A 57,671-nucleotide genomic window follows, 5' to 3' on the forward strand; every position below is an offset into this window, starting at 1 on the left:
CAATTCTCGAAGCCCAATCACACGGACTACCACAAGTGGTTAACAACGTGAAATATGGTCCTAGCGACTTAGTCATTGATGGTCAAGATGGATTCTTAGTCGAAAATAATAATATTGACATGCTTGCGGCCAAAATCATTGCCATTATGAGCGATGAACAGCTACAAACAACCCTATCTGCGAATGCCTATACTGATGCCCGCCGTTATTCCGCTGAAAACGTCTGGCGCCAATGGCAAGTTGTCACTGATGATTATGAAAATAATTATTTAAAATAATATAAAAAGGAGCTTTACTGTGCATTATTTTATTAATTACTCCCTTGTTGATATTAATAGTTCGATCGAACACGCAGCGTTAATGCGCTTAAAATTATTCAAAAGTAATAATCTTGCTGCTAAATATATCACTTTAAATTGGGACTACCTAAATCCATTACGGGTTAAAAACCAAGATTTAACTGATGCTGATGTTGTTAACATGTATGATTTCTTTGCCAACACCGCCCAGTTTAAACAAACCCCGCGCCATCACCTAGCAGACTTACCACTCCCCAACGCGTGGACGTGGGACAATAGCGATGCTAATCAAGCAACCATTAAAGAAGGTGATCGCGTGCGCGCCAAAGTGCACTACATTCCCGGACTCGTTGAAACAACTGGTAAAATCGATTACTACGATACCTTTGGTAAGCATTACCGGACTGAATACTGGGATCCCCGGGGCTTTTTAATCAGTGCAGAACTTTACAGTGCCCAGGGCAACGTTTTGGAACAGGTCCTATATGACGTTAACACGGAGCAACCCGTTTTAACGCGGTTCTTCCACGTCGTTGACAATCAGGTGGTCCTATATCGTCTACAACTTAATCACGCTGGCCAAACATATACATTTAATCATGAAAATGCGCTTATCAGCTTTTTCCTCAACGTCTACACCCAAGCTGATGATGCTGCCGTGCTGTATGTTGACCGCCCTAATTTAGCCCAACCGGTATTGGAAATGCGCCAAACGGTTCAAAAAGTCCTCATGGTACCGACATTACATACAAGTGATCCCGATGATCAAGTAACGGCTAACTTAAACAATGAATACTACTATAGTATCTATGAACACTTGCGTGATTTTGATGCCGTCCTAGTGGCAACCGAACACCAAGCCCAAGACTTACGGCGGTGGTTAGGTGGTAGTGCTGATGATCTTACTTCAACTAAAACGCCGATTTATGCCGTTAGTCGGGCGATTACTCATCCGACTGCGCCAACTGAACCCAAAACGGCGGGTAAAATCATCTATGCCGGTTTGTTAAATGATTATGAAGCGCTAAAAGATATCGTTGTCGCTTATAGTAAAGCGAAAAAAGAATTTCCCCACCTTTCATTGGTGATGGCCGGCTACGGTGAAGCGTATGAACAACTGAAAAATGATGTTGCCAAGCAAAACATTGCCGATATTAGCTTCCCCGGTTATCTCCAAACACCAGCTTTAGCACAAGAATTAAAGACGGCCGCTTTATTTTTAACCACTCAAAAAGGGGATGTGCAACCACTAACATTGTTACAAGCCTTGAGCTTTAGCACACCAGTAATTAGTTATGCCTTTAACTACGGCCCTCGTGATATCGATCCAGATCAACAGGCGATTGTGACTGTCAGCCCGCGGAAACGGTCCCTCCTCGTAAAACAGGTAGTGCATTTCTTTGCCACATCTGACCACCAAGCCCAACAACAGGCCGCGGCCACGATCGCCGCTAACTACTCACCAACTAAAGTACTAGCACAATACCAAGCAACTGGTTTGCTTGGTTAAATCGAAAGGAATTTACGCAATGGTTGATGAACTTACATTTAAACGCGAACTTAATGATATTCAAGACGAACTAGTAACCTACCATAATACTAATGGGGCTTACCAACTATTTAAGCTTTTTGGCGAAAAGTATGCCGATTTATTAGTGGTAACGGATACTGAAGACACCATCCACCGCTATTTTAGCGACACGATCGCGATGACGCTCTTTAATGCCATTGATGCGCATGATTGGAGCGTCGAAGTTGAACACTTAGCGCTCCCAATTAGTCAGTATTACTTTATTAAGGCTGAGTTATTAGACGCGAAAGATGATAACTACGCGGAGGCGCTCCTTAATTATGGTATAGGCCTAACCCTCGAACCAACCAACGTGCCAGCCGCTTTAAAAGTCGTGGCTTTAGCAACCCGCCACCAAGATTGGCCGACTGTTCAAAAATGGGCCACTTACGCTTGGCAATATGCATATCAGGTGGCTGATGTGGCCGCGGTTTTTGAAGCCCTTGCTAACTATACGTATAGTTATCAACATAACGCCCATGTTGGGGTGGTTTTACTAACGATTAGTTGCGCCTTTAACGAAACAAATGGCCGGATAGCCAAACTAAGCACGTGGAACGAACAGCTATCCTTGCCACTTGATGACTTAACGGACGCTGACTTTGCCTTAGTTACCGATGCAGGCTTACCAATTAATTATAATGAAGCGATCGAAGTCGCCTTAACCGAATTTGGAACGACATTACTCGAAATGGAACTCACGGCACAAGCTAAAACCCTCTACCAAGATTTACTAACATTAACAGATGATGAAGATTATGCTGAAATCTTATCAGAATTGTAACAAAGCCGGGTGATTGTTAAAGTTTTGTTACCATAACAGAAAACTGTTCGGCTTTAACTTGTTTTTTAAATAAAAATAAAGTATGATTAACATTGTTTAAACCACATTGTTATTTTTAATTAATTTTAGATTTTTAATTTTAATTAAGCGTGGTTAATATTTTTAACACACATTTTAAGGAGACATTTTCATGAAATTAAAGAACGTTCTTTTCTCATCTGTTGCCTTGGCTGCCATCGTTGCACCAGTCGCAACTCCTATCGTCGCTAATGCAGATACTGCTTCTGATGCAGCTGATGCTGTTACTTCATACGGTGCTGCTAAATCTTCAGCTGCTCCATCAACGGTTGCTGATTTCAGCCTAGCTGCTTCTTCTGCCGCTGCTGCGCTTACAACTATGAAGAGCCAAGCCGCTGCTTTGAGCGCTGCTTTGCCAAGTTATGCATATGCTAAAAATGCTGCTGATTTAGACTTAGCAAAACAAACTGCTGCTAACTCAGCTGCTTATGCTAAAGTTGTTGCGAACGCATCAAGCTTTGCAACTGCTGCTACTAGCTATGCTAACAGCTCAGTTGCTGCACTTAGTTTAGCTGCTAAGACAGTTGCTGCTAAGTCTGCTGCTAAGTCTGCTGCTGATGCTGCCTCTACTGCTGCTAAGGATGATACTACTAAGTCTACTGCTGCTAAGTCTGCTGCTGATGCTGCTAAGTCTGCTTACAACGCTGCAGTAGAAGCTTCTACTGCATATCCAGCAGCTTCAACTGCATTGCCTGCACAATTAGCCGCTGTTTCAGCCATTGCTAGTGCTAACGTTGCCGCTGCTCAATTTGACTTGACAGATGCCCCTGCCGTGACTGCTACTAAGTCATTTACAGTAACATCTGTTAATAGCGATAATTTAAAGCTTGATGATGCTGATGTTACACCAGTTCAAAAAGTAGCTGTTTATGATTTACCAACATCTACTGATTCTGTGGCTGCTTTGTTTGCTGCTTCTACGGCTGCTTCAGGAGCAACATCAGCAGTTCCTGCCGGTGCGTTGTTTGCTGCAGCAACTGATACTGATGCTACTTCATTTGCTGCTAAATTTGTAACTACTGCAGCCGTTCTAGTAACACCATCTTCTGATGCTAAGGCTGTTAATGCTAAGACTGTTGCTGCTGCTAAGGCTGCTTCTGCTGCCGATAAAGCTAATGTTGCTTCTGCTGCTCTTTCATCAGCAATCGTAGCACAAACTTCTGTTGCTTCTGCTGCTTCTGCTGCTTACACTTCAGCTTTAAACAGCTCAGCATACGCAGCTAACAAGACTACTCTTGATCCATTGTCAGCCGCTGCTTCTTCAGCTGCTGCTAACGTTGACACTACTTCAGCAGCTGTTTCAACTGCTACTGTAGCTTCAACTGCTGCTGCTAAGGCTGCTAATGCTGCCAAGGCTAAAGCTGCTAAGACTACTAAGGCTGCTAATGCTGCCAAGGCTAAAGCTGCTAAGGCTGCTAAGGTTGCTAATGCTGCCAAGGCTAAAGCTGCTAAGACTGCTAAGGCTGCTAATGCTGCTAAGAAGGCTGCTGCTAAGAAGGCTTCTAAGAAGGTTGTTATGAAAGCTAAAGCTGCTTTGAAGAAGGCTAACGCTGCTAACACAGCCGCACAAAAAGCTTTGAAGAAGGCTAACGCTGCTAACACAGCCGCACAAAAAGCTTTGAAGAAGGCTAACGCTGCTAACACAGCTGCTAAGACTGCTTCAAGCAAGGCTGCTAAGAAGGCTGCTTCAGCTAAGGATGCTCTTGCTGACGCTAAGTTAGCTGCTGCTAACGCCCAAACTGCTAAGGTTTCAGCTGATAAAGATTTCTCAGCTGCTAAGGTTAAAGCAGGTATCACAGAATAATTAACGTTATTCTTAACTAACTGCAATCATTAAAAAAAGAAGCTGAGACGTTTGTCTCAGCTTCTTTTTCGGTGTTTTCGCATTGGTATTACCCCTATCTGCGTACAATAATCAGTCCGTCGCTTAGCGCTTTGACGAAAGTAATTTGCTGAGGCGTTTATACATGATACGTCTAATATGCCCATGCGCGACGTCAATGATCTTCATATAACTTATATTAAGTATTAATAAATCTGCTATACATTCATAAATACAGCAGCGAATCCCACTTCGCGTATGGTACGCGTAAAACTCACATAATTCGATTGCCATTTTTCTTACTATTGTTTGCTTAGCCATCGTTTTGTCCCCTTTAAATAATTTGGTACTAATATAATACGGATTGCCTTGGCTAAGTGACTTAAAATTTATCATGCTAAAGTTTACCGCCCATTATGTTATCTATTCGCAAGTGGGTGTACAATAAAGCTATTCAGTTTTTGATTTTAGCGTAAAGGAGTCCCACATGTCGCACAAATTCACCTGGCTGCTAGGTTGGAGTACCTGCCTATTTTGCGTCCTCCTATCCGGTGGCGCCGTGGCCGACCAACTCACGACCGTTACCACCCCAAGCACCCCGACCACGCGCAGTACTAAGGCTGATACCTTACCCGTGGTTACCAAGCTCGCAACTAAGTATGATCCGCGCCAGTTGCACCAGACGACCCCCGTTCAAAATCAAGGGGCCCTTAATCTCTGTTGGGCGTACACGGCCAATGATGTGATTGCCTTATCGCTTGGCAAGCAACAGGCGACGACCTATCAGTTCTCGGCTAATTACTATAATTACCTGTTAGCCACTAACGCCTTTAGCGATGTCCGTAATCCTCTCGCCCAAAACCGTACTCTCGATAGTAGCGGTGACGATAGTTTGGCTGAATATCTTGCCTTTTTGGGCTATACGCCAGTGCGCCAGCAACGTTTTAAGACACCGCGCCTAGCGGACCAAGACGTTACCGTGGCTAGTAGTAAATTGATTAAACTCAGACAAGCTGGCATCAAAGCCGATATTCAAGCCGTCTACACCATTGCCAGCCAGCAAACAGCAAGTGAGGCGATTATCAAGCACCGGACCGCTTTGATTAAAAGTGATGTTAAGCACTATGGCGCGGTCAGTGTCGCGATTAATGCCAATAAAACTTTTGACTATTTAAAACGCACCCATCCACAATACAGTCAAAAACTCAGTAATGGGCAAGTGACAACCTTTATCCCCATTCAAGCGTTAAGCAAGCTCCCGATTAACTATGATAATGGTTGGAAGCAGCTAACCTTTGACCATCAATTAACGATTGTCGGTTGGGATGATAACTATTCCAAGAATAACTTTATGCAAAAGCCCCACTATAATGGTGCCTTTTTAGTTAAAAATACGTGGGGGACTAGTGTTTTAGAAAAAGGCTATGCGTGGATGAGTTATGAAGACCTCGATCTTCTCCAAAGTGATTTGCATAGTGTTAAAACAGGGCGCTACGTTGCTAATCACCAGTATCAACAGGTCAATGGGGCGACTAATGCGTTCACTACCTTGCGTAAAGCCCCGTACACCTTTATCGCTACCCGTTATCGAACGGGGGCTAAAGCTAGTAAGTTAACCCGCTTTGGTGTCTATACGACTCAAAATAACGTTCCTTATCAGCTCTATGTGACGACCCGCCGCCTCAACACGCAACATGTAACCTCGTTAAAGGGCTTTACCCTCGTCAGCCGTGGTACCTTGCGCCGGGCCGGTTTACAAAAAATCAACATTAAGAAACCGTATTCCTTAGCGAAAAAACAAGCCTTTACGCTCGTGTTACGCTTGAATAATAGTGCCCAGCGCCACTATATTTTGCCGGTACAATTGGCTTCCTATCGGCAAGTCGTTAATTATCCGTATGTTACGCGTGGCACTTCGTATCTATCACAAACCACCCGCCACTTACAATGGCAAAACTATAGTAAAAATTATCATGTTAATTTTTACTTACTCGGTTATACCCAAACAATGCCGTAACCTGCATTGTATAACTCATAAAAAAGCACCAACATTGCTTTTACGCGTCGTTGGTGCTTTTCTTTAGCTCGTTTTTACTAATCACATTTGACGCCGCCGCCAAATGCTTCCTACTTTTTGACGTAGTTAAACGTATGCGTTTTAGTGCCGCCTTTTGTCGCTTTAATCGTATACGTGTAGTTACTCCGCTGATAACGCATCTACTTGACCTTGCGGTGACACATCATATAATCCCGTAACATTATTAAAATCAGAAATATTATTATCTGTCCCATCAGAATCATAATTAGTAGCTGTCCAAGCTGTTTCGAGAACGGCAAATAATTTACCATATTTAGCTGCCAGATTTTGAATGGCTCGTAAATTCGTTACCGACTTGCACCATCCCCACCTTAATGCCACTCTTTTTGAAAGTGTTGAGGGTATCAGTCGTGTATTGCTTAACCATTTGGGCTAATTTAGCTGGGTTGTCCGCATATTTGGAAACATTCAAACCGGCTGCTTTTTGTGCTTTGGACAAGTTTAGCTGACTAATCGTGTTATTTAATTCATCATAATTAACTGTGTTTTTAGTTGTTTGTGTTGCTGTTGTTGTGTCTGCACCATTATCCGCGCTTACGATTGTTGGTAGCGGTGCTAATAATGTTGAAGAAGCTGTTAGTAGCGTAATGGCTAGTGTACTCGCTCTAAATATCCCCGGTTGCTTATTCATCTTAAATTCTCCATCGTTAATTCCCTAAAAATTAGTTCTGTTGATACTTTTTCATAATTTCTTGCGCATTACTGATTGAAAGGTCCCCCTGCGCTACCATTTTCAAAATAGCCCCCTCAAATTCGCTATTTTCTTGATTAGCAGCTTCAATTTTATGCATTAGTTGGTTAACCCATAACCGAATTGTCGGATAACTCACGCCATAATCTTGTGCTAATTTTTTTAATGATCCTGATGACATAATAAAATCTTTTAAAAAATTTTGACTTTGTTCATCAAGTTTTAAAAACCATTCCATTGCATATTCTCCCAAATTAAACTTTTTTGATTGATTTTTAGATAATTTCAATACGGAAAATTATACCAATATATGTATATTAATAACATTAACAAAATGTTACAAATATCAATTTTGTTAATATATAGTTTATTAACGCTATTTTTTAGGAGTTTTAAAAACAGATTATATTTTTATGATAATTTTTAAATTTAAAATATACTTAATATTTGTATATTTATGTAATTAATGATTATTAAAATTAAACTTTTTTTAGTTATGTTTATTTATTGATTTTTTTATAAAACTTACTATTAGTTATTTAAAGACAACAAAAAACCCGTAATTGGTTTTTCAATCAACCATTACGAGTTTTTAATATTTGTAGTAACTACAATGTTACATTTAGATTACACTTACTGCCTAAATTTACTAACTAATATAAATCAGTAACTTGCTTTTGCACATCGGCATGACTAATAAATTCGTCATATGTCGTTTCAGCACGTTCAACCACACCCTTATCGCTAATTTCGATGATATGATCAGCAATCGTTTGGATAAATTCATGATCATGCGAAGTAAAGATAATTGAACCTTTAAAATCAATCATACCATCATTGAGGGAAGTAATTGATTCCAAGTCAAGGTGGTTGGTGGGGTCATCCATTAATAAAACATTGCTCTTTAGCAACATTAGCTTAGAAAGCATCACCCGCACTTTTTCACCACCCGAAAGCACATTAATTTCTTTAGTTACATCATCACCCGAAAAGAGCATCCGGCCAAGCATCCCACGCAAGAACGTATTATCACTTTCTTCCTTTGCGGCAAATTGGCGTAACCAGTCGATAATCACGGCCTTGTCATCATCAAAGTTATCATTGATATCTTTTGACATGTAGGCCCGTTGTGTGGTGACACCCCAAGTTACTGTCCCAGCATCTGGGGCCATTTCACCTGCTAAAATTTGCATTAACGTGCTAGTTGCGACATCACTACGACTCAACAGGGCGACCTTTTCACCCGGACGCGCCACAAAGGTGATATTATCAAGAATTTTTACCCCATCAATTGTTTTTGAAACATTATCAACCCGGACTAAATCATTCCCCAAGTCGCGTGTCGTTTCAAATTTAATCCACGGATATTTTCGTGTTGAGGGTTGAATATCATCCAACGTAATTTTTTCCAATTGTTTTTGGCGTGATGTTGCCTGCTTTGCTTTAGAAGCATTCGCACTAAAGCGCGCCACGAACGCTTGTAATTCTTTAATTTTTTCTTCTTTTTTCGCATTAGCGTTAGCTTGGAGCTTAGCCGCCAATTCACTTGATTGCTTCCAAAAATCATAGTTACCAACAAATAATTTGATTTTACCAAAATCAACATCGAGCATCATCGTTGCGACCGCATTTAAGAAGTGACGGTCATGGGAAACGACAATTACAATATTTGGATAGTCGGCTAAGAAGCTTTCTAACCAGGCAACCGTGTGCGTATCCAACCCATTTGTTGGTTCATCAAGTACCAAGATATCAGGTTGCCCGAATAATGCTTGTGCTAATAAGACTTTAACCTTTTCTGATTCGGTTAATTCACTCATTTTTTGCGTATGCATACTTTCAGGAATCCCAATTTGTTGCAAGAGTTGCGATGCTTCCGACTCGGCTTCCCAGCCACCCATTTCAGCAAACTCTGCTTCTAGTTCTCCGGCTCGTAACCCATCCGCATCAGTGAAATCCGCTTTCATGTAGATGGCATCTTTTTCCTTCATTACTTCATATAAATGTTTGTGCCCTTGAATTACCGTGTCCAAGACTTCATATTCATCAAACGCAAAGTGATCTTGGTTCAAACTACTCATGCGTTCATTAGGTGAAATCGTTACTGTCCCAGTAGTTGGTGTTAGTTTCCCCTCCAGTACCTTTAAAAAAGTTGATTTACCGGCACCATTGGCCCCAATTACCCCGTATGTATTCCCGGCAGTGAATTTTAAATTGACATCGTCATATAATTTGCGTCCTGAAAAACCGACGCTGACATTCGAAACAGTTAACAAAATGTCGTCCTCCTTTTTAGTTGTCTTGTGTATTATAGCAAGCATTCTCTAGTTTGTGGGCTTTTTTGATTAAATGATTGCTTTATCATCTGGCTTAATCGTATTAAATAAAGCCTAGCCAAAATTAATTCCGCTTGCCAACGCGGTACCTCGGTCCAAAACAAGTAAAAGGGACTAAATTTGTTGAAATTCAGTCCCTTTTATTCGTTTATTTGCAGTGGGCATTAGCCCAGTTAATCCTTTAGTGCGCTTTTTCAAGATATACGATTTCCGTTAGTTTTTTAAATCCATTCGCACAATATACTTTATATGCTGGTAGATTACTTATCTCAACATTCAAGCGGATCGGTAGGTCCACTCTCGTAAGCGCAATGGCTGTAAGTAATTCCTTAACAGCCGCTTTCCCTAGCCCACGGCCCTGGTGAGCTGGGGTGATGGCAAGGCTAAAAATATAAGCCATTTCTTGCCCACACTCAACCGCCGCACTCCCGATAATCACATCATTTAATGTAATTTTATACAAATCAATCAGTTCATCTTGATAATTAACAGCGGCATAGCGTTGATAAAGAGCGAGGGTACTATCCTTAAAACTACGGTAGTTTACTTGGGCAATCTGGTCAATATCCTGCCGTTGTGCCAACGTAACTTGCACTTGGCTTGGCTGGGACTGAACCGGTTTAACTAATTGTGCATCATATTCCATCAGATACTCACCAGTCGCCAGCACGTCCAATTGCCAATTTGTCAAAAAATCACGATTAGCGGCTAAAAATGCTTGCTCTGTGATATATTCAACTTCAGGCACCGGATAGCCCCACGTTTTTAGGATCGTTTGGGTACGTTGTAATAGTTCTTGCCCGACACCTTGACGTCGATAAAGTGGCGCTACTAACAGATTGACACTAGCTTTGGTGGTATCGTCAGCATAAATCGTTGCAAAGCCACCAAGTACCGGCCCCTGATACGCTAAAATAAATGCTGGCATCGCTGGATACACATTAAAACTATTCTCTAAATATGGGCTATCCGCCGTATGATCGGCTTGATGACAAACCTCAATTACTTGTGTCACTTGTTGGCGCTCCATGGGACTTAACTTACTAACTTGTCGATATTGCCACTGCATCATCCTTTTTTCCTTATCTAAATTATAAACTTTGACCTAAAGTACCGTAGCTAACAACTTGCATCCCCACGGTCGCCTCTTCATAAACCTTTTTCATAATGGTTGGATTCGTATTAATGCACCCATGACTCCCAACTTGGCTGTTAACACTTGCCTTACCAAAGTTGCTTATCTTTTGCCAAGATGCATCATGAATCCCATAACCACTTGACTGCCATGGTAACCAGTAATTAACGACTGAGTCATACGCTGTGTCAGCCGTGCCACCACGTAAGTGCACCTTATGTGTGGCGGTTGTCCGATCTTTATACAAGATATGATATACGCCGGTAATCGTCGCATGGCCCACTGATTTTTTACCTGAAATAAATGGCCAACTAACCACTAGTTTGCCTTTTTTATACATATAGGCATGTTGGTGTGTTAAATCAAGTTCAATGTACGTTCCATTGAAGTTCTGTTCATATTTTTTACCAGTCAATTTAGCCGCAACATTCAGCTGTTGCCCAGTTGTCAACGCTGTCGCTAACTTTTGCGCCGTAGTCTTGGCAGGAACATATTGGCCAATGCCACTTTCTGCTGTAGTATTAGTTAACGTAATTGTTTTTTTATTGTGTGTTTTAAATTTAATCTTATGGTTATAACTACCCGTCTTTACTGATAAACTATAAGTTACCCAATTAGCTAGCGGGTTTTTATTAATTTTACCGTTTTGCTTGACCGCTTGTGCTTTAACAGTTGTCGGTACGGTATATGTTTTGTTGTTGACCGTCACTGTTAAGTTTTGCGCAATCATTTTATTAAGCTGATTAGCTTTAGCTTGCATCGCGGTCTTCGTAATCTTGGGTGTTTGATAGGCAGCCTTAACGCTAATCTGATTCGTCTTATTTTGCTTAATTGCCGTGATGATCCGTTGGGCTGTTTGTTGGTAATTAACACTACCACCTGTTTGTCCACCCTTAACCGTGTAATTTGTACTAGTCCGCACTAAGCGGGCATTTTTCGGTTGATTTGTCTTACTTGCAAGCTTTGCTTTTTGCAACTGATTGACAATCGTCTGTGTCGTTGGTATGCCCACCGTAATGGCTGATGTTTGCCCATTTTTAATTTTTTTAAGGTCACTATCAGTTAATTTAGGTTGCACCCGAACGGTAACGGTTTTTGTCGTTTGTCTGTCATTAACTTTAACTTTATAGGTTTGCTGCGTAGCATTCAGCGCTTTTTTAGCTTGTTGTTTGCTCAAGCCCGTTAACTTTACTTTTTGCTGGTTAATCGCTACTACCGTACCACTTTTGTAAAGCGTACTTTGATAGCCAAACCATCCCCCACCAAGTCCTAAAGCAACTAGGCCACTAATAACTGCTACATTTTTTTTATTCATAATACTTACCTTCCATAAAATATGTTAGTACGCCCCCAAGTTCATACTTTCTCTCATAATGGTAACATATTTGTAACATTATGTGGTTCAACCATTCTTAAACTTTTTTGTATTTTATTTTAATTTATTGAGGAATATTTAGGCTATGAAAACTATTGGCACCAATTTATTACATGATCGTACGTTACATCTTACCAGTATGCTCGCCCTCCTGGCCTTTCTATTTGGTCAAGTCAGTGCGCGTGATATCGATACCAAAACATTAGTCGCTTTATTAGCTCTCCTAATTTTAGTCAAGGTCGTTGATGAACTAAAAGGGCTCAATTACCTTGCTAATTATTTAATTGAGCGGGCCAACAACACGCGCCAACTCATCCGCTTGCTCCTACTCCTAACCTTTGGCGCTGCGATGTTGCTAACTAATGATGTTGCCATCTTAACCATTGTCCCCTTATTTATCCAAATTGGCCGGCGGTTAAATCTCAAATATGCGTTACCAATTACCTTGATAACCATCTACGCTAATTTGGGTAGTGCCCTGACCCCCATCGGTAATCCGCAAAATCTGTTCATCTATGGGCATTATCATCTGGGTATCTTACCATTCTTAACCATGGCGGCCCCCATTGCGCTAATCAGCCTTTTATCAATTTGGGGCGTTTCCTTTGCGTTTGCCCCTAAACAAATTAAACAGGTCGAGCTTACCGCTGTCGTCATTAATCGGCGCGCGATGGTTTTAACTGGCATTAGTGCCCTGATCATTTTAGCCGGTGTCTTAGGCGTTTATTCCGTCTGGATTAGCCTTATTACTAGTATTTTTTTAGCTGTCAGCATTAAACCCACCGCGTTACGGGATGTTGATTACGGGATTATCCTTACGTTTATTGGCTTTTTCATTATCGTTAGTGCGCTGCATCATTTAACTAGCGTCCAACAACTTTTAACACATGTTACGCAACAAGGGTGGCAACTTTACTTGACCGGGATTATCAGCAGTCAGGTCATTAGTAATGTCCCCGCTGCCGTTTTACTAGCTAACTTCACTAATAATTATCCCGCCCTTTATCTAGGCGTTACCGTGGGCGGGTTGGGGACGCTCGTGGCTTCCTTGGCTAACCTCTTGGCCTTTCGTCAGTATACGAATCATCATGGCCAACGAAATGGCCGCTTTTTAGGCATTTTTAGTTTAATCAATAGCTTATATCTCATCATCTTTGGCGTGATTGGCTTTGGGTTAATTTTCCTTAATCATTAACTTCACTATTTAACTAAGTTAGCCATACTGTAATAGCTATAAACTAGCATACCAATAATCACAAGGATGACGATAAAGGTTACAAAAATTTGAAACTTTAACGCGCCATGGCGTGGTGGCCGAGGTGGTCGGCGATGCCGTTGGCGTGGTACTTGTCCGGGCCGTTTTGGACGCTGGGTACGGTTTGGGTGCATCTCTTGATCAACTGGCGCATGACGTGGTACGTGTCTTGTGCGTTGTAGTTGCTGCGCTGATTGTCGTTTTGACTTCTCCATAATTTAAGCATCCTTTCTATGAGTACTAATTACTTAATTATACACAACCGTTACAAAAGAGGTGGCGTAAAATGATTTTTTTACCATAAATTAGAACTATCCGCCGTTTACATTGGGCCATCCAAAAGAGCTAGTAGCCTTCTTAAAAAGGGCTGAATCTGATAGATTCAGCCCTTTTTGCACGTGTTATCCAAAATTAATTTAAGTGTTCATTTTCAACATTTAGCGAACTACCATTACCGATATCGGAGCATGCTTCACAATATGGGCCGCCGTTGAGCCAAGTCGTTTGGCAATGCCTTTTTTCGTTTCGGACCCGATTACCACTAAATCAGGTTTAACCATTGGGATGAGCTCATTAACGAGTGTTTTGGCAGCATCACCTTCCGCATAAACGACTTCAACGTCACTAAGACCGGCGTTCAAGGCATCTTGCTTGTAGCGGGCCATATCATCGACAATATCAGCCCGGATATCGAGCATTTTTTCCTTATCTAAAATTGTAATCGCTGAAATTTCATCACTTTCTAAAACGGTCCCAATCACTAACTTAGCACCATCAAGTTTGGCGGCGTGAATTGCGTAGTACAATGCTTTTTGGGCATCGGCCGTATCATCTACACCGACTAAGATTATTTTGGGTGTTACCACTGCTTCTGAAACCTTCATCTTAATATCCACCTCATTTTCTATCGTCCTGACTACTAACTACGGATTTTAGTTAAACCACCCACTAATTAAGCCCGGTAGTCCGTATAAGTCAAGGCCAGTTAAGATGAGCACCGCTAACCAACCTAGGGCCGTAATCCATTTCGAATTAACATATTCACCCATGATTTTCTTAGATGAAGTGAACCAAACAAGCGGAATCATTGAGAATGGTAGCGCAATTGATAGGAAAACTTGTGAATTAATTAATAGGTTATCTAAGGCCCCTTCTTTACCACCGTACATAATGGTTGCGATTAAAACTGGAATAATTGATAGTAGCCGGGTGATCAAACGACGCGCCCAGAGTGGCATCTTCAAGTGAATAAATCCTTCCATAATAACTTGTCCCGTTAGTGTTCCGGTAATCGTTGAGTTTTGACCAGAAGCTAATAACGCAATCGCAAAGAGCATTGAAAGGATGGGTGAGGCAATCGCCCCGGCCAGTTTATTATCTTGTAGCGCATTATATAGTGCGCGGAAAGTATCAAGCCCATCGCCGTGGCCAAAGAACATCGCTGCCCCAACCAGTAATAGTAGCACATTAATAATAAAGGCCCCAGTTAATTGAATATTTGAGTCCCAAGCAGAAAAGCGGACAGCTTCTTTAATTTCAGCTGGATCGTCATGATTGATTTTTCGTGTTTGTGAAATTGATGAGTGTAAGTATAAGTTATGGGGCATTACCGTCGCACCAATAATCCCTAAGGCTAACGTCAACGCACCCCCATCAGTTATAATTTTAGTGTGGGGAATTAGGTTAGTAGCCGTAGCTCCTAAATCAGGTTTAGCTAAAAAGACTTCATAAGCAAAAACGAGTAAAATAACCGCGATTAGCGTTACCACAATTGCTTCAATTTTCCGGAAGCCTAATTTAGTTAATAATAATAGCAGTAAAACATCTAAAACGGTTAAGCTAACCCCGATAACCAAAGGAATGTTGAACAGCAAGTTCATCGCAATCGCACCACCGATAACTTCCGCAATATCCGTCGCCATAATCGCTAATTCAGTTAAAATCCATAAAATAATTCCGACGGGTTTATTGACATGTGATCGTGTTGCTTGCGCTAAATCAAGTTGTGTGACAATTCCGAGTTTTGCGGCCATGTATTGTAATAACATCGCAATTAAACTTGATAGTAAAATCACTGATACTAACAAATAACCATATTTGGCCCCCCCAACAATTGAAGTAACCCAGTTACCGGGATCCATGTACCCAACGGCAACTAACGCACCAGGTCCGGAAAAAGCAAATAATTTTTTCCAAAAACTGGCATCCTTTGGTACTTTGACACTACTATTAATTTCTTCAAGACTAGCGCCATTGGCTGTCTTAAATAGTCCTTGACTCTTTGATGCTTCCATACGTATATCCTCACAATCTATTATTAGCCTGAGTCTGTCTGGCTTGAACTTTAATTAGTGTACGCCTGTTATTTTTTAAAGTCAAAAGTTTTTTAAGTTGGTGAAATTTTTTAGTTTAATTAAGGCGTAAAATTTTTATTCATAAATCTTTAAATTTTTCATCACTAACTAAAATAAGTTTTTATTTTCTATTTATATAATTATTTACGAATCAGCGGATTATCCTTAATTATGCTATAATGAACGTGTCCATCGGAATACTATAGATGTAAGGAAGACTTATTATGGCTGAATCCGTCTCAAAAACCCTTTATTTGCAAACGATTCTTGAATTAACTGGAGGTAGTAACGAAACCCAGGTCCCTAATAATCAAATCGCAGAACATTTACATGTTACCCCTTCGTCAGTATCTAATATGATGACCAAACTCCAAGAAACCGGTGAAGTTGAAGTCGAACCATATTATGGTGTTACTTTAACTTCCAAGGGGCGCATGACTGCTTTAAAACTGATTCGCGCTCACCGTTTATTTGAAGTATTTTTATATGATAAATTAAACCTATCTTCTTCGGAAGCCCATATGAATGCTGATAACCTCGATCACGATGCGGACGAAAAAATGATTAATCAACTAGAACTCTTTCTTGATAATCCAACAACTTGTCCCCACGGTCTCGTAATTCCTGATAAACAATACCACTATCATGCCAAGCATTTTAAACGCTTAACCGAGATAGCCGATGGTACTACTTTTAAAATTAATAGTTTTACGGAAGATTTAGAACTTTTAAAATATCTTGAGTTAGTCGATTTAACATTACATTCACAATGGCAACTGGTCGAACGCTTACCCTTTGAAGGACCCTTAGTTATCGAAAATTTAACCACGCATCATAAAATTCAAATTACCCAACACGCTGCCAATTATATCTTCGTTGAATAGCGTGCTAAATTAGGTAGCGCATAGCATAAATAAACTAAAAAGAGGACTGAACGTATGCGTTCAGTCCTCTTTTTGTCTGTTAATTATAGTCTAGGTGTTTTTCTAAGTGGCTCTGGCCCCAAGTAATCAGTGAACAACACGCCCAATATACTAACGCAATTTCAATGTAAATTGTCATATAATCAAAATTACGGCCGGCTACAATTTTAGCATGCATAAACATTTCTGACACAGTAATCATCGCTGCTAACGATGTCCCCTTAAACAAATCTAAAATAACGTTGCCTAACGCGGGAATTGCGATTCTTAACGCCTGCGGAAAAATTATATAACGAATAATTTTAAAATATGGCATCCCCAAAGATTTCGCGGCATCATATTGACCTTTATCAACCCCTAGAAATGCTGACCGAAATATCTCGGATACAAACGCTGCCCCATTTAAAATAAATGCCAAAGCAGCGGCACTAAACGCTGGAATTTGATAATTAGCATATGGTAAACCAAAATAGATTAAAAATAAAATAACTAGAATTGGGGTTCCCCGCATAAAAGAAATATACGTACGCGTTATGCCAAAAATCAACTTTTTTTTACTCATTTGACCAAGCGTCAAAATAAAACCTAATATTAACTGACCAATAAAACTTACAATCGTTAATTCAATGGTTAATGGTAAACCTTGTAAAATATAAGGCAATGAATGCCAAGCTAATGGTGCATTAAAAAAATTTGGTACTGATAAATGAGCAATTAACTGATCCATATCGCATATCCATTTCCTAATTTTTTAAGGTAAATGTTTTAGCAATGTGGACCGTTGGTTTATGAGTAACATCGGCCCCATCATAGTACTTTTCAGAAATTTTCTTAATTGTGCCATCTTTCAACAATTTTTTAAGTTCCTTATTAACTGCTGTTTGTAGCGCTGTATTTTGCTTCTTCATCAATACGCCACTGCCCGCCGATGTATCACTAACTTGGAAATATAAATTTTTAGGAATTGTTAGTTGTTTACTAGCACCTGGAATTGCTCGAATAGCCATTCTTTGTAAGTAATAATCATTCAAAATTACATCAAGGCGACCATTTTCGACATCACGAATATAAACATCATTAGCAACATTGTCATAATTTACCGCTTTAGCCCCGATTTGCGTGGCTAAACGTTGATAACCAGTGCCAGCTTCACCACCAGCTTTTTTACCCTTCAAATCTGCAAAGCTATGAATCCCGGATTGATCTTTTTTACGAACAATCATACTATTGAATGAATATTTATAAGGTATTGATAAAGCAAATGTTTTTTTGCGTTGTTTTGTGATACCATAATCGTTGACCGCCATATCAGCAACACCTGAGTTAACTGCATTTAGAGTTGCTGACACATCAAGCTCTTTGAATTTAATTTTTTTGTTTAACCCTTTAGCAACGGCTCGCGCAATATCAACATCATAACCTTCCAATTTATTGTCAGTTCCATGATATGATGTTGGGAAAAGCGTACCTGATGTTGCTACCACGAGAGTTTTCTGTTTGGCTAATTTACTAGCTGAAGTTGCGTTATTACTCTTTTTAGCACCACATCCGGCTAAAACCACTGAAAATGCTAATAATAATGTAAAACTGATTATCCAAAATCGCTTAACTGGTCTTCTCATATTTCGATACCCCTATAATTGTCTTGTATACTTAAGCACAATATTATTCTATTATTATGTAAGCTCTTTTACAAGCTTTTTGAAATTTAATTTATATATCTATTAATTTATGACTGGAGAAATGAAATGGTTTTCGATGCAACTGAACTTGCCCATTTAATTCAAACAAATCAACTATCACCCTTAGACGCCGTTGATGATACTTTAAACAAAATTACCGAGTTAAATCCGATTTTAAATGCTGTTACCCACGTTCGTGAGCGAACTGATATTTTAGCTGATATTACTAAAATGCCTAAATCAGCCCCCTTTGCTGGTGTTCCAATTTTATTAAAAAATCTTGGCCAATCATTGGCTGGTTTGCCTAATACAGCTTCTTCACGGCTTTTTAAAGATACTATCGCTAACCATACTGATAATTACGTTGCCGCATTACAACGAGCTGGTTTTATAATTGTCGGTAATACTAATGCCCCAGAATTTGGGTTTAAAAATATCACTGATCCTAGCTTATATGGTGCTACACGTAATCCTTGGCAAACTGACTTCTCAGCCGGCGGTTCTTCTGGTGGTAGCGCCAGTGCTGTTGCTGCAAATATAGTAACTTTAGCGGCCGCTAGTGATGGTGGCGGATCAATTAGAATCCCTGCTTCTTTTAGTGGCCTGATTGGTTTGAAACCAACACGCGGTCGAGTTCCAGTTGGGCCAGCCGGTTGGCGTGGTTGGCAAGGTGCATCAATTAATTTTGCAGAAACACGTTCAATTCGTGATACAGCTAAACTATTAGATCAACTACAAGTCATCCAGCCAGCTGCGCCTTTTCAAACCCCGTTGATTACTCCTAGCTCTAGTTACTTTTTAAATCAGCCCTTAAAATCAGATTTTAAAGTTGCCTATACCCTTAAGTCGCCCGTTAATACCCCCGTTAGTGCAGATGCTCAAACCGCAGTTTTAAACGCTGTTACATTTTTAGAAGACCAAGGTATCAAAACCGTTGAAGTTGATAATTCACTTCCTGGTAAAGAATTAATGATGAGTTATTATATTGTAAATGGTGGCGAAACGGCTAGTATGTTTGCTGAAATTGAACGACACCTAAACCGACCAATGACAATAGCTGACATGGAACTAACTACTTGGGTGATTTATCAAGCTGGAAAAGGCATCACCGCAAGTGATTATAGTCAAACATTAGCTTTATGGGATCAAGCTAGTTTTCAAGCCAATCAATTTTTCGATAACTATGATGCCTATTTAATGCCCACAACAGCTACTACGGCTCCAGCAATTGATGCCCAGTTGATTGACAATGCAACACAATTAAAAATGCAGCATGTCACTGAACTAAGTCACCAAGATCGACTAGATTTAGTCTATGATTTTTTTGCTGACAGTCTCGCTTTGACTCCCTTTACACAACAAGCAAATTTAACTGGTCAACCCGCTATTAGTTTGCCAACCCACATTGCTAAAAATGGGCTACCTTTGGGTATTCAATTTACTGCCCGTAAAGGCCAAGAAGCCACACTCCTCCAAATTGGTAAATTATTCGAAGATCATGCTAAGTTCAAATTGCTTGATCCGACTACTATCATAAAGTAAACCTAGTCAAACAAACGGCTGTGCCAAAACTACTTTTTTAGAATAAATGCTGTAAGCATGTGTTTCAAAAATCAAATCATTCCATTAATACACAAAAAAATACTAATTGTTGTTTAACTGCACTGATGAATACATTGTGCGTAGTTTAAATTTTTTGATCAGTAAATACAAAAAATCGCCAACTCGAACCTTGAGTTGGCGGTTTAACTTAATAAATGACCTTATTTACAGATTTAGGTCTAGCAGTAACATATGACTTATCAATTTTTTTGTATTACCATATTATAACCTTTGGAATCAAAGATCTGTAATGGTGTTCTTTTTACACACAACCACGATTAAAATTCCAAATAAAATTGTTAATGCTCCAGTTAATTGCCATAAAATTAAAGTTTTAGTACTAATCCAAGCAGCTAAGTAACTAATAACTGAAAATACTGCAAAGGTTGAAGTTGTTAAGGCGTGCATTGATGATATATCACCGACATTAAATGAGCGATACATTAGTTTTTCAAAGACGTTTCCTGACATTCCCATTACAATTCCTGCAAGTAATAATAGAATTAAACGTAACATGTTGGGAATTGGTAATGTCACGCAGATAAAACAAATTCCTGAAATGATGTAATCACAAGCAAAAAATGTTGGTGCATTCCATTTTACAAGTGGAGCTAACGCACTACCAGCCAAATCGCCGACTTGTTGTACTGCATTCACTATTGCGAATAACCCTACTGCTAAACCCAGTTCCTTCATAGTTAATGGTAATAATTCAAACAGCAAACCGGTTATACCACCTAAAATTGCTTCAAATAAAATAATCAAAAATGCAGGTAGCGTATGAGTAAATTGATATAACGAATTTTTCATTTGTTTGAGGTAAGAATATGTTACTTCATCATCACTTGGTGCTATAAGTTTGAGCGATTCATCGTATTTTATCATCCAATAGAACACGATACCGATAGGTGCACTAAGACAGCAAACAAGTAGCAGCCAAGTACTACCATGTACCATTAAAATTAATGAACTAATAATACTTATAATAATAACAACACTTGAACTCATAAAATATTGAAAATCAACAGATTTTTCAATTAATTCTTCATTTTCTTGAAAAATAACTGGAATAAAGCCGATTTCAATAGATCCTGAAATGGTGATTACTATGCTTAATAGCAAATATAATATTCCTATCTCTAGTAACCTACTATGACTTAGCAATAACCCAGTGCTCACAAAAATAATTAATGTTTCTAATATTTGTAATTTAATCAATGCTTTTTTATTATTTTTAATGTTATTTAATGATGGTGCAAGTAACATAATCAATGCTTTTGGAAATGCTGCTAAAATGCCAAAAATAGCCAAAATTCGTGCCGTAGCATGATATTGTTGTACTAGTAAATAAAGTAAAACAGTTGTATAAATACTAAAAGCAATCAATAAAAATGCTTGACCCATAACTAGTTTAAAAATGGTTTTATTGATCTTTTTTTTAAATATCATAAGTAAGAACATCCCATCCATATCTATTTAGATTGCTATTATCATATTTCTTAGTCCCGTTAAAATGATAATTAAATAATAAGTAAATTTTGGTATACGTTGTATTGACGGTTACCGTAACGCCCGTAATTAGATACCATAACTCGCATATTTTTATTATCTTAGCATAATTTAATTAATTAAAAAAGCGTTTTTTAATTAATTTTTAATTTTATACTAAAATTTATCAGTGGCAATAAGAGTTGTTCGCGGGGACGATTTATACCGAATAAAAGAAATCTCAAACTTCGAAAAAAACCAATTAGTAATCGAATTAAAGAAAAATTGGATGGCATATGTCCGGTTGAATTCCAGAACCACGCCATCCAATTAATCGCTTAAAACATCACTCCAATTTATGGAAGTCAGTTCAAACATGCTTTTTTTGTATTGTATTCATTATTCAATTTGCTATTCTAAAACATCATGAATTGTCACAATTCCAACTACTTCACCAGTATCATTTAAGACTACTAGGTTTGAGATATTATGATTAGCCATCTTACGCCAAGCATCCCGATTTTGCTCATTTTCATTAACGCTAATAAAGCCGTATGTCATATAATCCTTAGCAACCGAACCCTTAACTCCTGATATATCCAAAAATTTTTTCCGAATATCACCATCCGTCACAATCCCAATAACATCATCACTACTACTTTTAACTAGTGTAATCCCGATACCATAATCACTAATACGATAAATAACATCATTAATCGGCGTGTCTTCATGAACATACGGAATTTTAGAATGCATAACATGTTTAATTCTTTGTAAGAGTATCTTACCAATTGAACCACCTGGATGGTAAAGCGCAAATTTTTCTTTACTAAAGGCAATGGCTTCTTCTAAAGCAACCAATAAGGCATCCCCCAAAACCAACGTAGCTGTTGTTGAAGTTGTTGGTGCCATACCAGTTACATCAGCTTCACTAGCATTACCAATATTTAAGACGAATTGCACATTTTTCCCCAATGTTGAGTTAGGATTCCCTGTCATGGCAACCGTTGCTAATTGATCCTGGTGAATATGCTGTAAAGCTAACATTGCTTGAATAACTTCTTGTGTTTCACCACTGTTAGAAACAAAAATTGCCAGATCATCTTTAGCAACACGCCCTAAGTCACCATGATACGCAACCCCGGCATCAATTGAAAAACTAGGAATCCCAATTGATGATAGTGAAGCTGAGATTTTATCGCCAATAATCCCTGATTTTCCAATTCCTATAAATACAATTCGGCCGTTTAATGCTAATATTTCTTCGACTACGGCATCAAACTGTTCATCAAGACTATCTCGTAGTTTTTCCAAGGCGGCAATTTCTATACTAAAAGTTTTTTGCGCGCTTTTATAGTAGTCCGTCATCAGCAAAAGCCTCCCGCATTTCTCGACTTTCATGGAATAATTTATTAGCAGCCGTTAGAATAGGTCGAATTTTACTTAATTCTAATTGGCTATCTTGATCAGAAATCGCTTCTGCCGGATTAGGGTGAACTTCAGCAAAAATTCCATCAATCCCAATTGTTAACGCTGCTCGTAAAAGAGGAAAAGCATACTCACGATTACCACCAGAATGATTACCATAACCACTTGGAATCTGAACTGAGTGGGTTGCATCAAAGATAACCGGGTAGTCTAGTGACCGCATTTGAATCAAGCTCGTCATATCGACCACCAATTGGTGATAGCCAAACATCGTACCACGTTCGGTAACTAAAATTTTATCGTCTGAAGCAGCAACTTTTTTAACAGCTGATTGCATGTCTTCGGGTGCCATAAACTGAGCCTTTTTTATATTAACAACTTTACCAGTTTTAGCAGCCGCCAACAATAAATCCGTTTGCCGACTTAGAAAGGCTGGAATTTGTAAAACGTCAGCTACTTGGGCAACTGGTTCACATTGATATGATTCATGCACATCCGTTACAATCGGTACATTATAAGTATCTTTAATTTTTTTAAGTACAGCTAAGCCATTCTCAAGTCCAGCCCCCCGACTAGAATCAAGTGAACTTCGATTAGCCTTATCAAAAGAAGATTTGAAAACAAAATTAATGCCAAGTTCATCAGTTAATTCTTTAAGCGTCTGCGCTACTTGGGCACATGTTTCATATGATTCAATTGCACAGGGGCCTGCCAGTAGTGTTAATTGATCATCTTTAAAACCAAACTCTTTAAATACTTCTGAAATTTTTGCCATTTCCATACCCTCCATAATTGTTGGTCTAGCACAAATACTCTAATGCCGTTAAATGTTACGATTATTTTAGCATTCTTTTATTAAAAAACGTTAATTTTTGCTTACATTTTACTATTTTTACCTCTATTTAGACATTAAATAGAGGTAAAAATAGGCAAAAAAGCATACTAATTGTTAATTAATAATTAGTATGCTTTTTTGGTGCATTATCAGGATTGGTTAGCTTTTAAAACACGTTCTTGCGTAATTTAACCTAACACAATTAGTTATACACTATTCTTTAATTACCTATGATTTTATTACCAGCTAATTCTGCACGGTACTTTTCGATAATTCCTGCGACGGCAGGATATGGTACAGCAAATACTACGATATCACCAAGAGTTGCAACTTGATCATTTTCTGCAACAAATGAAACTGTGTTACCGGCATCTTCAAAGTTACTAGCAATTGCTTTACCCATGTTACCTTTACCAAAAACGCTAATGTTTGACATAATTTAAATCTCCTTTTTACTTACTATTTGTTAGTTATTACTATATCACTTACTTTATAAAAGTAAATCCTTTTTTTAAACTTTCTTTTTAAAAAATTAAATTATTTTACAAACGTCATAAATTACGATAAACTTTTTTAGTGTTGTCTTTTCTAAATCAATATTAAGGGAGGAAATTACAAATGTATTTTTCAAAAGCAACTGACGCTGAATTAAACACAATCCTAAAAATTCTTCGTGACGGCCGGGCACAACTAGCTGAAGCCGGTGTTGATCAATGGCAAGGTGATTACCCGAATGTTGAACAAATTAAAGAAGATATAAAAAACGGCCATGCCTATTTGTTTAACGCCGATGATCATGCCACTGTAGGTTGTGTCGCAATTACTAGCGCTCCCGATAATGTCTATGACACTATGGATGGTAAATGGTTGATTCAAACCGACAATTATTTAACAATTCATCGCTTTGCAATCCTTTCAACCCATGCTGGTAAAGGATATGCAACAACTTTGTTTAAGCAATTAATTGCTCATATCACTGCTGAACATCCTGAAATAGATAGTTTACGGATTGATACTCATGTCGATAATAAAGCTATGCAACATTTAATTACTAAAATGGGCTTTACGCATGTTGGTGATTTAAATGGGGTTTACCGCCATAATGATAAGTGCTATGTTTACGAACAAGTAATTAATCGCTAACGGCTTAATTACTCATCCTTATTGTAAGCATTCTAACTAGGCATAGTAAAGTAATAACATATTAAATTAAAACTAATAAAAAAAGAATCTGTCTATCGGTTAGTCAGATTCTTTTTTATTATATTCTTATTTTTCAATTTCGAAGCGATTAGTCAGTTTTTTTAATTCACTAGCAATCTTTCTGAGACCATCGACATTATTTGTAAATTCATCCATTGTCGCTAACACTTCTTCAGAATTAGCTGAAACTTCCTCTGTCCCAGCAGCATTTTCTTGCGTTGAAGCCGCTACATTTTCTAATTTAGCCAATACTGAATCTTGAATATTTTCAATTTCTGCACTAGCCGTTTCAACTTCATTAATGGCTGTAAGCATTGATTGATTCCGCACAAGAACTTCTTTTGAAGATGCTTGTGCTTGTTCAATTAACATTGACTGCATCTTACCACCGGCTACAGAGTTAGTTGTTTGTTCAACCATTGCGCTTGATTTAGTACGAATTTGTTCAATTATGATTTCAATGTCTTTAGTTGAGTTTTTGCTTTGCTCAGCTAGTTTTCTAATTTCACTTGCAACCACCGCAAAACCTTTACCAGATTCACCAGCACTAGCTGCTTCAATTGAGGCATTTAAGGCTAATAAATTAGTTTGCCGTGAAATATCATTAATCACACTGATGATTTTATTAATATTTTGAATATCTTGATTCATTTCATCCATACTATGCATTAAGGCCGTCATTTTAGCTAATTCATTTTGCCAATTTTCATCAACCCCACCCGTAATTTCCATGTTTTGTGTACTGATTTGCGCAGCCTCTTGGGTTTGGCTATTCATTGTTGCAACATTGGTATGTAATAGTTGGACGACCTCTGCTAACTGTTGCACCTGTTGCACACTGTTAGCTGTATCTTGCGCTTGACTACCAGTTACTTCCGCAATTCCTGTAATTGTTTGGGCAACTTCTTCAGTTGCTTTGTCAGTTTGTTGTGATAATTCATATAGCTCATCTGCACTTTGCGCAACATTGATGCTCTGCTTTTGAACATGATTAATTGCTACCCCAATTGATTTGATTGTTTGATTATAATGATAAGTCAATTTTTGTAGTTCATGCCCATTAACTTCGCTAGTTAGTAATTTGTTAGTTATTTTATCACTAAACTGCGTTGCATTAAATTTTTCAGGATCCGTTGAGTCAATTGTTGCAAATTTACCGCTACCTGCCATTGCTAAATAATGACTAAAGCGACCAATAATTTTATCGATTATGCGGGTTACTATAATTGCAAATATGATTGCCACAGTACCTAAAATTAATGCGATAACTGCCGCGAATAGATATAGCGCATGCTCTTCTTGTTTTAAATCAGTTCGACTAACAGCTGAGATTGCCCATACTTGATTGCCCTTGCTTCCCTTATCGTAGTAAGTGGTTTCGACCTTACTAGCTTTGTTAGGTAAAACATGTCCTTTAACTTTACTAGTTGTTGCAATCTGCTTAAACGTATTGGTATTTTTTATATTTTTACCAATAAGCGCTTTTCGGCGCGACGCAATTACAATCCCATCACTGGAAACTAACATTACATTACCAGTTCGCCCAACTTTTAAATTTTCAACATTTTTTTGTAAATTAGTATAGGCTATATTAAATGAAATAACTCCGGCATTGCCGTCTTTATCATGGATTAATTTAGAAACACTAGTTATATAATTACCCGTATTTGCATCTTTATATGGAGTAGAAAAAGCTATTTTTCCAGGCTGATTATTAGCGCCAACATACCATGGTCGTTTTACTGGATTAAAATTATTCGGTAAAGTGGTACTGGTTGCAACATACTTTGCATTCGACATACCAAAAATAGCGTGATTAATAATACTATTTTCTGCCTGAGCTTGTGTAATTATTTGTTTAATTCTTTTTAAATTGAAATTCTTTGAACTATCAAATACTTCATTACTGAGCATTCCATTTATTGCTTGTTTAGCAGACATTTTAAGGTCAACGTCACTTTGTGCTAAATTAGCAGCCGCTGCTTGATTAGCAACATTATTACGCTGTATTAATAGCTGCCGTGTAGTTGCATATGAACCTACGACCATTATTAATACTGGAATAACGACTGCTAAAAACAAAGTTACAATAATTCCACGATTTAAACTTTTCTTTCTTACCATACTCTTAAAACCCTTCTGACATTTTTTGAAAACGATTACGAACACTTACTATTAATGTTATCGGAAAGATTTTAAGTAATTTAAGATTAATGTTTTTAAAATAGCTTATATAATATTTAAATGGTATTTCATGCATAAAACTAACTTCTAAAATGGCATTTAGGTTCTGTTTTCGCATAAATTGAGCGTCCATCATAAAAAGCTCTGTGAAATAATACGAACACTGGTCCGTAATTACATCAGCAGAGCCGCATTGTTAAACTAGCATTTGGGGCGTTACACGCGTATTAACGGGCTTCACCGACCAATTTTTTAAGTGCTATATTTAGCTAACCATTACCAAAAATGACTAACTAAATGTTCTTTGATATAACGTGCGTAGCTTATGGCGTTGGACTTTGCCACTCGCCGTTGTTGGTAACTTTTCAAGTTGGATAAATGTTTTGGGCACCTTATAATGGGCTAAATGTTCGCGGCCATATGCAACTAACTGTTGTTCATCAAAAACACCGGCTTGTGCTACGACATACGCCACTGGTATTTGGCCCCATTGAGGATGTTCAACCCCAATTACACTGATTGCTTGGATATTTGCGTATCCATTATAAACATGTTCAATCTCATCTGGAAAAATATTTTCACCACCTGAGATAAACATATCATCGTCGCGCCCTTTGACGTATAAAAAGCCTTCATTATCCAAATAACCTAAATCACCAGTTCGATACCAGCCATCTGCCGTCAGCTTTTGCTTGAAGGCCGCTTGATCACCAACGTACCCAGGGGTTATATTAGGCGCTTTAATTTCAATGGCTCCTACTTGGGTAATCGGAGCTTGTACTCGCAATTGGACGGGCATTAGAGGTTTGCCTGCCGAACCAATTTTATGTGAGGCGTCAGCAAAACTCAAAGCAACAATCTGAGAAGCACTTTCAGTCATGCCATATGATTGAATAACTGGTAGCGCCATCTTTTGACATTGTGCTAAGGTCGCCTTATCAATTGGGCCGCCACCTAATAAAAATGTTCTAAATAACTGGTTATAACCACTAGCCGGATAACATGCTAAAAGTCGCTTAAGCATCGTGGGAACAACTGACATAATTGTTATGGGTTCGTTGCATAATAAGGCTGTCACTTCAGCCGTATCAAAATGATTTACGAGTTGAACCGGCATCCCATACACCAAGCTGCGCATCATAATTGATAACCCACTAATGTGAAAAAGGGGGACTGCACACAACCACCGGTCCGTCGGCGCAACTCCTAGATTAAGAGCAGAGCCAATTGCTGAGTAGAAATGATTATCAAAGGTTTGCTTAACGCCGTGGGGATTACCGGTCGTACCCGAGGTATACATTATCGAGGCAACATGTTTCGGAGCAAACTCTTGGCTAATTTTAGGTTGTGCTACTCGCGTTATTAAAATATCAGCCAATTGATAAGTTGGGCGGGCTAAAGCTCCCCATGCTACTTGATATTTTTTTAAATGATCATCTACAATTACGGTCTGAACGTTAGCATCAATTAATTGACGCCGTAATTCATCCCCGGCTAACCGATAATTCAACAATACTGGTACTACGCCAAGTTGTTGTAGGGCTAAAATTAATTGGTAGCTTTCCGGGCGATTGCTAACTAAAATCGCAACGCGCTTTTCTTTTTGCAACTGTAAACTAGTCAACTGACCAGCTAGCCGATAGACTGTACGTTGTAACTCACTAAAAGTCCAGCTTTGCTTGCCCGCTATTAAAGCTAGGCGGTGTGGTACTAAATTTGCTTGTTTACTTAACCAATTTTGCATCTGCCTACCGCCCATTATGGGAACTTAGGATATTTACTAAAGTCGGGTTGGCGTTTTTCATTAAAAGCATCTCGTCCTTCTTTAGCTTCATCTGTAGTATAGTATAAGAGAGTTGCATCTCCGGCAAATTGTTGGATACCGGCTAAGCCATCAGTATCAGCATTCATTGCCGCTTTAATAAAGCGTAATGCGGTTGGTGATTTGGTCAGTAACTCATCACACCATGCAAGCGTTGCCTCTTCGACGGTAGCTAGTGGTACCACTTTATTAATCCAGTTCATTGCTAAAGCTTCAGTAGCCGTGTACCAGTGGTTTAAAAACCAAACTTCTTTGGCACGTTTATGGCCAATTACGCGCGCAAGATAGCCGGACCCATAACCAGCGTCAAAACTACCAACTTTTGGACCAGTTTGCCCAAACATCGCATTATCAGCGGCAACGGTTAAATCACAAACGAGTTGTAAGACATTCCCGCCCCCAACTGACCAACCTTTAACCATGGCGATTACGGGCTTAGGAATAATCCTGATTAAACGTTGCAAATCAAGCACATTTAAGCGGGCAATTTCATCTGGGCCAACATAGCCACCATTACCACGCACACCTTGATCACCACCAGAACTAAATGCTTCATCACCTGCGCCGGTTAAAATAATGACCCCAATTGAGCTATCATCACGACAAATGGTAAACGCTTCAATTAATTCGGCCACCGTCACCGGAGTAAATGCATTGCGTCTTTCTGGTCGATTAATTGTTAATTTAGCAATTGCTCCCGTTCTTTCAAATAAAATCTCTTGGTATTCCTTAACTGCTTGCCAGTTTCTTGTTCCCATCTCATAATTCCTTTCAGGTCTAAAATAATTTAAGTAATGGAGGCTTTCATGAATTTAATCGATTACCTCGGCATTAAAGTTGTCAGTCAATCTGCTCAACAAGTTGAACTCAACTTGCCGGTCACTGAAAATATCAAGCAACCCTTTGGTTTGGTCCATGGTGGGATTAACGCTGTTTTGGCTGAAACAGCTGCCAGCATTGCTGCTAACTGTGCTGCCCCACGCGGGCAAGTGGCCGTTGGGGTGGCCATCACATCACACCATCTAAGGCCCACCGTTAACGGTAGTTTAATTACAATCGCGACGCCTCAACATATCGGCACCAAAATTCAGGTGTGGGATGTCAAAATCATGCAACAAACTAATGCTAAACTAGTTAGTACTAGTAGCGTTACTACCATGTTTATTGACCAACCAAAATAAGACTGTCCATCTTATATAATAGCACGAACTAGTCTTATCTAAGTAAATATTGTTCTAAGCTTTAGCCTTAGAATGAAAAGCAAACCATAAAATAATTACATTTAATGCTAAAGCAAGTACCATGGCTAACAAACCAAAAGTAAAGCCATGGATTTTTTGTGTCGTTACGTCTAACGAAATAATCAACGAAACAATGGCTGTTCCAACGGCTCCTGAGAATTGTTGAAAAGTGTTAAATAAAGCATTCCCGTCAGCAATTTTTTGTGGTACCAATCCATGCAGCCCATTTGTCATAATGTTTGAATAGCACATACCCTGTCCTAACGTGAAGAGCATAAACAATAACGTTACGCCCCAAACATTTGCATGCCCGACAGTTAGCCAGTATAACACTAGTGCAATTAACTCTAAGCTTGCACCAACTAAAATCGGCCGTTTAGCACCAAACCGATCTAATAACATCCCCCCAACAGGAGCAAGTAATGCCCCTAATAAAGCACCGGGTAACATGGCGATTCCTGATATAAACGAACTTTCATGCAAAGTTAGTTGAATCATCGTTGGTAATAAGAAAGCCATTCCTAAAATTGTAAATTGAGTAAGGCCAAAACTTAGTAAATGTAAAATAAATGACCGCTCTTTGACTAAATTCAAAGCCAAAATTGGATGTGATTGTCGTTGATACCACCATGCGGTTATTCCACAACTAACTCCTCCGATAGCAATCCAGACAAGTCCTAATATTGTACTAGTTGCTAATTTATTAAAGCCTAAAATTAATGTACTAAAATCAATGGCTAGTAGTAACCAACCAACAAAATCTAAATACTTTGGGGGCGTAACGTTATCCGCACTTCTAATCGTCATTATCCCGATTATTAAGGCAATGATTATTAGTGGAATAATACAGATAAAAATAGCCCGCCAACTCCAAATACTAACTAAAAAACCACCAAATGTTGGCCCAACCGCAGGCGCAATGGCGGTAATAAAATTACCGACACCCATTAATAAACCAATTTTGTTTTTAGGGGCTTGCGTCAAAATAATGTTAAACATCATTGGTAAGCTAATCCCTGTTCCCATACCTTGAAACACCCGACCTATAATTAAAAGCGCTAAATTCGGAGCCACGGCATCTAATATTAACCCAATTAAAAACATACTTGCCGCAAACGTAAATAAATAAGGTAATTTAAATTTACGCATTAAATAAACGGTTAATGGCATCATCGCTGCTAATACCAAAAGATAGGCCGTCGTTAGCCATTGAATATTGGCTAATGATGTATTAAATTCAACGGTTAGTTTGGGAAATGTTATATTCATGGCTGTTTCAACTAAGACGCCCATGAACGATAATAAACCGGTTGCAAAAATTGACAGCAGCAACCGGGGTGTAATCTTATTCATAAATAAATTGTTATCCTCCTAATTTTAAATATGACCATCTTATATAGTTACATAAAAAAAACGTTGGTGCAAACAAAATTGGTTAAAGATTTAACCGACACCACCGTCATACTTGGTTGAACACTAATGATACTAGATGAACTAAAAATTTTTAGCGTTAATTGCTTCACGTAATTTTACGATGTTCCACGTGAAACACCCTATAAATTTTGCTGAATTACTTGCATCCCCTGTTCTATTGCTAATAATTGATTCGCATAGTCTTCAAGTTTTTGCGCATATTTAGTAATGCTATCGTCTGAATTTTTATAACGTAACTTATGCTCTAAGCTTGCCCACATATCCATCCCGATTGTTCTAATTTGAATTTCTACGGGGACCTTTTTTAACCCCGTACTTTGAAAAACGGGGATTGCCAATACCAAATGAAGGCTACGATAACCACTGCTTTTGGGATTTTTAAGGTAGTCTTTTTCTTTAATTAATTCGATATCACTTTCATTAACTAATAAATCACGAATAGTATAGATATCATTCAGATAATTTGTAATTACTCTTAATCCAGCTACATCATAGATTTTTGCTTGAACATTAGCTGCTGTGACTTTAATCTTCTTTCTATTTAACTTATCTAATAAACTCTGTGGTGTTTTCATCCGTGAGTCAATCGCATGAATTGGATTATAGTCATGCATCACTTGAAACTCGGAATCTAAGTTTTCAAGTTTTGTAAACAATTCATTGGCCGCTGATGAATATAACTGATAAAGTTTGACAAATTTTATCACTTCGGCAATTGCAGGACCACCATCAAAACTCTGAAACTGACCATGGAGAGTTTCCACATTAAACACGTTAATTTTATTATGTATCATAATTTATCCTTTCACTTAAAAGCTCACAACCTACCCCTTAAATTATACAGATATTGATCACAAATTACGCCTCTTAACTGTATGCTTAGCGATAAATTTAAGTTTATTTGTGTTTTACCCTGAGTTGTGTTAAATTATAGATGAACATATGAGCATTTATTCATATAAAATAAAGTGAGGTTTTATCATGCATATTAACGAACGTCTTTCCCAAAACTTGTTTGGCGCGGGCTTACTTATTTTTTTAGGCGCGCTAATTTTACCACTCGCAAATAATATCTTAGCAATTCTTTTCATCTTAGCAACTATTTTAGCTGGTTTTGAAATTATTACAGAAGGTTTTGGCGAAACTTGGCAAGATACCCGTATGCACCATAAGTTTATGCCTAATATCCATCTTTTGATGACGCTAGCCGCCTTTGGTGCCATTTTAATTGGTAACTTTGAGGAGGCAGCCCTCTTAATTTTGATTTTTGCCGCTGCCCACATTCTTGAAGAATATGCTGAAAATAAAAGCAAACGTGAAATTACCAAGCTTTTAAAAATGAATCCAACTGAAGCCAAACGAATTAAGCCGGACGGGACAATTGAGATCGTCGCGGTTAATCAATTAAAAATTGGTGACCAATTACAAGTAGTGAATAGTGCTCAAATTCCGACTGATGGGGTTATTTTATCAGGAATGACAACCATTGATGAAGCCAGTATTACTGGTGAAAGTATGCCCCAAGAAAAGCAACCTGGCGATTTAGTATACGGTAGTACCATTAATGGACCGAGCGCGTTTACGATGGAAGTTACGAAAGCTAGTGACGATACCGTTTTTGCCAAAATTTTAGAATTAGTTAAGCAATCACAAGCCTCATTATCACCAGCTGCGACTAAAATCAAAAAAATTGAACCTTATTACGTAACAACCGTATTAGCCCTCTTTCCTTTAGTAATTATCCTTGGCCCGGTGGCCTTTGACTGGTCTTGGCACACTAGTCTCTATCGTGGTTTAGTCTTTTTAATTTCTGCTTCGCCTTGTGCATTGGCAGCCAGTGCGATTCCTGCAACGCTATCTGGCATTTCCAATTTGGCTAAACGTGGCGTGCTATTTAAGGGTGGTGCTTACTTAACCAACTTAGCTGATTTAAAAAATATTGCCTTTGATAAAACCGGTACCCTAACAATTGGTAAACCACAAGTTACAGATCAAGTCTTTTTACCTGAAGTCGATCAAAAACGCTTAATCAATATTATTTTTGCAATGGAGCAAGCTGCTAATCATCCTTTAGCGACCGCCATTGTTAATCATTATCAAAATGTAATTACGACACCCCTAACTTTAACTGTTGATAACAAAATTGGGCATGGCTTAACTGCTGAATACGCTGGTAGTCATTATCAGATTACTAAACCTAGTTCATTTCCTAAGCTACCCGACCGATTAGCTACCAATTTAGACACTTTAAGTCACGCCGGTAAAACTGTTGTTATTATTGCTAAAGATAATCAGCCAATCGGTTTACTTGCATTGATGGATATTCCTAACGAAAATGCTAAATCAGCAATCAATTACTTTAAATATCAAAATATTCATACTACAATGATAACAGGTGATGCCAAGCTCACAGGCGAGGCAATTGGAAATACACTTGGAATTGATAGTGTGCTAGCAAATGTGTTACCAACGCAAAAAGCAGATGTTATCAAGCAAAATCAAGTAAATGGTGCGACTGCCATGGTTGGTGATGGTGTAAACGATGCCCCTGCCTTGGCAAATGCTGATATTGGTATCGCGATGGGGGATGGAACCGATGTTGCTATTGAAGTAGCCGATGTGGTGGTCATGCAAAATGATTTAGCTAAGTTAACATATGCTCATCGTATTTCTAAAAAACTAAACCAAGTAATTTGGCAAAATATGATCTTTGCCCTGTTAATAGTTTTTTTGTTGGTAATCTTAAACTTTATGAGTATAACTAATATTACTTTAGGAATCATCGCCCATGAAGGCAGTACCTTATTAGTAATTTTCAATGGCCTTCGCTTACTATTACCATTAAGAGCTTAAGGCGTCATTATCGTAAGAAAGAATAGGATTTTGACATGGTCGCAAACAATTTTAACGAACAACAACACAAGCAACAATTATGTGATTTAGCTAACGGTATTCCCATTACTGATGACTTAATTGCAATGACGAGTTTTTTTAAAGCTGTAAGTGACCCAACCCGCATGCGCATCTTACTGGCCTTAGCAAAAACACCACTGAGTGTTAATGAAATTGTCGATATCTTGGCAATGAGTCAATCTTCAATTTCACATCAATTAAGCTTACTAAAACAGGTTAAGCTAGTTACCAGTCAACGACGTGGCCGTAATATCCACTATCAACTTGCTGATGAACATATTATAACGATCTTCCAACAAACCAAAGCACACCTGTTTGAAGAACGTTAAACTAAAAAGCTTGCACTAAAACAATTTTGCTTAAATTGTTTTAGCGCAAGTTTTTTTTAATACCATAGTCAAATTTTAATTTTTGTTTCTTAATAACTTAGCCTGTTTAACATCGGCAGTTGTTGATGTACCAGCTAGTTGCATATCAATTAACAATTCATGATTTAATTCATTAATTACTGATGCGACGCCGCTAGCGCCACCTAAAGCTAACCCATAAATAACTGGTCGTGCTAAGGCAACTAAATCAGCACCACTGGCTAAAGCTTTAAAGACATGCGAGCCACGCCGAACACCACTATCAAAAATAATTGGTACCCGGTGGTTAACTGCTTGTGCGATATCATGTAACACATCAAAGGCTGCAGGCCCACCATTTAATTGACGGCCACCATGATTTGAAACATAAATACCTTGTGCACCAGCACCGATTGCTAGTAATGCATCTTCTGGTAATTTCATCTGCTTAGTGCATAGCGATGTAAGTTAAAACATGCGTTGCATCACTTAATTGTGTATTTGCCATCGATTTGGGGCCCTCCTTACATCTTCAACCTTATATTATAAGCAAATTACTTATTTATAGTAATTATTTAAACTTAAATTATACTGAAAACCACCGTTGCCCGGCACTGGTTCGGTGTATCTTAACGGTCGTGGCAAACACTATATTTAAATTAGTAGCGGTTAACACTTGTGTTGGCGTCCCTGCAAGTAATGTCTTGACAGTTAATAACCAAACGATATCACTGTATTGATTAGCAATATTTAAATCATGCACAATCTGTATAATTGTACAAAACTGACTAGCTGTGCTGATCAAACTTAAGAAGCGCTGTTGATATTTTAAATCCAAGTATGTTAATGGCTCATCTAACATTAAAATTGATTTTGATTGAATCAAGCTAAAAGCAAGCCATACTCGTTGTTGTTGACCACCAGACAACGTGTTAACATTTTTTCCTTGTAAGTCTGCAATATCTAACTGTTTGAAAACTTGCTTACGCCACCCCGCTTGAGGATGATTAGTCGGCACTAACCCTAAAAATTCATCAACTTTAATTGCATCATAAAACCTATTTTTTTGAGGTAAATAAGTTAGCGTAGCTTGATCCAAAATCACACCCTCATACGGTATTAAACCAGCTAAGGCTTTTAATAAAGTGGTCTTCCCAATCCCATTTGGGCCAACAACACTGATAATTCCAGTGGTTGGAATAGTACCACTATACTCATTAATAATCACTTTTTGACCTTGTTTTATTTTAATATTTTTAAATTTCATTGCGCCACCTTACCATTATCCATATTAATAACGGTGCACTAATAATTAATAGGACTGCATTAGTTGGTAATTCATCTGGTGCCATCACCCAATGTGCAAGCAAGTCAGCTAAGACTGTTAATAAAATGCCAGTTAAAGTTGTCAGGCCTAACCGTTCCTTTAAACTTAGTGCTTTAGTTAATGTAAATATTTGGACCCAAACCAACCCTACAAAAAATACCGTTCCAATAATGGCGGTTACTGCTCCTAACCACATTGCCGCCATTATTTGCAACCAAAATGAGACCTTGCTTTCATTAAATCCTAGTTGTTTCCCTTGTAAACTAGGAATGGCATAGTAGGTTAATTTATCACTGTACCAACACCAAATTAGCCAACCAATCAGCATAATTATAAATAAGCTCACAACGTCGATCCATGTAATTGTACTTAAACTTTTACCAATAAAGCCATTGTTTGCTGTAATGATCGTCGTTGCTGCATTAAAAAACATTGCTAAACTTAGCCCAACCAAAATCAAAAGTAATGGTTGCTTGAAAATGCTTAAAACACTATATCGTAAAATACTCACTACTAAGATGCCAAAAAAAGCCCCTAGTAAGACACGGTAAGGTGCTAAATTTGGTAATAAAACGAGACTGGTAGCAACTGCAAATTCACTCCCATTTGCTAAGCCTAACATGGAGCCATCAAGGTAATTAGCCCGCAAGGTTGTTTGAAAAATCAGTGCACTCCAAGCTAACATAGCCCCAATTAATATCGCCGCAATCACTCTAGGCATTCTTAATTGCCATAATATCGTACTAGTCGGCCGCCCAATTCCTAAACTAACTATTACTACTAATATAATTATTGCACTTAAAATATATTGTCCCTTTTTTTTACTCAACTTGTGCTAACCATTCCTTAATTTGTTGATATGCTTGTTTAACCTTTAAATTAGCAGTTGGACTAAACACCGGGGCCGTCACATCATAAACATGCTTACTTTTAACTGCTTGTAAATTAGCGTATGGCGCTTTAGCGAACGTGGCGTTGAAATTGGCTTTAACTTCGCTAGGCATCGCATGTGCTAATCGAATAATAATATCTGGATTTGCTTTAACAATTTTTTCCGTGCTAGGCGTGCCGTATAGCGACTGCTGGTTGGCGCCAACCACCTGACCACCCGCCCGGGTTACTAAATCACCAATGTAACTATGTGCGTTCATTGTTAAAAAACCACCACCTGGCATCCCCATTAAAATTAAAACTTTTGGCTTTTTACTGACATTAACAGATTTCAATTTGATATGGCTAATAAGGGCTTGCGCCTTAGCAACTCGCTGATATTGCTGACCTAACTGGGTGATACTTTGCTTTAACGTTCCATAGTTAGTAAAATCAAGTGTCACCATTTTGATGTGTTGCGCTTGTAATTTAGTGCGGTAATCATCAGTAAGCGCTTGGTCAACATAGACAACACTTGGTTTTAGAGCTACAATTTTTTCAAAATTAACTGCAATGTGATTACCTACTTTAGGTAATTTCCGCATTTTTACCGGAAGTTCACTAAGCTTGTTAGCCGTTGGTACCCCGACTAATGGAATATCTAGGGCGCTAAAGACTTGGGTCATCGCCGTTGTTGTTGTAATAATTCGAGTGTTTTTAGTTTGTGTCACTTGAGAATGCTGCGCCTTTAGCAAAAAAAATAGCCCACCCAAACTCAAGCCTAATAATAATCCCACTAAAATTAATCGCTGTTTTTTATTCATTAAATTATCCTACTTTAATAATGACCGAGCATATGCTAAGCCAACCACTGCTGATAACGTCGCAAAGCTAACAATTATTAATTGCTGATTCGTTTTTCTGGCCTGCTTGGCCTTGGCCTTTTGTGTCAAATTATCCTTTTGCTGAGCTATTTTTGTCGCTTTAGTATGGTTCTTTTTTGCTTGTTTTGCTTGACTAGTACTACGCTGCTTAGAACTCCAATTACTAGCACTACTCGCTGTAATAGTTACTTTTGTGGGTGTCTTAGGTTTTTTTTGGCTAATTTTTAATTTAGGTAGTTTTTGGGTTTCAAAAGCGATATTAAATGGATATTTATGATGATAATTTAAACTATCAATATCGACCTGCATTCTCCCAATTACTGGTTTAGCAATTTTGGTTACACTAAATTTAATTTCGTATTGATAACTAGTCCCCACAATTTTTTTCGTTACTTTAGGATATTGACCATTAATTAGTAATACCTTAACTGGATATTTACCCAACTCATGACTAGTTACTATATCTAAGGTTACTTCATAAGTATTACTTAAAACGATTACTTTAGCTGGTTTAATAAAATACGCATCCGCCACTGACGTTTGTTTTGTTTTATATTTCTGAACTGTGTAGGGTACGCGATATGTTTTTAATGCCGCTGTTGCATTGTCAGAATAACCAAACCAAGTTAAAACCCCCAAAAGTATAAGTATCCCCCGATATAATTGCTGTCGCATACTACTAAATCTCCTTACTTAATCTTGACTAAAGCACTCACGTTATGCGTAAACAACTTAGGTACATGATATTGCATCTTAACCTTAATATAACGACCATGCCGTATTTTTCGTAAATGCTTTGCCGAAAGATAGCCATACCATGTTCCAGTTTTACCGTGGCGTGTTGCTTTTAACTTGACACCATCAAAAGTTAATTTTCGCATATAATTCATCATTTTTGTTTGTTTTATAATAATTTTTTTATTCTTATAAATTATCTTGCGTTGCCATAAATGATCAGTTTGAATCATCGAGTACTGATGTTTATTATCACTTTGCATATACGCAACATTCCATTGTTTGGTCTTAGCTAACACTGGGGTCGTTACTAATAGTGAACTGCTCATTACGGCAATTGTTAAACTAGTTGTAATAATTTTATTCATTTTATCGCATCCTTCTTTCATAACTAATTACTATTATAGCTATTTTTTTATCGAATAACGTCTTTTGATTAAAAAATAGCTAATTACTTACTTAAGTTGGCCTAATTTAAATTCTATATTACGAAAAAAGCAACTAACTCAAATTTTGAATTAGTTGCTACGCATTTCTTTAACTTTTAAACATTCTGACTCATTTACTAAAAAACTTTAAGGTTCAATGATTGTACCATCTTCAGTGTTAATGTAGTTTTCAACGTTGTCTAGCGAGGTAATCACAGCTCGCTTCCCTGTCTTTTCAACAAAACTAACGGCCGCCTCAATTTTAGGCTTCATTGAACCAGCTGCAAATTCGCCAGCTGCAAGATATTGCTTGGCTGTCGCCACATCTATTTTGCCTAATTTTTGTTCTTCTGGTTGATTAAAATGAATATAAACATTTTTAACAGCTGTCAAAATGACTAATTCATCAGCATCAACTAATTCGGCTAGCTTAGCTGCTGAAAAGTCTTTATCAATAACCGCTTCTACCCCAACAAATTCATCGCTCTTAGTCATCACTGGAATACCACCACCACCAGCTGCGACTAATGTTGTTCCATTAGCAACGATTTCTTTAATTACATTAGCCTCAACAATGCTAGTTGGCTTTGGTGATGGAACTACTCGCCGGTAACCCCGCCCAGCATCTTCAACTAATGTCCAATCGGGATGTTCGTTTTTGATCGCGGTAAACTCTGTCTCCGTATAGAATGGGCCAATTGGCTTAGTTGGTTTTTGAAAAGCCTGATCAGCCGCATCAACCACTGTTCGTGTCACTATTGTAGCGACATCACCCGTAATATCTTTTGCTTTAAAAGCTTTATTAAGCGCATTACTAAGCCAAAAACCTAATTCACCTTGGGTCATACCGCCTACTGTATCTAGGGGCATCGCTGGATTTTTAGCTGATCCGCCATTAATTTGTTGTAATAATAAATTTCCTACTTGTGGTCCATTACCATGTGTTACCACTAATTGATTTTCGGTATCGTTCAAAAAACCTACTAACTGTTGAGCAGTGGTAACTAATGCTGCTTGTTGCGCTTGGGCGCTAGGGTCATCTGTTAAAATGGCATTTCCACCTAAGGCAACCACAATACGTTTAGCCATACACTTATCCTTTCCTAAATACTTAATTGACCAGTTGCTAAGAATATGACAGCAAGAACTGCTAAGCCGACAATGATTCCCATCATAAGCCATTCATTCTTAGGAACTGTTTTACCATTTTCCTTACGAGCTCGAATGTATAAAACAAAACCTAATACATAAGCAATCGTACATAACCATAAATACTGCAAACCAGATAAGGTAATTGCTGTTACTTCAAAGATGACTGTAAATAGTCCAGGCAAAATAACGCGCAGTGCCCTTTGTTGAAGCCCTAATTTTAATTGATATGCCCCGACTAATGTGTAGCAAACAACAATTGCTGCTGTACATAACGAATATGCAAAGTTATAAGCTTGATCCGTAAAAATCAAAGTTATTAAAAATACTTGCACCAACACCTGTGTCAAAAATAATGAATTGGCTGGTGAGTTAAATTTATTCAGCTTACCAAACCAAGTTGGTAACAACTGTTGCTCTGCCATTAATGATGTTGCTTCAACCGGTAGCATAGTCCATGATAGCCAAGCACCTAAAATTGAAATTATCAAACCGATACTGATAAAGGCTCCACCAAATGACCCGGTCATATCTTTAAAAATATAAAGCACTGTGGGATGATTAACCTGTAGTAATTCAGCTTGCGTCATATATCCATAAGGCAAGAGTGAAACAACCACATATATGGATAACAGAGCCAGTAAACCAATAATTGTCGCGCGCCCGGCATCCGTCTTCTTTTTAGCCCGACCGGCCATCATACTGGCCCCTTCAATTCCTACAAAGACCCACATCATTGCCATAATACAACCTTTAATTTGGTTAAAGATACCACTTGTAGTTGCTTTACCAAATAAGGGTTGCTTTTGCATGTTTACGCTAAAATTTTGCCAAAAATGTTCAGTAAATAGCCCGGCTTTAAATGAAAGTAATGCAATCACCACAAAGGCAAATAAGGGAATCAACTTACAAATCGTCACGATTGTATTAATTGCGGCCGCAGACTCAATTCCACGTGTTACTAATAAAGTCAGGGACCAAGAAATAAGAGATGCAATTACAATCGCACTGATACTATTACCTGACTTTAAACTTGGAATAAAGTAACCCATTGCTGACATTAACATCGTTGCAAACGCCACATTTCCGAGCCACGCTGATAACCAGTACCCCCAGCCTGAAATGAAGCCCGCAAAATCACCAAAGCCATCCCGAGCGTAATCTGAAATACCTGTTAATTTAGGCTTATTAATCACTAAATTATTTAAACTAAGTGATAACATCAAAATACCAAAGCCAGTAATTAGCCAAGCAATTAACACAGGGCCTGGTGTCGCTGCTTGTGCCAGTGTATAGGGTAAATCGAAAATCCCAGCACCAATGGCACTACTGATGACTAACGCTACTAACGCGGGTAACGCAATACCTTTACTATTTATCTTTTCTTCCATGATTTTTACCTATTTATTCTTCTAAATCAGGTACCGCTGGAATAAATAAATTACCTAATGTAGCTGCCATAATTGCCTTAATTGAATGCTTACGGTTTTCAGCTTCATCCCAATGACGCGCATACTTACTACGGAAGACTTCATCAGTTACTTCCATTTCAGTAATACCATATTGTTCCTTAACATCTTCACCGTATTTAGTATTTGTATCGTGAAAGGCTGGTAAGCAGTGCATGAAGATTAATTGATCATCTGGAGTACCTGTTGCGCGCATCATATCCATGTTAACTTGATATGGTGTAAGTAGCTTAACTCGTTCTTCCCAATTTGTTTCACCCATTGAAACCCATACATCAGTGTAAATAATATTTGAGCCTTTCACACCAGCCTTAATATCATCTGTAACCATTGGTTTGGCTCCAGTTTGACTAGCAAATTTTTTGGCAATTGCGATAACATCAGCCGCAGGGTGTAATGCTTTTGGTGCAACAATATGGATATTTACCCCAAGCATTGAGCCAGTCACTAAGAGTGAATTAGCCATGTTATTACGGCCATCACCAACATATGTTAAGGTAAGGCCTTTTAAGTGACCAAAGTTTTCTTTGACGGTCATAAAGTCTGCAATCATTTGGGTAGGGTGCCATTCATCTGTTAAACCATTCCAAACCGGTACACCTGAGTACTTAGCTAAACCTTCAACATCTGCTTGTTTAAATCCACGAAATTCAATTCCATCAAACATCCGGCCTAAAACAATCGCGGTGTCTTCAACTGATTCTTTTTTACCTAATTGAATATCATTGGCCCCTAAATATTCAGGGTGTGCGCCTAATTCAATGGCCGCAGTAGTAAATGCTGCCCGTGTCCGGGTTGAAGCTTTTTCAAATAATAAAGCAATATTTTTACCTTCAAGATAACGGTGTGGAATATTGTTATGACGTAAGGCTTTAAGATGTAAGCCAAAATCAACTAAATATTGAATTTCTGCCGGCGTAAAATCCTTTTCTGCTAATAATGAACGACCTTGAAAAACTGAGTTAGTTGCTACTTTAGTCATGATAAAATCTCCCTTAATTTGTTAAATAATTTGCTTAAATATCTTCACGCCATAATGGTTGTGACATACAACGTGGGCCACCACGACCGCGTGATAATTCACTTGAAATAACCTCATGGACCCGAATGCCATGCCGTCTTAACAATTCATTACTTACATAATTACGGTTGTAGGTAACCACTTCACCTGGGGCAATTGTCAACGTGTTTGACCCATCATTCCATTGTTCACGTGGTGCAACAATTTCATCCCCTGAGCCAGTCATAATCATATCGAGTTCAGAGAGGTGTAACACTTCTTTCAAAGTTGCTGCTAAGTCAGTTCTATGTGCTAATTTAACTGTGCCGTTTGCCCCTGGTGTCATGATGAAAATATTCATATGCCCTTCATCGTTCATAATACCTGGGAAAACAGTAAATTGATCGTAGTTAACCATTGTAAAGACCGTGTCTAGATGCATCATTGCATGATTATGTGGGATTTCAACGGCCACTACTGTGTCAAAGTTTGATTCTGAGTTTTTAAATAATTCTTTAGCTAATCCTTCAATCGATTTTGAAGATGTTCTTTCTGAAACACCAATTGCAAGGACGTGATCATTTAAAATTAATTCATCGCCACCTTCAATTCGCGTATCATGATTGCGATCACGCCAGACGTTTACCTTGCCTGCAAATCGAGGATGATATTGCATAACGTATTCGGTAAATAATGATTCCGGCCGACGAGCCTTAAATGTCATATGATTAATTGTAAGTCCATGGCCCATTGATGCTTGTGGATCACGCGTAAAGTAAGCATTAGGCAATGGATCAAGTAAGAATGGATTAGCAGCATCACGCCCTGCTAAATCATGTAATGAATCATTACTAAAATCAAATTCATTACGCCGTATCCCAGCATATAGTTTGGTAACCATATCGCGAGTTGAAAAGTCTTGTAGATATTCATATAAAGCATCGTGGGTTGTCCCAAGGCCATAACCTGCTTCATCTAAATATGTTTCCACAAATTTATGCCGAATAGCGTTATCCTTGTCTAAGACATCCACCGCTAAGTCGTCAATATAAAGTGTTTCGGCGCCATTATCTCTTAAAGTTTGTGCAAAGAAGTCATGCTCTTTTTGCGCAATTTCTAAGAATGGAATATCATCAAATAGTAGACGTTCCATGGTATCTGGGGTAATATTTTCAACTTCTTCACCAGGTCTTTTCAAAAGAACAGTTTTTAACTTACCAATTTCTGAATTGACCTTAATTGCTGGATCTTTCATTAGAATCTCCTCCAAACCATTTTATAAAATCATTGCAAGCGCTTTCAATTGATTACAAATATTACTTTATACCTTTATATAATTATTCACAATATACGTTTATGCAAACATTTTTATCCAATTGGATAAATACATGTTCAACAAATCACATTATTTGACATTTTACGAGCATCTATTTTATAATTAACACGACATTTATGTCATTTTTTATGGCATTCTTTTTTGCTCATTGGAGGTTTTCATCTCATGCCAAATACAACTACTGCTTTTTTACAAAAATGGCTAAACATTTCTGATTATGATTTAGCTTTAAATAGCGACTTTGAACATGAAGCATTACACCATAATGTTGATTTAACACGTAAATATTATGCACTAGTCGTCAAGTCATCAATTGAAAATACTTCCTATAACTATAATTTGTCTTTTATGCTAGATAGCTATCGTTGTATTTTTATTTTTAACGAGTACTATGACTTAGACAGCTTTTTAGCACAGTTAGCTCCTAATCAGTTAGTTGGCATTGGGACCCCCCATTTTGATTTGTCACGCACGATTAAAGAAGCACTAGAAGCCTTGTGTTTTAGTATCGCTGATGCTGAAAATCCCATCGTTCATTTTGATAGTATTAAACGTTTCAATCCGTTAATTAATAGTAATCTCGCTTATCCTGAACTACGCCAATTTTTTGACCGCTTTGAAACGCTGTATGGTGATACAATCCTGCTTGATACCTTTTGGGCTAGCGTTTTAAACAATCATAACTTTACCAAAACAGCCCATAGTCTCCATGTTCATCGTCGTACCGTTGAATATCGGCTTAATCGCTTACATGAATTAACTGGCTATAATCCACGAAACATTGTTGATTGTATCGCCCTGATTAGTGCCTATGTCCGGTGGCGTACCAAAAACTTAAGTCTGCTCCTAAACGAATTACAAAGCATTTCTGATAGTATGTTACCGCGCGATCGTATCTACTAAATGTAAAAAATAATAAATAATGAACAAAACCAAAATTTATTAAAAAAACGACTAAATGATCAATATTTAGTCGTTTTTATTATGCATTTATTTTCCTTATTTTTTACTAGTTTTATTTTTATCATTTTAGATGTAATATATATAGTGTTTTAAACTTAATCAGACCACTATATATAGTATTTAATAAACAGGAGGTATCTTATGCAAAATCAAAATTTAACGCATTTATTGGTTAATAAACGCAGTGGCGAAACTGTCCCTTTCCATCTTTATAAAATAAAATTCAGCTTAAAAAATTTAAATTTGAGTGATACTGAACAAACAAATATCATAACTAAACTACTAAGCTGTTTGACAAAAAGCACTATGACTACTACCGAAAACATCGCTAAACTACTCATAAACTTAATTGCCAATATTGATATTAATGCCGCTAATGCTTATACAGACTACTATCAAAAACAGCAACAGGCATTTGCTAAAGCTACTAATATTCAAGATCGAATTGAACAATTATTTGCCCAAGATAGCCATGTTGTTCACGAAAATGCTAATAAAGATAGTCGTGTTTTCAATACACAACGCGATTTAGAAGCTGGGGTAACTAGTCGGGCCCTTGGTTTAAAAATGCTTCCACCATTGGTTGCCAAAGCACATTTGCGCGGAGATCTACATTGGCATGATTTGGATTACTCACCAGTAACGCCCGCGACTAATTGCTGTTTAATTGATTTTGATAATCTCCTTAAAAATGGTTATAAAATTGGGAATGCGTGGGTTGACTCACCACGGTCCATTCAAACTGCAACCGCACAAATGGCGCAAATCATCGCCAACGTGGCTTCACTACAATATGGTGGGTGTTCGGCTAATCGGATCGATCAACTATTGGCACCCTACGCACACTTAAATTATGAAAAACATCTAGCTGATGCCAAACAATGGGTTAACCCTGATCAACAACTTGCATATGCTAAAACCAAAACCAAAAAGGATATTTATGATGCCATGCAGGCGCTGGAGTATGAAATTAATACACTATATTCTTCACAAGGACAAACACCCTTTACAACGATTAACTTTGGCCTAGGAACTAATTGGCTTGAACGTGAAATTCAAAAAGCAATTTTACAAATTAGAATTGACGGACTCGGTAAAGAACACCGAACAGCCATTTTCCCAAAGTTAATTTTCACGTTAAAAAAAGGCATAAATTTTAATACGACTGATCCAAACTATGATCTTAAGCAGTTAGCCTTAGAATGTGCTACTAAAAGAATGTATCCTGATTTACTAATGTATGACAAAATCATTGAGTTAACTGGGAGCTTTAAAACGCCAATGGGTTGTCGCTCTTTCTTACAAGGCTGGCATGATGAAAATGGCAAAGAGGTTAATTCCGGTCGGATGAATTTGGGGGTTGTTTCTGTAAACCTACCCAGAATTGCTTTATTAGCAGATGGTGATTTTAATTTATTTTGGGAAATTTTTAATGAAAAAATGGCGCTTTGTCATCAAGCACTTGCCTATCGTATTAAACGGACTAAAGAAGCTGTCCCAGAAAATGCGCCCTTGCTGTACATGTACGGTGCTTTTGGCAAACGACTAACAGCCACCGATAAAGTCGATGAAGTTTTTAAAAATGAAAGAGCAACTATCTCTTTAGGTTATATCGGTTTATATGAGGTTGGGACCGCCTTTTTTGGGGCAAACTGGGAGCAACAGCAATCGGCACGTGACTTTGTCTTAAAAATTGTTCAAACCATGCATAATTATTGTCAAACCTGGTCCAAAGATAGTGGCTATCATTATAGTCTGTACTCAACCCCTGCTGAGTCATTGACTGATACTTTCTGTGCGTTGGACTTGGCTAAGTTTGGCCGCATTGCAGATATTACAGATAAAGAATACTATACTAATAGTTTTCACTACGATGTCCGAAAACGACCAACCCCCTTTGCAAAAATTAGTTTTGAAGAAAGTTTTCCAAAATATGCGTCGGGTGGGTTCATTCATTATTGTGAATATCCCAATTTACGCCAAAACCCCAAAGCATTAGAAGCAGTTTGGGATTGGGCCTATGACCATGTTGGTTATCTCGGTACTAATACTGCTATTGACAAATGTTTTAAATGTGGTTTTTCCGGTGAGTTTACCGCTACTGCTCGTGGTTTTGTCTGTCCCCAATGTGGCAATCACGACCCAGCTTTTTGTGATGTTGTCAAACGAACATGCGGTTACCTCGGTAATCCGCAACAACGCCCAATGGTCCATGGGCGTCACGTTGAAATTGCTTCTCGGCAAAAGAATTTATCTCAGGAGATGATTAATCATGTCGCAATCTATGCGAAAACCAAACAATCCGATACCCAGCGAGTGGCAAACCAAAAAGTATAGTCTTGATTATGTAGCAGACTATAAGCCATTCAATTTTGTTGATGGCGAGGGTATTCGCTGTAGCCTTTACCTAAGTGGCTGCTTGTTTCTATGTCCTGGCTGTTATAACGTTGCTGCCCAAAGTTTTCATTATGGGCAACCTTATAGTCAAGCACTTGAAGAGCAAATTATCACTGACCTGCGCCACGACTATGTTCAGGGACTTACTTTATTGGGTGGGGAGCCCTTTTTAAATACCAATGTCGCCTTACAACTATGTCGCCGAATTCGGGCTGAGTTTGGCCATACTAAAGATATTTGGTCATGGACCGGCTATACATGGCATGAACTAATTAATGATTCGTATGATAAGCTGCAATTATTATCACTAATTGATATTCTCGTTGATGGTCGTTTCTTGGAAGAACAAAAAGACTTAACACTCCAATTTCGTGGTAGTAGCAACCAACGAATTATTGATGTGCCAAAATCCTTAGCAACTGGTCAGGTCATTATTTGGGATAAACTAGTTCGTTAAATCTTATAATGCTAAAAATAGCACTACTAAATGTAGCTTAACCCGATCAAAATATTAGTAAACAGGACTGGATTTTTAAAAATCCAGTCCTGTTTACTAATATTTAGTTTTTAAAGTTTGCTTTAATAGTTAAACAATATTGTTAGCTAGTTAAGTTAACCGTTAGTTTATGGCTTCTTTGACTACTTTAATTTCTTATTTGTACCCAAACTTTGATTTTGTATTAGTAATCTAATATCATAATTCGCTTTATATTTAAATGGGTTCGTAAACTCAACATGAATATTAGCTGGTAAGGGCTTATTAAAATTCTTTTTTTGTAAAAATAGTTGATATGTTGTTTCATAATTAGCACCCACCTTGTGACCTGCACTAATTAATTTGGGCGCCGCTTTACTATTTGCCACTTTTACCAAGCTTATTGGTTGCTTACCCATACTTTGAGGTGATACAAGTGTAATCAATACTCGGTACTTATTATTAGTTATCTTTGTGATGGTTACAGTTTTTTTGACATATTTGTCAGCCATTGACGTTGTATTGTTTTTTGCTTGATATACTTTTAAAACCCCTAAAGTTTGTTTACTATTACGTATTTGAATTGGTTGAACAATTGTTCCTGAAAAGTTAGTAGTTTGGTTGGCCCCATAAGTAATATTACTAGTCCAACTACTATCTACTTCACCATTTTTAGTTAATTTGCCCCACATAATTTGCTTGTTTTTAACACTATATTTAGCGCCCGTAATTCTGGTATCAAGTGTTGGTACCACTAAAGTACCTTGATTATTTAAAATTTTTAAGGGTTGTACCAATGATTGCTTCTTAGCAATACTAATGATTGGTAACACTACATTTTGTTTACTAGCCGATAACTCTGTCAACTTTGGCATGTTTTTTAACACTGCAATATCAGTAAGCGCATTTTGTTCAATTGCTAATTGACGCAAGTTTTTCAATTTTTTTAACTTATTAATGTTATGTATATTGTTAACATCAAGATATAGTTTCTGCAATTTTACTAAATTTGCTAGGTCATTAACACTTGTAATCTTATTAATTCCTAGTGATAAGCTTTCTAGCTTCGTTAACTTTGCTAATGGTTTGATATTACTAATTTGGTTCAATCCCAATGATAAATCAGTAAGCTTAGTTAATTTTTTAATGGCTGTAATATCACTAATTTTATTATTAGTTAAATCAAGTAGTTTTAAATTAGTAAGCGTTTGTAAAAAAGTAATGCGTTTGACATCACTGCCGGCTAACGATAACCACGTTAATTTAGTTAATTTGCCCAGTAATTTAGAATTTTTTATTGCATCATTATTTAAATTTAAATAACTTAATGCTGATAGCTGTACTAATTGCTTTAGATCAATTGTAGTTGTTCTTATATTATTTAGGAGTAAATACTGTAGTTTCGTTAACCCTTTAAGTGGTGCAATATCAGTTATTTCATTACTAGCCAAATTTAAAATTGTTAACTTTTTTAAATTCTTGATTGGCTTTAAATCAGTTATATCATTGCCATATAGCTGTAAATCAGTTAAATTTTTCAACTTTGCTAACGGAGTTAAATCACTAATATCATTTAACCCAGCCAATAATTTGGTTAGGTTAGTAGCATACTGTAGCCCTTGTAAACTAGTAATACCTTCTCTTTCAATATTCAATGTTGTCAAATCGGCCATCTTGGCTGGTGTTAACTGATCAACAGTTATCTTTAATTGCTGACTAACAGCTGTTTGCAAAGCTTTATCTGGCATCCAACTATCAATGCTAATACTATTGCTTGTTGCCGTATTAACTGTCCCCGTTGTTTCAGCAGCTTGAACTTGTTGTATCCCACCACCGATTAATCCCAACATTAATGTTCCAAATATTAATTGTTTCCTAAAAAACATGTCTAACTCCTCTTCCTTTTATCAGCTGATATATCAACTAACGACATAGTTATTGAAAATAAGTGAGGAGTTGTAACCATGTGCCGTTACAACTCCTCTTTTTATCGAAATCCCATATTCGATATATTAAATATCTTTATTATAACAAATTTACTCACTTAGCGTAAGTATTGCTAGAAAACAATTTGTTTTTTACTAATACTTGTAAAAACGAGCTAGGATCATAAAACTACAAAACAAAACCTCCCATAAATTCAACTTGATGGGAGGTTTTAGTCATTTGATTTGTCTACTATTTAAATAATTTTAATATAGCCTATAACAAAGACTTAGCTAGATAGAAACTACCTAAAATACCAGCGTTATCACCATTACCAACTGGCACAATATAATCATCTAAGGCTGGTACTTCGAGATAATCAGCCATTAATTCTGCAAATTTTTCACGTACAAGTGGTAATAAAACTTGGCGATGTGGAACCCCACCACCGAAAACAATTTTTTCAGGCCGGAGTGTAACTGTATAGTCAACTGCCGCTTGAGCTAAGTAGTAAGCTTCAATTTCCCATGCTAAATGGTCGTCTGGTAATTCTTTAGCAGATTGTTGCCACCGTTCTTCAATAGCTGGGCCAGCTGCTAAGCCTTCTAAACAGTGATCACCATGGAAGGGACAATGGCCTGCATAATCATCCTTGGGATGTTTCATCATCATTAAGTGGCCTGCTTCTGGATGACTATATCCAGTTAGTAGTTGACCATTTACAATAATACCAGCACCAATCCCCGTCCCAACAGTTAGATAAACCACATTTTCTGCATCTTTAGCCGCACCTGTTTTATATTCGGCCCAACCAGCACCATTAACATCAGTTGTCCAAAAATATGGAATGTCGCGCCAAGCCTTCATTGTACCTAAGAAATTAAATCCTGACCAACCACGTTTAGGGGTATCCAAAACATAACCATAGGTTTTGGAATCTTTACGCACATCAATTGGTCCAAATGCTGAAATACCGATTGATGCAATATCATCATATTGATCAAAGAATGCAATAACTTTCTCCAATGTTTTGGCCCCATCTAACGTTGGAAAACTTGCACGTGCAACTACCTCGTTAGGATTCTCAACATCTGCTACCGCAACAACAAACTTTGTACCACCTGCTTCAATACCACCCAATAATGCCATGATTTATCTTTCTCCTATCTATCTTTGTGTAATTAATTTCTAATTTATCTTTAATATATCATCTTATAATTAATTCTCAAGCCTCTTTTTTACTACGTGCTTCAGAAATAAAATAATAGCTAACTAATGCAAAACAAATTGTGGGAATAATAAATGAAAACTGCATTGAACCACTAAAATCTGAGACAATTCCTTGAATAGCTGGAATAACAGCTCCTCCTACAATGGCCATCACAATTACTGCCCCAGCTGTTTCCGTATATTTCTTCTCCTTAACGGTATCTAGTGTATGCGCATAAATTGTAGGCCATTGCGGACCAAAGAAAAAGCTCACAACTACTGCTGCATACACTGCTACCATCCCTGATGCAAAGGTAGTGATTAATAACGTCATTGTTCCTAATACTGAGTAAACACCTAATACTTTGCTATATTCAAAGCGCGCTAACAATGATGTTGCTACCACTTTACCTATAAAGAAAATAATATACGAATATACCATGAACATTGATGCATCAGCATCTGTAATATTATGGTTCATTACTAATGCTAATCTAATTGTAAACGACCATACTGCTGTTTGCATGCCGACATAGATAAACTGTGATAATACCCCCTTCTTAAAGTGAATATTATTAGCTAAATATTTAAGCGTTTTACCTAACGCAACTTTTGGCGCATGGTCAACATCATTCGTAATAGGTTTAGCTGTTGGCATTTTGGTAAAGGCTAGCACTATAAACATTATGATCAAAATCAATAAGATGTACTTATAAGGCTGCAAAGTTAGCTGCAGCATCTTCTCACCATACTCCAAACGTGCTTGGCCAGTCATACCTGCCATCTTTTGTGATAAGTTACCAACTGATCCAAAAATTAGATACTTTCCTAATAAAATCCCAGCAATACTGCCGATTGGATTTAAAATTTGTGAAATATTCAAACGTAAATTAGCATATTTTTTAGGTCCAAGCATTGAACTATATGTATCACAAGCCGTTTCTAAAAATGATAGCCCAATGGCAATTGCAAAAATTGCTACTAAAAACATTGAATACGTTGCTACTTGTGAAGCTGGGTAAAACAAGCCGGCCCCAACAATATATGCTAGTAAACCAATCATAATTGCGAATTTGTAAGATGTTTTTTTAATAACAATACTAGCCGGAATTGCAATTAGAAAATAACCACCATAAAAGGCTGATTGAACAAAAGCCGTTGCCGCATCATTTAATTGAAATACTGTTTTAAACTGCGTAATTAAAATATCATTCAAACTAGCAGCGGTCCCCCAAAGGGGAAACATTAATGAAACAATTAAAAATTGTAAAATCGGTGTTCGACTAAGATACCCATCGGCTAATTGTTCGACTCCTTTTATTTTACTTTTAGTTGATGCGATTTGAGTAATCATTCGCAATTCTATCTAGTTTCTTATTATTTACTAGACTTATCCTTTCCTTAATGTCATGTTAATATTTTACAAATTATTTGAATGCGCCTTTTCAAATAACAATAAATTTTCACTACATGATGAAAGCGATTTCACAAAAAGTATAATAACACAGTTAAATCAATAATGAAAGCCCTTTCTTTATGTGAAATTATTAACTTGTTGCAAGTTCATTTTTATTACCATCATTTCAAAATTTGTATTTTAATACTTACATATAAATTTTATTTGAAAAACCATTGCGAGTTAGTTAAAATCTTAGTGAAAGCGATTTCAAAAAATAGAATGGAGTTTTTAATTATGGCTTTAATTGATACATTTGCGACTGGTCTTCAACATATTGGTATTCCTACTAGTAACATGGCAGCAACTTCTGATTTTTGGGCTAAATTAGGGTTTAGCTTAAAAGGTGAATTTAATAATGACGGCTCCTTAGTTCGCTTCTTTGAATTCCATGGATTAGTGATTGAAACTTGGGAATCAGCTGAGGTTAACCCGCATGCTGGTACTATTAATCATATTTCTTTGAATGCAACTGATATCGAAAATGCATTTAAAACCCTTAAAGCTCATGGTTTTGAAATCATCGAAGACCAAATTAAAGAATTGCCATTTTGGGATAATGGTATACGTTATTTTAATGTGCTAGGTCCTAATGGTGAAATTGTCGAATTTTGCAAAATCAATTAAACTTAAAAGACGATGATTTTGCAATTTAACCCAAAATAATTATTTGATTACACTGCGGCCAGCAAAAAAGACTAGGAAAACCAACGTAACTACCACAAAGTTAAACTACAATATACTTAACCTTGCGCCAGCTACTAAATCTTCCTAGTCTATTTTGATACAGTAAAATCGTCCTAAAAACTTATTAATAACTTTTTAACTAAGTTTATTCCGATTCAAAAGAACATTTAAAATAATCGCGGTAATACAACCAATCACCATGCCATTACTTAAAATTGTTTGAACTGTATTAGGTAAATATTGAAAAATGGTTGGTTGGGTTGTTGCGCCTAAACCCATTCCTAAAGAAACAGCAATGATAATCAAATTATTTGTGTTTAATTCAACCTTAGCTAGCATTTTAATTCCTTGTGCACCTACCATACCAAACATAATTAACATTGCACCGCCTAAAACTGGCTTTGGGATTAAGGTCGCCATTGCACCTACCTTGGGAATTAAACCTAAGATTAATAACATTACTGCTGCATAATAGACCGGTTTGAGCTTCTTAATTCCTGACAACTGTACAATTCCCACGTTTTGTGAAAATGTTGAATATGGAAAAGTATTAGCCACACCACCTAAAATGGCCGCCAAACCTTCTGCGCGGTAGCCTCGCTTTAAATCAGCTGTACTTAACGTTGTTCCAGTTATATCGGCTAAAGCAAAATAAACACCGGTAGATTCTATCATACATGTCAGTGCTGCCAACAGCATGGTTAAAATTGATGACCATTCAAACTTTGGTGTCGCTAAATAAAATGGTTGCGGTAATTGTAACCAACTGGCTGTATTAACTGGTTCTAAATCAATTTGACCTAAAATACCTGCTAAAAGTGTCATCGCTAATATACCAATTAAAATTGCAATTTGCTTAATAAAGCCCCGGCCAAAAATTTCAAAAACTAAAATGATTATTGCGGTTAAGCCCCCTAGTATCAAGGCGTTTAGATTGCCAAAACTGTGTGCTGTTACATCTCCACCCCCTAAATTTTGAAACGCAACGGGAATTAAGGTAAAACCAATTAATGTAATTAATGATCCTGTTACTACGGGTGGAAAAAAGCGCCGTAAGTTAGCAAATAAACCACTAATAAGCAATACAAATACGCCGGCTATTAAAATACCACCATACATGTAGCCCCACCCTAAGTTATTTCCAATTGCCGTCATAGGTGCTAAATATTCAACAGCTGATCCTAATACAACGGGTAACGCAATGCCAGTTAATGCCGTTCGTTTTAATTGTAATAAGGTTGCAATGCCACACATAAAAATATCAGTGGATACTAAATACGTCATCTGGGTAGCATTAAAATGTAAGCTAGCACCAACGAGGAGCGGTACTAAAATATCACCTGCATACATTGCTAACAAATGCTGTAACCCTAACAAAATATTTTTACCCACCACCAAAGGTACAACACCACTAATTTTCTTAACGTTATTCATTTTAATCTCCGTATAGTTCGTTTTTAGATACTTACAGTTTAAAATATAGCATAAAAAAGCAATTAATCAATCAAAATCTTTATATTTACCAAACAAACTCACTCAATTCTACTAAATATAAATAACATTTTATTAATTGATGGTGATATAATTATTTATGATTGTAAACTTTTAATATCATATCATAAGGAAGGATTTTTATTTTGGTCGAATCTATAAACCTAGCTAGCACTCAAGCAACCATTGATGCTGCTTTTAAAAAAGTTGCTACTCAATCAGCAGCCAATCATAACAATTTTGCAAACACCCTTGTTAATAAGGTTAGCCAATTAGTTAATGCACAACATCATCAAAACGTTACAACCATTACGGTTAAAGCTGGCGATACAGTTTCTGATTTAGCTGCAAAATATCATTCATCCGTCGCTACAATCGGAGCAGCTAATAATCTAAAGGACGTTAACCTCATCTTAGTCAATCAACGACTTAGCATACCTAAAACAACCAAGCATAGTACGGCTAGCAGTATCTACGCTAGTAATCAACCTACTAACTTAGGAACAAGTTCACGTGATGTTAATTCTAGTCCCAAAGTCGATGATGTTGATAAATTAAACAAGACCACCACTACTAATCAAACGATTACTAATAGTAATAACGATACCACCGCAGAAGCGAAAGCCCGTGCGTATATTGTACAACATGAATCTGGTGGTAGTTATACAGCGCGTAACGGTCAATATATCGGTAAATATCAATTAACTGCAAGTTATTTACATGGTGACTATTCACCTGCTAACCAAGAAAAAGTAGCTAATCAATACGTTAAAAATCGCTATGATACTTGGCAAAATGCCATGAAACATTGGCAAAGTCATAGTTGGTATTAATTGATTATGCTAGATTGATTACTTAAAAAATTCCAACTGAAAATGAGGCTCATTTTCAGCTGGAATTTTTTTAAGTACGACTTTATTATCCTTGTTACCAATAATCCCTTATGCTATTCCTTTAACCAATTAATCGCTAAAGTCATGGCACCACGCGTTGCATTAGTTTCATCTAAAATATTTAACATTACAAAATCATGAATGATTGCTTGCATCCGGACTTGTGTAACTGGCACATTAGCTGCGCGTAATTTAGCAGCATAAGCCTCCCCTTCATCACGTAATACGTCTGCTTGCGCGGTAATTATTAAAGCCACAGGTAATCCTTGTAATTCTGCTACGCTTGCATTTAATGGTGTGGCGTTAATATCCTTAGCATCATCCTTTTTTTCTAAATATTGTTGCCAAAACCACTGCATCCCTTCACGGGTTAAATAATAATTCTCCGCAAATTCTTTATATGACGCTGTATCAAAATTCATGTCTGTTACCGGATAAAATAGTAATTGCTTTTTGATAGGTAGCCCATGTCTTGTTTTAGTTAAGAGAGTCATAACCGTTGCCATATTACCACCAACCGAGTCACCCGCAACACTTAAATTCGCTAAGTCTAGCCTTCGCGTCTGTGCTACATCCTGTAACTGTTGGAGAACTGCATAGTTTTGTTCCAATGCCGTTGGAAACTTTGCTTCTGGTGAACGACTATATTCATGAAATACAACTACAGACTGTGTTTGTGTTGCCAATTCAATCGTTAGTTTTAAATGGGTTTTTGCACTTCCAAATACCCAGCCAGCACCATGAATATAGTAAATAACAGGTAATGTCGCCAAGTCAGTATCAACTGGTCGGATATATCTAACATTAATTTTACCCCATTTACCGGTATCAACAATCTGATCCTCAATTGTAACTGAACTTTGATCAACTTCACCACTTTGTACATCTTCAAGTACCTGACGCCCCTCTGTGGGTGGTAATTAATAAATTCGTGGATGAGCGAGATTATCATCACTAAATTTTATTGCTGCGGTTCCTAATGAAATACGTTTCATAATACTTCCCCCTTTGATCGTTGAACAACTTATCCTTACATCATAACTATAAAATAATTAATTAAGATCTGTCAAAATATCAACTTTAATTATCGCAAACAACGATTTAATGAAAACACATAAAAAAACCCTCGCTTAGCTTGCCGCCAATTCGAGAGGGTAATTCATATCTTGCTTTTTTATTGTTTATTTTTGCGTACTTTTAACATAAAAATAGCTGACATCACGGCCAAGAAAACAATTCCTACAAAAATTGAAGGTTGTGTTTCTGGATTAATCATCATGAAAATTAGTGTCACAATCAACGAAATAATGGCAAAATAATTAGAGATTGGATTTAAAGGCATTTTAAATGGATGATTATCGGTATTATTAGCCTTACGGAAACGTAGGTTACTAATTAAAATAACAAACCATGGCACCATGCCAGGTAATACACTTGAGCTATATACAAGTACAAAAATATTAGTACTACCATGCATTAAGGTTGGTAAAATCTCATTTAAAATCAAGCCAATTAAGATGCCACTCGACATTACAATAACAGCTAAATATGGCACACGATGCTTCGATAATTTCGTAAATTTTGGTGAAATTTCATTTTTCAAACCTAACGTATAAAGCATTCGACTAGAACTAAAAATACCAGAATTACACCCTGACATTGCGGCCGTCATCATAACAAAATTAATTATCCCAGCGGCCGCAGTAATCCCTACTTTCGCAAATGTTTGGACAAATGGTGAACCAATTTCGGTTAACTTATCCCATGGATAAATTGTCACAATCACAAATATTGCTCCAATATAGAAAATTAAAATTCGGGCAACAATTGAACGAATTGAACGTACAACTGCTTCTTGTGGATTACGCGCCTCACCTGCTGTAATTCCGATGACTTCAACCCCTTGGTATGATGCAATAATGATTGAAAGTGAGAAAATAAAACCTTTAACACCACCCGTAAAGAAACCACCATGACTCCATAAATTAGAAAAACCAACTGGCTGCCAATTATTACCTAATCCGAATAAGATAACTAATAAACCTAAAATAATCATAAAAATAATTGTAATAACTTT

The 57,671-nt window shown here is 37.5% G+C and carries 51 protein-coding genes and 2 pseudogenes (2 of these 53 cut by a window edge); 17 read left to right on the forward strand and 36 right to left on the reverse strand.

Annotated features, from left to right (window positions below):
- The 5 genes from JOC59_RS00270 to JOC59_RS00290 form a co-directional block, all read left to right on the forward strand.
- On the forward strand, positions 1 to 278 hold the final stretch of the coding sequence (locus JOC59_RS00270) for a glycosyltransferase (protein ID WP_205142793.1). 1,249 nt of this gene lie to the left of the window's left edge; the window shows 278 of its 1,527 coding nt (coding positions 1,250–1,527); the start codon falls outside the window, past its left edge; it ends in the stop codon at positions 276 to 278.
- Positions 279 to 297: 19 nt separating this feature from the next.
- Positions 298 to 1,809, forward strand: a complete 1,512-nt coding sequence (locus tag JOC59_RS09460; RefSeq protein WP_205142794.1) for a glycosyltransferase — start codon at positions 298 to 300, stop codon at positions 1,807 to 1,809.
- Between the two features lie 19 nt (positions 1,810 to 1,828).
- The gene (locus JOC59_RS00280; RefSeq protein ID WP_205142795.1) at positions 1,829 to 2,653 is read left to right on the forward strand and encodes a hypothetical protein; all 825 of its coding nucleotides are present in this window, start codon (positions 1,829 to 1,831) and stop codon (positions 2,651 to 2,653) included.
- 190 nt (positions 2,654 to 2,843) lie between these two features.
- The gene (locus JOC59_RS00285; RefSeq protein WP_205142796.1) at positions 2,844 to 4,535 is read left to right on the forward strand and encodes a hypothetical protein; all 1,692 of its coding nucleotides are present in this window, start codon (positions 2,844 to 2,846) and stop codon (positions 4,533 to 4,535) included.
- 505 nt (positions 4,536 to 5,040) lie between these two features.
- Positions 5,041 to 6,570, forward strand: a complete 1,530-nt coding sequence (locus JOC59_RS00290; protein ID WP_205142797.1) for a lectin like domain-containing protein — start codon at positions 5,041 to 5,043, stop codon at positions 6,568 to 6,570.
- 180 nt (positions 6,571 to 6,750) lie between these two features.
- On the opposite strand, the gene JOC59_RS00295 is transcribed toward JOC59_RS00290, so the two are convergent.
- The 6 genes from JOC59_RS00295 to JOC59_RS00320 all read right to left on the reverse strand — a co-directional run bounded on the left by JOC59_RS00295 (position 6,751) and on the right by JOC59_RS00320 (position 12,128).
- Complete coding sequence (locus JOC59_RS00295; RefSeq protein ID WP_205142798.1) at positions 6,751 to 6,972, reverse strand: glycosyl hydrolase 53 family protein; 222 nt, start codon at positions 6,970 to 6,972, stop codon at positions 6,751 to 6,753.
- Complete coding sequence (locus tag JOC59_RS00300; protein WP_205142799.1) at positions 6,905 to 7,282, reverse strand: glycosyl hydrolase 53 family protein; 378 nt, start codon at positions 7,280 to 7,282, stop codon at positions 6,905 to 6,907. The genes JOC59_RS00295 and JOC59_RS00300 overlap by 68 nt, the downstream gene beginning before the upstream one ends.
- A 31-nt stretch (positions 7,283 to 7,313) precedes the next feature.
- The gene (locus JOC59_RS00305) at positions 7,314 to 7,580 is read right to left on the reverse strand and encodes a DUF2089 family protein (RefSeq protein ID WP_239516963.1); all 267 of its coding nucleotides are present in this window, start codon (positions 7,578 to 7,580) and stop codon (positions 7,314 to 7,316) included.
- A 415-nt stretch (positions 7,581 to 7,995) separates the two neighbouring features.
- Positions 7,996 to 9,618, reverse strand: a complete 1,623-nt coding sequence (locus JOC59_RS00310; protein ID WP_205142801.1) for an ABC-F family ATP-binding cassette domain-containing protein — start codon at positions 9,616 to 9,618, stop codon at positions 7,996 to 7,998.
- 241 nt (positions 9,619 to 9,859) lie between these two features.
- Positions 9,860 to 10,750: a GNAT family N-acetyltransferase gene (locus JOC59_RS00315; protein ID WP_205142802.1), complete on the reverse strand. Its 891-nt coding sequence runs from the start codon at positions 10,748 to 10,750 to the stop codon at positions 9,860 to 9,862.
- Positions 10,751 to 10,769: 19 nt separating this feature from the next.
- Complete coding sequence (locus tag JOC59_RS00320; protein WP_205142803.1) at positions 10,770 to 12,128, reverse strand: L,D-transpeptidase family protein; 1,359 nt, start codon at positions 12,126 to 12,128, stop codon at positions 10,770 to 10,772.
- A gap of 145 nt (positions 12,129 to 12,273) precedes the next feature.
- Here JOC59_RS00320 and JOC59_RS00325 point away from each other — a divergent pair, with 145 nt between their 5' ends.
- Positions 12,274 to 13,383 carry an SLC13 family permease gene (locus tag JOC59_RS00325; protein ID WP_205142804.1) on the forward strand — a complete coding sequence of 370 codons (1,110 nt, stop codon included), beginning with the start codon at positions 12,274 to 12,276 and terminating at the stop codon, positions 13,381 to 13,383.
- Between the two features lie 5 nt (positions 13,384 to 13,388).
- Here the strand turns inward: JOC59_RS00325 and JOC59_RS00330 are convergent, their stop codons facing one another.
- From JOC59_RS00330 to JOC59_RS00340, 3 genes are all read right to left on the reverse strand, one after another.
- Positions 13,389 to 13,658 carry a hypothetical protein gene (locus tag JOC59_RS00330; protein WP_205142805.1) on the reverse strand — a complete coding sequence of 90 codons (270 nt, stop codon included), beginning with the start codon at positions 13,656 to 13,658 and terminating at the stop codon, positions 13,389 to 13,391.
- 222 nt (positions 13,659 to 13,880) lie between these two features.
- Positions 13,881 to 14,327: a universal stress protein gene (locus JOC59_RS00335; RefSeq protein WP_205142806.1), complete on the reverse strand. Its 447-nt coding sequence runs from the start codon at positions 14,325 to 14,327 to the stop codon at positions 13,881 to 13,883.
- Between the two features lie 48 nt (positions 14,328 to 14,375).
- The gene (locus tag JOC59_RS00340; protein ID WP_205142807.1) at positions 14,376 to 15,737 is read right to left on the reverse strand and encodes an Nramp family divalent metal transporter; all 1,362 of its coding nucleotides are present in this window, start codon (positions 15,735 to 15,737) and stop codon (positions 14,376 to 14,378) included.
- Between the two features lie 284 nt (positions 15,738 to 16,021).
- Here JOC59_RS00340 and JOC59_RS00345 point away from each other — a divergent pair, with 284 nt between their 5' ends.
- A complete protein-coding gene (locus JOC59_RS00345; RefSeq protein WP_205142808.1) occupies positions 16,022 to 16,681 on the forward strand; it encodes a metal-dependent transcriptional regulator in 660 nt (219 codons plus the stop codon).
- A 79-nt stretch (positions 16,682 to 16,760) separates the two neighbouring features.
- Here the strand turns inward: JOC59_RS00345 and JOC59_RS00350 are convergent, their stop codons facing one another.
- Positions 16,761 to 17,447 carry an amino acid ABC transporter permease gene (locus tag JOC59_RS00350; protein WP_205142809.1) on the reverse strand — a complete coding sequence of 229 codons (687 nt, stop codon included), beginning with the start codon at positions 17,445 to 17,447 and terminating at the stop codon, positions 16,761 to 16,763.
- A gap of 16 nt (positions 17,448 to 17,463) precedes the next feature.
- Positions 17,464 to 18,342: a transporter substrate-binding domain-containing protein gene (locus JOC59_RS00355; protein WP_205142810.1), complete on the reverse strand. Its 879-nt coding sequence runs from the start codon at positions 18,340 to 18,342 to the stop codon at positions 17,464 to 17,466.
- Between the two features lie 126 nt (positions 18,343 to 18,468).
- Between JOC59_RS00355 and JOC59_RS00360 the strand changes: the two genes are divergently transcribed.
- Positions 18,469 to 19,944, forward strand: coding sequence for an amidase (locus JOC59_RS00360; RefSeq protein ID WP_205142811.1), 1,476 nt, complete (start codon positions 18,469 to 18,471; stop codon positions 19,942 to 19,944).
- Between the two features lie 297 nt (positions 19,945 to 20,241).
- Here the strand turns inward: JOC59_RS00360 and JOC59_RS00365 are convergent, their stop codons facing one another.
- From JOC59_RS00365 to JOC59_RS00380, 4 genes are all read right to left on the reverse strand, one after another.
- Positions 20,242 to 21,453: an MFS transporter gene (locus JOC59_RS00365; RefSeq protein WP_205142812.1), complete on the reverse strand. Its 1,212-nt coding sequence runs from the start codon at positions 21,451 to 21,453 to the stop codon at positions 20,242 to 20,244.
- Between the two features lie 450 nt (positions 21,454 to 21,903).
- The gene (locus tag JOC59_RS00370) at positions 21,904 to 22,860 is read right to left on the reverse strand and encodes a KpsF/GutQ family sugar-phosphate isomerase (RefSeq protein WP_205142813.1); all 957 of its coding nucleotides are present in this window, start codon (positions 22,858 to 22,860) and stop codon (positions 21,904 to 21,906) included.
- Complete coding sequence (kdsA, locus tag JOC59_RS00375) at positions 22,844 to 23,695, reverse strand: 3-deoxy-8-phosphooctulonate synthase (RefSeq protein WP_205142814.1); 852 nt, start codon at positions 23,693 to 23,695, stop codon at positions 22,844 to 22,846. Before kdsA ends, JOC59_RS00370 begins: the two co-directional genes overlap by 17 nt.
- Before the next feature lie 280 nt (positions 23,696 to 23,975).
- Positions 23,976 to 24,191 (reverse strand): NAD(P)-binding domain-containing protein, encoded by a 216-nt coding sequence (locus JOC59_RS00380; protein ID WP_205142815.1) that lies wholly within the window; start codon positions 24,189 to 24,191, stop codon positions 23,976 to 23,978.
- Between the two features lie 182 nt (positions 24,192 to 24,373).
- Between JOC59_RS00380 and JOC59_RS00385 the strand changes: the two genes are divergently transcribed.
- Positions 24,374 to 24,898, forward strand: a complete 525-nt coding sequence (locus tag JOC59_RS00385; protein WP_205142816.1) for a GNAT family N-acetyltransferase — start codon at positions 24,374 to 24,376, stop codon at positions 24,896 to 24,898.
- Between the two features lie 126 nt (positions 24,899 to 25,024).
- Here JOC59_RS00385 and JOC59_RS00390 read toward each other — a convergent pair whose 3' ends face one another.
- The 3 genes from JOC59_RS00390 to menB form a co-directional block, all read right to left on the reverse strand.
- On the reverse strand, positions 25,025 to 27,082 hold the full coding sequence (locus tag JOC59_RS00390; protein ID WP_205142817.1) for a methyl-accepting chemotaxis protein: 2,058 nt from the start codon (positions 27,080 to 27,082) through the stop codon (positions 25,025 to 25,027).
- Between the two features lie 349 nt (positions 27,083 to 27,431).
- Positions 27,432 to 28,886, reverse strand: a complete 1,455-nt coding sequence (locus JOC59_RS00395; protein ID WP_205142818.1) for an o-succinylbenzoate--CoA ligase — start codon at positions 28,884 to 28,886, stop codon at positions 27,432 to 27,434.
- Positions 28,887 to 28,900: 14 nt separating this feature from the next.
- Complete coding sequence (gene menB, locus JOC59_RS00400) at positions 28,901 to 29,722, reverse strand: 1,4-dihydroxy-2-naphthoyl-CoA synthase (protein WP_205142819.1); 822 nt, start codon at positions 29,720 to 29,722, stop codon at positions 28,901 to 28,903.
- Between the two features lie 48 nt (positions 29,723 to 29,770).
- On the opposite strand from menB, the gene JOC59_RS00405 reads away from it, so the two are divergent.
- Positions 29,771 to 30,145: a hotdog fold thioesterase gene (locus JOC59_RS00405; protein WP_205142820.1), complete on the forward strand. Its 375-nt coding sequence runs from the start codon at positions 29,771 to 29,773 to the stop codon at positions 30,143 to 30,145.
- Positions 30,146 to 30,199: 54 nt separating this feature from the next.
- Here JOC59_RS00405 and JOC59_RS00410 read toward each other — a convergent pair whose 3' ends face one another.
- Together JOC59_RS00410 and JOC59_RS00415 are read right to left on the reverse strand one after the other, a co-directional pair.
- Positions 30,200 to 31,558, reverse strand: a complete 1,359-nt coding sequence (locus JOC59_RS00410; protein WP_205142821.1) for an MFS transporter — start codon at positions 31,556 to 31,558, stop codon at positions 30,200 to 30,202.
- A 200-nt stretch (positions 31,559 to 31,758) separates the two neighbouring features.
- Positions 31,759 to 32,433, reverse strand: coding sequence for a GTP pyrophosphokinase (locus JOC59_RS00415; RefSeq protein ID WP_205142822.1), 675 nt, complete (start codon positions 32,431 to 32,433; stop codon positions 31,759 to 31,761).
- A 187-nt stretch (positions 32,434 to 32,620) separates the two neighbouring features.
- Between JOC59_RS00415 and JOC59_RS00420 the strand changes: the two genes are divergently transcribed.
- Entirely contained in the window at positions 32,621 to 34,492 is a 1,872-nt protein-coding gene (locus tag JOC59_RS00420) for a heavy metal translocating P-type ATPase (protein WP_205142823.1), read from the forward strand.
- A gap of 35 nt (positions 34,493 to 34,527) precedes the next feature.
- Positions 34,528 to 34,881 (forward strand): ArsR/SmtB family transcription factor, encoded by a 354-nt coding sequence (locus JOC59_RS00425; RefSeq protein ID WP_205142824.1) that lies wholly within the window; start codon positions 34,528 to 34,530, stop codon positions 34,879 to 34,881.
- Between the two features lie 75 nt (positions 34,882 to 34,956).
- On the opposite strand, the pseudogene JOC59_RS00430 reads toward JOC59_RS00425, so the two are convergent.
- The 10 genes and pseudogenes from JOC59_RS00430 to arcA form a co-directional block, all read right to left on the reverse strand.
- Positions 34,957 to 35,349 (reverse strand): annotated as a pseudogene (locus JOC59_RS00430) (alpha-hydroxy-acid oxidizing protein); the annotation flags it as partial.
- A gap of 136 nt (positions 35,350 to 35,485) precedes the next feature.
- Positions 35,486 to 36,166 carry an ABC transporter ATP-binding protein gene (locus tag JOC59_RS00435; protein ID WP_205142825.1) on the reverse strand — a complete coding sequence of 227 codons (681 nt, stop codon included), beginning with the start codon at positions 36,164 to 36,166 and terminating at the stop codon, positions 35,486 to 35,488.
- Complete coding sequence (locus JOC59_RS00440; RefSeq protein WP_205142826.1) at positions 36,156 to 37,055, reverse strand: iron chelate uptake ABC transporter family permease subunit; 900 nt, start codon at positions 37,053 to 37,055, stop codon at positions 36,156 to 36,158. The genes JOC59_RS00435 and JOC59_RS00440 overlap by 11 nt, the downstream gene beginning before the upstream one ends.
- Positions 37,048 to 37,920 carry an ABC transporter substrate-binding protein gene (locus JOC59_RS00445; RefSeq protein WP_205142827.1) on the reverse strand — a complete coding sequence of 291 codons (873 nt, stop codon included), beginning with the start codon at positions 37,918 to 37,920 and terminating at the stop codon, positions 37,048 to 37,050. The genes JOC59_RS00440 and JOC59_RS00445 overlap by 8 nt, the downstream gene beginning before the upstream one ends.
- 9 nt (positions 37,921 to 37,929) lie before the next feature.
- Positions 37,930 to 38,655, reverse strand: a complete 726-nt coding sequence (locus tag JOC59_RS00450; protein ID WP_205142828.1) for an NEAT domain-containing protein — start codon at positions 38,653 to 38,655, stop codon at positions 37,930 to 37,932.
- A 14-nt stretch (positions 38,656 to 38,669) separates the two neighbouring features.
- Complete coding sequence (locus JOC59_RS00455; protein WP_205142829.1) at positions 38,670 to 39,083, reverse strand: hypothetical protein; 414 nt, start codon at positions 39,081 to 39,083, stop codon at positions 38,670 to 38,672.
- 207 nt (positions 39,084 to 39,290) lie between these two features.
- On the reverse strand, positions 39,291 to 40,232 hold the full coding sequence (gene arcC / locus JOC59_RS00460) for a carbamate kinase (RefSeq protein WP_205142830.1): 942 nt from the start codon (positions 40,230 to 40,232) through the stop codon (positions 39,291 to 39,293).
- Between the two features lie 14 nt (positions 40,233 to 40,246).
- Positions 40,247 to 41,683 (reverse strand): arginine-ornithine antiporter, encoded by a 1,437-nt coding sequence (arcD, locus tag JOC59_RS00465; RefSeq protein ID WP_205142831.1) that lies wholly within the window; start codon positions 41,681 to 41,683, stop codon positions 40,247 to 40,249.
- A gap of 13 nt (positions 41,684 to 41,696) precedes the next feature.
- Positions 41,697 to 42,743, reverse strand: coding sequence for an ornithine carbamoyltransferase (gene argF, locus JOC59_RS00470; RefSeq protein WP_205142832.1), 1,047 nt, complete (start codon positions 42,741 to 42,743; stop codon positions 41,697 to 41,699).
- Between the two features lie 34 nt (positions 42,744 to 42,777).
- Positions 42,778 to 44,016 carry an arginine deiminase gene (gene arcA / locus JOC59_RS00475; protein ID WP_205142833.1) on the reverse strand — a complete coding sequence of 413 codons (1,239 nt, stop codon included), beginning with the start codon at positions 44,014 to 44,016 and terminating at the stop codon, positions 42,778 to 42,780.
- A 246-nt stretch (positions 44,017 to 44,262) separates the two neighbouring features.
- On the opposite strand from arcA, the gene JOC59_RS00480 reads away from it, so the two are divergent.
- From JOC59_RS00480 to nrdG, 3 genes are all read left to right on the forward strand, one after another.
- Positions 44,263 to 45,000, forward strand: a complete 738-nt coding sequence (locus JOC59_RS00480; protein WP_205142834.1) for a PucR family transcriptional regulator — start codon at positions 44,263 to 44,265, stop codon at positions 44,998 to 45,000.
- 201 nt (positions 45,001 to 45,201) lie between these two features.
- Positions 45,202 to 47,397, forward strand: coding sequence for an anaerobic ribonucleoside-triphosphate reductase (gene nrdD / locus JOC59_RS00485; RefSeq protein WP_205142835.1), 2,196 nt, complete (start codon positions 45,202 to 45,204; stop codon positions 47,395 to 47,397).
- Complete coding sequence (gene nrdG / locus JOC59_RS00490) at positions 47,333 to 47,914, forward strand: anaerobic ribonucleoside-triphosphate reductase activating protein (RefSeq protein WP_205142836.1); 582 nt, start codon at positions 47,333 to 47,335, stop codon at positions 47,912 to 47,914. The genes nrdD and nrdG overlap by 65 nt, the downstream gene beginning before the upstream one ends.
- A 182-nt stretch (positions 47,915 to 48,096) precedes the next feature.
- Here the strand turns inward: nrdG and JOC59_RS00495 are convergent, their stop codons facing one another.
- From JOC59_RS00495 to fucP, 3 genes are all read right to left on the reverse strand, one after another.
- Complete coding sequence (locus JOC59_RS00495) at positions 48,097 to 49,818, reverse strand: leucine-rich repeat domain-containing protein (protein WP_205142837.1); 1,722 nt, start codon at positions 49,816 to 49,818, stop codon at positions 48,097 to 48,099.
- Positions 49,819 to 50,134: 316 nt separating this feature from the next.
- Entirely contained in the window at positions 50,135 to 51,007 is an 873-nt protein-coding gene (locus JOC59_RS00500; RefSeq protein ID WP_205142838.1) for an ROK family protein, read from the reverse strand.
- A gap of 76 nt (positions 51,008 to 51,083) precedes the next feature.
- Positions 51,084 to 52,421 carry an L-fucose:H+ symporter permease gene (gene fucP, locus JOC59_RS00505; protein ID WP_205142839.1) on the reverse strand — a complete coding sequence of 446 codons (1,338 nt, stop codon included), beginning with the start codon at positions 52,419 to 52,421 and terminating at the stop codon, positions 51,084 to 51,086.
- Between the two features lie 339 nt (positions 52,422 to 52,760).
- On the opposite strand from fucP, the gene JOC59_RS00510 reads away from it, so the two are divergent.
- On the forward strand, positions 52,761 to 53,150 hold the full coding sequence (locus JOC59_RS00510) for a VOC family protein (protein WP_205142840.1): 390 nt from the start codon (positions 52,761 to 52,763) through the stop codon (positions 53,148 to 53,150).
- Positions 53,151 to 53,345: 195 nt separating this feature from the next.
- Here the strand turns inward: JOC59_RS00510 and JOC59_RS00515 are convergent, their stop codons facing one another.
- The gene (locus tag JOC59_RS00515) at positions 53,346 to 54,644 is read right to left on the reverse strand and encodes a nucleobase:cation symporter-2 family protein (protein WP_205142841.1); all 1,299 of its coding nucleotides are present in this window, start codon (positions 54,642 to 54,644) and stop codon (positions 53,346 to 53,348) included.
- Positions 54,645 to 54,847: 203 nt separating this feature from the next.
- Here JOC59_RS00515 and apf point away from each other — a divergent pair, with 203 nt between their 5' ends.
- Complete coding sequence (gene apf, locus JOC59_RS00520) at positions 54,848 to 55,534, forward strand: aggregation-promoting factor (RefSeq protein ID WP_205142842.1); 687 nt, start codon at positions 54,848 to 54,850, stop codon at positions 55,532 to 55,534.
- Between the two features lie 113 nt (positions 55,535 to 55,647).
- Here the strand turns inward: apf and JOC59_RS00525 are convergent.
- Together JOC59_RS00525 and JOC59_RS00530 are read right to left on the reverse strand one after the other, a co-directional pair.
- Positions 55,648 to 56,592: pseudogene (locus JOC59_RS00525) on the reverse strand (alpha/beta hydrolase).
- A gap of 176 nt (positions 56,593 to 56,768) precedes the next feature.
- Positions 56,769 to 57,671, reverse strand: partial view of an amino acid permease gene (locus JOC59_RS00530; RefSeq protein ID WP_205142843.1) — the 3' portion only. Its footprint extends 462 nt past the window's final position; 903 of the gene's 1,365 nt are visible here — the last part of the coding sequence; the start codon falls outside the window, past its right edge; the stop codon is at positions 56,769 to 56,771.

Source organism: Periweissella beninensis (genome assembly GCF_016908275.1).
Lineage (GTDB): Bacteria > Bacillota > Bacilli > Lactobacillales > Lactobacillaceae > Periweissella > Periweissella beninensis.

Coding starts and splice junctions, on each gene's coding strand:
- JOC59_RS00360 (WP_205142811.1), top strand. CDS start 18,469: ATGGTTTTCGATGCAACTGAACTTGCCCATTTAATTCAAACAAATCAA.
- JOC59_RS00350 (WP_205142809.1), bottom strand. CDS start 17,447: ATGGATCAGTTAATTGCTCATTTATCAGTACCAAATTTTTTTAATGCA.
- JOC59_RS00290 (WP_205142797.1), top strand. CDS start 5,041: ATGTCGCACAAATTCACCTGGCTGCTAGGTTGGAGTACCTGCCTATTT.
- JOC59_RS00365 (WP_205142812.1), bottom strand. CDS start 21,453: ATGATATTTAAAAAAAAGATCAATAAAACCATTTTTAAACTAGTTATG.
- JOC59_RS00435 (WP_205142825.1), bottom strand. CDS start 36,166: ATGAAATTTAAAAATATTAAAATAAAACAAGGTCAAAAAGTGATTATT.
- JOC59_RS00385 (WP_205142816.1), top strand. CDS start 24,374: ATGTATTTTTCAAAAGCAACTGACGCTGAATTAAACACAATCCTAAAA.
- JOC59_RS00515 (WP_205142841.1), bottom strand. CDS start 54,644: ATGAATAACGTTAAGAAAATTAGTGGTGTTGTACCTTTGGTGGTGGGT.
- arcA (WP_205142833.1), bottom strand. CDS start 44,016: ATGAAAGATCCAGCAATTAAGGTCAATTCAGAAATTGGTAAGTTAAAA.
- JOC59_RS00500 (WP_205142838.1), bottom strand. CDS start 51,007: ATGGCATTATTGGGTGGTATTGAAGCAGGTGGTACAAAGTTTGTTGTT.
- JOC59_RS00325 (WP_205142804.1), top strand. CDS start 12,274: ATGAAAACTATTGGCACCAATTTATTACATGATCGTACGTTACATCTT.
- JOC59_RS00450 (WP_205142828.1), bottom strand. CDS start 38,655: ATGCGACAGCAATTATATCGGGGGATACTTATACTTTTGGGGGTTTTA.
- menB (WP_205142819.1), bottom strand. CDS start 29,722: ATGGGAACAAGAAACTGGCAAGCAGTTAAGGAATACCAAGAGATTTTA.
- JOC59_RS00355 (WP_205142810.1), bottom strand. CDS start 18,342: ATGAGAAGACCAGTTAAGCGATTTTGGATAATCAGTTTTACATTATTA.
- JOC59_RS00335 (WP_205142806.1), bottom strand. CDS start 14,327: ATGAAGGTTTCAGAAGCAGTGGTAACACCCAAAATAATCTTAGTCGGT.
- JOC59_RS00445 (WP_205142827.1), bottom strand. CDS start 37,920: ATGAATAAAAAACAGCGATTAATTTTAGTGGGATTATTATTAGGCTTG.
- JOC59_RS00300 (WP_205142799.1), bottom strand. CDS start 7,282: ATGAATAAGCAACCGGGGATATTTAGAGCGAGTACACTAGCCATTACG.
- JOC59_RS00305 (WP_239516963.1), bottom strand. CDS start 7,580: ATGGAATGGTTTTTAAAACTTGATGAACAAAGTCAAAATTTTTTAAAA.
- JOC59_RS00380 (WP_205142815.1), bottom strand. CDS start 24,191: ATGTCAAACATTAGCGTTTTTGGTAAAGGTAACATGGGTAAAGCAATT.
- arcD (WP_205142831.1), bottom strand. CDS start 41,683: ATGGAAGAAAAGATAAATAGTAAAGGTATTGCGTTACCCGCGTTAGTA.
- arcC (WP_205142830.1), bottom strand. CDS start 40,232: ATGGCTAAACGTATTGTGGTTGCCTTAGGTGGAAATGCCATTTTAACA.
- JOC59_RS00395 (WP_205142818.1), bottom strand. CDS start 28,886: ATGCAAAATTGGTTAAGTAAACAAGCAAATTTAGTACCACACCGCCTA.
- JOC59_RS00390 (WP_205142817.1), bottom strand. CDS start 27,082: ATGGTAAGAAAGAAAAGTTTAAATCGTGGAATTATTGTAACTTTGTTT.
- JOC59_RS00420 (WP_205142823.1), top strand. CDS start 32,621: ATGCATATTAACGAACGTCTTTCCCAAAACTTGTTTGGCGCGGGCTTA.
- JOC59_RS00455 (WP_205142829.1), bottom strand. CDS start 39,083: ATGAATAAAATTATTACAACTAGTTTAACAATTGCCGTAATGAGCAGT.
- JOC59_RS00315 (WP_205142802.1), bottom strand. CDS start 10,750: ATGATGCAGTGGCAATATCGACAAGTTAGTAAGTTAAGTCCCATGGAG.
- kdsA (WP_205142814.1), bottom strand. CDS start 23,695: ATGGCAAAAATTTCAGAAGTATTTAAAGAGTTTGGTTTTAAAGATGAT.
- JOC59_RS00340 (WP_205142807.1), bottom strand. CDS start 15,737: ATGGAAGCATCAAAGAGTCAAGGACTATTTAAGACAGCCAATGGCGCT.
- JOC59_RS00410 (WP_205142821.1), bottom strand. CDS start 31,558: ATGAATAAGATTACACCCCGGTTGCTGCTGTCAATTTTTGCAACCGGT.
- nrdD (WP_205142835.1), top strand. CDS start 45,202: ATGCAAAATCAAAATTTAACGCATTTATTGGTTAATAAACGCAGTGGC.
- nrdG (WP_205142836.1), top strand. CDS start 47,333: ATGTCGCAATCTATGCGAAAACCAAACAATCCGATACCCAGCGAGTGG.
- JOC59_RS00425 (WP_205142824.1), top strand. CDS start 34,528: ATGGTCGCAAACAATTTTAACGAACAACAACACAAGCAACAATTATGT.
- JOC59_RS00285 (WP_205142796.1), top strand. CDS start 2,844: ATGAAATTAAAGAACGTTCTTTTCTCATCTGTTGCCTTGGCTGCCATC.
- JOC59_RS00405 (WP_205142820.1), top strand. CDS start 29,771: ATGAATTTAATCGATTACCTCGGCATTAAAGTTGTCAGTCAATCTGCT.
- JOC59_RS00320 (WP_205142803.1), bottom strand. CDS start 12,128: ATGAATAAAAAAAATGTAGCAGTTATTAGTGGCCTAGTTGCTTTAGGA.
- JOC59_RS00480 (WP_205142834.1), top strand. CDS start 44,263: ATGCCAAATACAACTACTGCTTTTTTACAAAAATGGCTAAACATTTCT.
- JOC59_RS00345 (WP_205142808.1), top strand. CDS start 16,022: ATGGCTGAATCCGTCTCAAAAACCCTTTATTTGCAAACGATTCTTGAA.
- JOC59_RS00330 (WP_205142805.1), bottom strand. CDS start 13,658: ATGGAGAAGTCAAAACGACAATCAGCGCAGCAACTACAACGCACAAGA.
- JOC59_RS00370 (WP_205142813.1), bottom strand. CDS start 22,860: ATGACGGACTACTATAAAAGCGCGCAAAAAACTTTTAGTATAGAAATT.
- argF (WP_205142832.1), bottom strand. CDS start 42,743: ATGACTAAAGTAGCAACTAACTCAGTTTTTCAAGGTCGTTCATTATTA.
- JOC59_RS00280 (WP_205142795.1), top strand. CDS start 1,829: ATGGTTGATGAACTTACATTTAAACGCGAACTTAATGATATTCAAGAC.
- JOC59_RS00495 (WP_205142837.1), bottom strand. CDS start 49,818: ATGTTTTTTAGGAAACAATTAATATTTGGAACATTAATGTTGGGATTA.
- JOC59_RS00510 (WP_205142840.1), top strand. CDS start 52,761: ATGGCTTTAATTGATACATTTGCGACTGGTCTTCAACATATTGGTATT.
- fucP (WP_205142839.1), bottom strand. CDS start 52,421: ATGATTACTCAAATCGCATCAACTAAAAGTAAAATAAAAGGAGTCGAA.
- JOC59_RS00415 (WP_205142822.1), bottom strand. CDS start 32,433: ATGATACATAATAAAATTAACGTGTTTAATGTGGAAACTCTCCATGGT.